This window comes from Pseudomonas sp. ERMR1:02, from assembly GCF_002277815.1.
Lineage (GTDB): Bacteria > Pseudomonadota > Gammaproteobacteria > Pseudomonadales > Pseudomonadaceae > Aquipseudomonas.
This window is the reverse complement of the sequence record NZ_NKJI01000004.1, coordinates 346,029-403,423: the sequence shown is the minus strand read 5'-3', so window position 1 is coordinate 403,423 and position 57,395 is coordinate 346,029. Positions and strand designations below refer to the sequence as shown.

At 59.9% G+C, this 57,395-nt stretch carries 51 protein-coding genes and 2 pseudogenes (1 of these 53 only partly in view); 31 read left to right on the top strand and 22 right to left on the bottom strand.

Features of this window, described 5'->3' with window-relative positions; genetic code table 11:
- The first annotated feature begins 186 nt into the window (after positions 1–186).
- Positions 187–1,296 carry a DUF3182 family protein gene (locus CES87_RS10515; protein WP_128606087.1) on the top strand — a complete coding sequence of 370 codons (1,110 nt, stop codon included), beginning with the start codon at positions 187–189 and terminating at the stop codon, positions 1,294–1,296.
- The gene (locus tag CES87_RS10510; RefSeq protein ID WP_128606086.1) at positions 1,286–2,044 is read left to right on the top strand and encodes a S9 family peptidase; all 759 of its coding nucleotides are present in this window, start codon (positions 1,286–1,288) and stop codon (positions 2,042–2,044) included. The genes CES87_RS10515 and CES87_RS10510 overlap by 11 nt, the downstream gene beginning before the upstream one ends.
- 136 nt (positions 2,045–2,180) lie before the next feature.
- Here the strand turns inward: CES87_RS10510 and CES87_RS10505 are convergent, their stop codons facing one another.
- From CES87_RS10505 to CES87_RS10485, 5 genes are all read right to left on the bottom strand, one after another.
- The gene (locus CES87_RS10505; protein ID WP_128606085.1) at positions 2,181–3,167 is read right to left on the bottom strand and encodes a YbhN family protein; all 987 of its coding nucleotides are present in this window, start codon (positions 3,165–3,167) and stop codon (positions 2,181–2,183) included.
- Positions 3,154–4,446, bottom strand: coding sequence for a cardiolipin synthase ClsB (gene clsB / locus CES87_RS10500; protein WP_128606084.1), 1,293 nt, complete (start codon positions 4,444–4,446; stop codon positions 3,154–3,156). Before clsB ends, CES87_RS10505 begins: the two co-directional genes overlap by 14 nt.
- Complete coding sequence (locus CES87_RS10495) at positions 4,443–5,240, bottom strand: endonuclease/exonuclease/phosphatase family protein (RefSeq protein ID WP_128606083.1); 798 nt, start codon at positions 5,238–5,240, stop codon at positions 4,443–4,445. Before CES87_RS10495 ends, clsB begins: the two co-directional genes overlap by 4 nt.
- Positions 5,237–6,163 carry a DUF72 domain-containing protein gene (locus tag CES87_RS10490; RefSeq protein ID WP_128606082.1) on the bottom strand — a complete coding sequence of 309 codons (927 nt, stop codon included), beginning with the start codon at positions 6,161–6,163 and terminating at the stop codon, positions 5,237–5,239. Before CES87_RS10490 ends, CES87_RS10495 begins: the two co-directional genes overlap by 4 nt.
- Positions 6,164–6,343: 180 nt before the next feature.
- Positions 6,344–10,669 carry a DEAD/DEAH box helicase gene (locus tag CES87_RS10485; RefSeq protein ID WP_128606081.1) on the bottom strand — a complete coding sequence of 1,442 codons (4,326 nt, stop codon included), beginning with the start codon at positions 10,667–10,669 and terminating at the stop codon, positions 6,344–6,346.
- Positions 10,670–10,970: 301 nt separating this feature from the next.
- Between CES87_RS10485 and CES87_RS10480 the strand changes: the two genes are divergently transcribed.
- Together CES87_RS10480 and CES87_RS10475 are read left to right on the top strand one after the other, a co-directional pair.
- Positions 10,971–11,855: a sugar nucleotide-binding protein gene (locus tag CES87_RS10480; protein WP_128606080.1), complete on the top strand. Its 885-nt coding sequence runs from the start codon at positions 10,971–10,973 to the stop codon at positions 11,853–11,855.
- Positions 11,848–12,777 (top strand): NAD-dependent epimerase/dehydratase family protein, encoded by a 930-nt coding sequence (locus CES87_RS10475; protein ID WP_128606079.1) that lies wholly within the window; start codon positions 11,848–11,850, stop codon positions 12,775–12,777. The genes CES87_RS10480 and CES87_RS10475 overlap by 8 nt, the downstream gene beginning before the upstream one ends.
- Positions 12,778–12,913: 136 nt before the next feature.
- On the opposite strand, the gene CES87_RS10470 is transcribed toward CES87_RS10475, so the two are convergent.
- The 5 genes from CES87_RS10470 to CES87_RS10450 form a co-directional block, all read right to left on the bottom strand.
- A complete protein-coding gene (locus CES87_RS10470) occupies positions 12,914–13,612 on the bottom strand; it encodes an OmpW family protein (RefSeq protein ID WP_128606078.1) in 699 nt (232 codons plus the stop codon).
- Positions 13,613–13,848: 236 nt separating this feature from the next.
- Positions 13,849–14,367 carry a DUF3299 domain-containing protein gene (locus tag CES87_RS10465; RefSeq protein ID WP_128606077.1) on the bottom strand — a complete coding sequence of 173 codons (519 nt, stop codon included), beginning with the start codon at positions 14,365–14,367 and terminating at the stop codon, positions 13,849–13,851.
- An 11-nt stretch (positions 14,368–14,378) separates the two neighbouring features.
- Positions 14,379–15,644 (bottom strand): ABC transporter permease, encoded by a 1,266-nt coding sequence (locus CES87_RS10460; RefSeq protein ID WP_128606076.1) that lies wholly within the window; start codon positions 15,642–15,644, stop codon positions 14,379–14,381.
- Position 15,645: 1 nt separating this feature from the next.
- The gene (locus tag CES87_RS10455) at positions 15,646–16,356 is read right to left on the bottom strand and encodes an ABC transporter ATP-binding protein (RefSeq protein ID WP_128606075.1); all 711 of its coding nucleotides are present in this window, start codon (positions 16,354–16,356) and stop codon (positions 15,646–15,648) included.
- 162 nt (positions 16,357–16,518) lie between these two features.
- On the bottom strand, positions 16,519–17,100 hold the full coding sequence (locus CES87_RS10450; protein WP_128606074.1) for a DUF2796 domain-containing protein: 582 nt from the start codon (positions 17,098–17,100) through the stop codon (positions 16,519–16,521).
- Between the two features lie 136 nt (positions 17,101–17,236).
- On the opposite strand from CES87_RS10450, the gene CES87_RS10445 reads away from it, so the two are divergent.
- The gene (locus CES87_RS10445; RefSeq protein WP_128606073.1) at positions 17,237–17,575 is read left to right on the top strand and encodes a hypothetical protein; all 339 of its coding nucleotides are present in this window, start codon (positions 17,237–17,239) and stop codon (positions 17,573–17,575) included.
- A gap of 107 nt (positions 17,576–17,682) precedes the next feature.
- On the opposite strand, the gene trxA is transcribed toward CES87_RS10445, so the two are convergent.
- From trxA to CES87_RS10430, 3 genes are all read right to left on the bottom strand, one after another.
- Entirely contained in the window at positions 17,683–18,555 is an 873-nt protein-coding gene (trxA, locus tag CES87_RS10440; RefSeq protein WP_128606072.1) for a thioredoxin, read from the bottom strand.
- Positions 18,556–18,729: 174 nt separating this feature from the next.
- Positions 18,730–19,383, bottom strand: coding sequence for a methyltransferase (locus CES87_RS10435; protein ID WP_128606071.1), 654 nt, complete (start codon positions 19,381–19,383; stop codon positions 18,730–18,732).
- Positions 19,380–19,844 (bottom strand): hypothetical protein, encoded by a 465-nt coding sequence (locus CES87_RS10430; protein WP_128606070.1) that lies wholly within the window; start codon positions 19,842–19,844, stop codon positions 19,380–19,382. The genes CES87_RS10435 and CES87_RS10430 overlap by 4 nt, the downstream gene beginning before the upstream one ends.
- 128 nt (positions 19,845–19,972) lie before the next feature.
- Here CES87_RS10430 and nrdR point away from each other — a divergent pair, with 128 nt between their 5' ends.
- The 12 genes and pseudogenes from nrdR (at position 19,973) to CES87_RS10370 (ending at position 28,179) form a co-directional block, all read left to right on the top strand.
- The gene (gene nrdR, locus CES87_RS10425; RefSeq protein ID WP_003228656.1) at positions 19,973–20,437 is read left to right on the top strand and encodes a transcriptional regulator NrdR; all 465 of its coding nucleotides are present in this window, start codon (positions 19,973–19,975) and stop codon (positions 20,435–20,437) included.
- Positions 20,434–21,567: a bifunctional diaminohydroxyphosphoribosylaminopyrimidine deaminase/5-amino-6-(5-phosphoribosylamino)uracil reductase RibD gene (ribD, locus tag CES87_RS10420; protein ID WP_128606069.1), complete on the top strand. Its 1,134-nt coding sequence runs from the start codon at positions 20,434–20,436 to the stop codon at positions 21,565–21,567. The genes nrdR and ribD overlap by 4 nt, the downstream gene beginning before the upstream one ends.
- Before the next feature lie 47 nt (positions 21,568–21,614).
- Positions 21,615–22,277: a riboflavin synthase gene (locus CES87_RS10415; RefSeq protein ID WP_128606068.1), complete on the top strand. Its 663-nt coding sequence runs from the start codon at positions 21,615–21,617 to the stop codon at positions 22,275–22,277.
- 31 nt (positions 22,278–22,308) lie between these two features.
- Complete coding sequence (gene ribBA, locus CES87_RS10410; protein ID WP_128606067.1) at positions 22,309–23,400, top strand: bifunctional 3,4-dihydroxy-2-butanone-4-phosphate synthase/GTP cyclohydrolase II; 1,092 nt, start codon at positions 22,309–22,311, stop codon at positions 23,398–23,400.
- Positions 23,401–23,491: 91 nt separating this feature from the next.
- Positions 23,492–23,968 carry a 6,7-dimethyl-8-ribityllumazine synthase gene (gene ribE / locus CES87_RS10405; protein WP_003228649.1) on the top strand — a complete coding sequence of 159 codons (477 nt, stop codon included), beginning with the start codon at positions 23,492–23,494 and terminating at the stop codon, positions 23,966–23,968.
- Positions 23,965–24,465, top strand: a complete 501-nt coding sequence (gene nusB / locus CES87_RS10400; protein WP_008053839.1) for a transcription antitermination factor NusB — start codon at positions 23,965–23,967, stop codon at positions 24,463–24,465. Before ribE ends, nusB begins: the two co-directional genes overlap by 4 nt.
- Before the next feature lie 22 nt (positions 24,466–24,487).
- A complete protein-coding gene (gene thiL, locus CES87_RS10395; RefSeq protein ID WP_128606066.1) occupies positions 24,488–25,453 on the top strand; it encodes a thiamine-phosphate kinase in 966 nt (321 codons plus the stop codon).
- Positions 25,450–25,953, top strand: coding sequence for a phosphatidylglycerophosphatase A (locus CES87_RS10390; RefSeq protein ID WP_128606065.1), 504 nt, complete (start codon positions 25,450–25,452; stop codon positions 25,951–25,953). The genes thiL and CES87_RS10390 overlap by 4 nt, the downstream gene beginning before the upstream one ends.
- A 37-nt stretch (positions 25,954–25,990) precedes the next feature.
- Positions 25,991–26,095: pseudogene (locus CES87_RS33015) on the top strand (ABC transporter substrate-binding protein); the annotation flags it as partial.
- 250 nt (positions 26,096–26,345) lie between these two features.
- Positions 26,346–26,963 carry a GTP cyclohydrolase II gene (gene ribA / locus CES87_RS10380; protein WP_046815879.1) on the top strand — a complete coding sequence of 206 codons (618 nt, stop codon included), beginning with the start codon at positions 26,346–26,348 and terminating at the stop codon, positions 26,961–26,963.
- A complete protein-coding gene (locus CES87_RS10375; RefSeq protein ID WP_128606064.1) occupies positions 26,960–27,379 on the top strand; it encodes an MFS transporter in 420 nt (139 codons plus the stop codon). The genes ribA and CES87_RS10375 overlap by 4 nt, the downstream gene beginning before the upstream one ends.
- Positions 27,379–28,179, top strand: a complete 801-nt coding sequence (locus CES87_RS10370; RefSeq protein ID WP_128606063.1) for a cobalamin-binding protein — start codon at positions 27,379–27,381, stop codon at positions 28,177–28,179. Before CES87_RS10375 ends, CES87_RS10370 begins: the two co-directional genes overlap by 1 nt.
- A 129-nt stretch (positions 28,180–28,308) precedes the next feature.
- On the opposite strand, the gene CES87_RS10365 is transcribed toward CES87_RS10370, so the two are convergent.
- The 4 genes from CES87_RS10365 to CES87_RS10350 form a co-directional block, all read right to left on the bottom strand.
- Complete coding sequence (locus CES87_RS10365; protein ID WP_128606062.1) at positions 28,309–30,192, bottom strand: TonB-dependent receptor domain-containing protein; 1,884 nt, start codon at positions 30,190–30,192, stop codon at positions 28,309–28,311.
- A gap of 156 nt (positions 30,193–30,348) precedes the next feature.
- Positions 30,349–32,247 carry a 1-deoxy-D-xylulose-5-phosphate synthase gene (gene dxs / locus CES87_RS10360; RefSeq protein WP_128606061.1) on the bottom strand — a complete coding sequence of 633 codons (1,899 nt, stop codon included), beginning with the start codon at positions 32,245–32,247 and terminating at the stop codon, positions 30,349–30,351.
- A 91-nt stretch (positions 32,248–32,338) separates the two neighbouring features.
- Positions 32,339–33,226: a (2E,6E)-farnesyl diphosphate synthase gene (ispA, locus tag CES87_RS10355; RefSeq protein WP_128606060.1), complete on the bottom strand. Its 888-nt coding sequence runs from the start codon at positions 33,224–33,226 to the stop codon at positions 32,339–32,341.
- Positions 33,223–33,465, bottom strand: a complete 243-nt coding sequence (locus CES87_RS10350; protein WP_007894317.1) for an exodeoxyribonuclease VII small subunit — start codon at positions 33,463–33,465, stop codon at positions 33,223–33,225. The genes ispA and CES87_RS10350 overlap by 4 nt, the downstream gene beginning before the upstream one ends.
- A gap of 476 nt (positions 33,466–33,941) precedes the next feature.
- Here CES87_RS10350 and CES87_RS10345 point away from each other — a divergent pair, with 476 nt between their 5' ends.
- From CES87_RS10345 to CES87_RS10320, 6 genes and pseudogenes are all read left to right on the top strand, one after another.
- Complete coding sequence (locus CES87_RS10345; RefSeq protein WP_128606059.1) at positions 33,942–34,730, top strand: YfaP family protein; 789 nt, start codon at positions 33,942–33,944, stop codon at positions 34,728–34,730.
- A gap of 35 nt (positions 34,731–34,765) precedes the next feature.
- Positions 34,766–36,490 carry a DUF2138 domain-containing protein gene (locus tag CES87_RS10340; protein ID WP_128606058.1) on the top strand — a complete coding sequence of 575 codons (1,725 nt, stop codon included), beginning with the start codon at positions 34,766–34,768 and terminating at the stop codon, positions 36,488–36,490.
- A pseudogene (locus CES87_RS10335) lies at positions 36,475–37,124 on the top strand (DUF1175 domain-containing protein). The gene CES87_RS10340 and the pseudogene CES87_RS10335 overlap by 16 nt, the downstream one beginning before the upstream one ends.
- Positions 37,121–41,680: an alpha-2-macroglobulin gene (locus CES87_RS10330; RefSeq protein WP_128606057.1), complete on the top strand. Its 4,560-nt coding sequence runs from the start codon at positions 37,121–37,123 to the stop codon at positions 41,678–41,680. The pseudogene CES87_RS10335 and the gene CES87_RS10330 overlap by 4 nt, the downstream one beginning before the upstream one ends.
- A gap of 1 nt (position 41,681) precedes the next feature.
- On the top strand, positions 41,682–43,298 hold the full coding sequence (locus CES87_RS10325; RefSeq protein ID WP_128606056.1) for a DUF2300 domain-containing protein: 1,617 nt from the start codon (positions 41,682–41,684) through the stop codon (positions 43,296–43,298).
- A gap of 3 nt (positions 43,299–43,301) precedes the next feature.
- Positions 43,302–44,114 carry a YfaP family protein gene (locus CES87_RS10320; protein ID WP_128606055.1) on the top strand — a complete coding sequence of 271 codons (813 nt, stop codon included), beginning with the start codon at positions 43,302–43,304 and terminating at the stop codon, positions 44,112–44,114.
- Between the two features lie 62 nt (positions 44,115–44,176).
- Here CES87_RS10320 and CES87_RS10315 read toward each other — a convergent pair whose 3' ends face one another.
- Both CES87_RS10315 and CES87_RS10310 read right to left on the bottom strand, forming a co-directional pair.
- Positions 44,177–44,479 carry a type II toxin-antitoxin system RelE/ParE family toxin gene (locus CES87_RS10315; protein WP_128606054.1) on the bottom strand — a complete coding sequence of 101 codons (303 nt, stop codon included), beginning with the start codon at positions 44,477–44,479 and terminating at the stop codon, positions 44,177–44,179.
- A complete protein-coding gene (locus CES87_RS10310; RefSeq protein ID WP_095197216.1) occupies positions 44,469–44,708 on the bottom strand; it encodes a type II toxin-antitoxin system RelB/DinJ family antitoxin in 240 nt (79 codons plus the stop codon). Before CES87_RS10310 ends, CES87_RS10315 begins: the two co-directional genes overlap by 11 nt.
- 281 nt (positions 44,709–44,989) lie before the next feature.
- On the opposite strand from CES87_RS10310, the gene CES87_RS10305 reads away from it, so the two are divergent.
- The 8 genes from CES87_RS10305 (at position 44,990) to CES87_RS33010 (ending at position 51,790) form a co-directional block, all read left to right on the top strand.
- Positions 44,990–46,234 carry an integrase arm-type DNA-binding domain-containing protein gene (locus CES87_RS10305; RefSeq protein WP_128606053.1) on the top strand — a complete coding sequence of 415 codons (1,245 nt, stop codon included), beginning with the start codon at positions 44,990–44,992 and terminating at the stop codon, positions 46,232–46,234.
- A gap of 100 nt (positions 46,235–46,334) precedes the next feature.
- Positions 46,335–47,231 (top strand): DUF6387 family protein, encoded by an 897-nt coding sequence (locus tag CES87_RS10300; RefSeq protein ID WP_128606052.1) that lies wholly within the window; start codon positions 46,335–46,337, stop codon positions 47,229–47,231.
- A gap of 111 nt (positions 47,232–47,342) precedes the next feature.
- Positions 47,343–47,588 (top strand): AlpA family phage regulatory protein, encoded by a 246-nt coding sequence (locus tag CES87_RS10295; RefSeq protein WP_128606051.1) that lies wholly within the window; start codon positions 47,343–47,345, stop codon positions 47,586–47,588.
- Positions 47,551–47,883 carry a hypothetical protein gene (locus CES87_RS32360; protein ID WP_178081410.1) on the top strand — a complete coding sequence of 111 codons (333 nt, stop codon included), beginning with the start codon at positions 47,551–47,553 and terminating at the stop codon, positions 47,881–47,883. The genes CES87_RS10295 and CES87_RS32360 overlap by 38 nt, the downstream gene beginning before the upstream one ends.
- Positions 47,884–47,886: 3 nt before the next feature.
- Positions 47,887–48,957, top strand: a complete 1,071-nt coding sequence (locus CES87_RS10290; RefSeq protein WP_128606050.1) for a toprim domain-containing protein — start codon at positions 47,887–47,889, stop codon at positions 48,955–48,957.
- The gene (locus tag CES87_RS10285; RefSeq protein WP_128606049.1) at positions 48,954–50,531 is read left to right on the top strand and encodes a DUF3987 domain-containing protein; all 1,578 of its coding nucleotides are present in this window, start codon (positions 48,954–48,956) and stop codon (positions 50,529–50,531) included. Before CES87_RS10290 ends, CES87_RS10285 begins: the two co-directional genes overlap by 4 nt.
- Positions 50,532–50,627: 96 nt before the next feature.
- Positions 50,628–51,200, top strand: a complete 573-nt coding sequence (locus tag CES87_RS10280) for a hypothetical protein (RefSeq protein WP_128606048.1) — start codon at positions 50,628–50,630, stop codon at positions 51,198–51,200.
- Positions 51,197–51,790, top strand: a complete 594-nt coding sequence (locus tag CES87_RS33010; protein WP_256590857.1) for a hypothetical protein — start codon at positions 51,197–51,199, stop codon at positions 51,788–51,790. The genes CES87_RS10280 and CES87_RS33010 overlap by 4 nt, the downstream gene beginning before the upstream one ends.
- A 229-nt stretch (positions 51,791–52,019) precedes the next feature.
- Here CES87_RS33010 and CES87_RS10270 read toward each other — a convergent pair whose 3' ends face one another.
- The 3 genes from CES87_RS10270 to CES87_RS10260 form a co-directional block, all read right to left on the bottom strand.
- Positions 52,020–52,787: an HNH endonuclease gene (locus CES87_RS10270; protein ID WP_128606047.1), complete on the bottom strand. Its 768-nt coding sequence runs from the start codon at positions 52,785–52,787 to the stop codon at positions 52,020–52,022.
- A complete protein-coding gene (locus tag CES87_RS10265; RefSeq protein WP_128606046.1) occupies positions 52,784–55,246 on the bottom strand; it encodes an AAA family ATPase in 2,463 nt (820 codons plus the stop codon). Before CES87_RS10265 ends, CES87_RS10270 begins: the two co-directional genes overlap by 4 nt.
- A 793-nt stretch (positions 55,247–56,039) precedes the next feature.
- Positions 56,040–57,395, bottom strand: the 3' end of a protein-coding gene (locus CES87_RS10260) for a type I restriction endonuclease subunit R (RefSeq protein WP_128606107.1). 1,776 nt of this gene lie beyond the right edge of the window; only the last 1,356 of its 3,132 coding nucleotides appear in the window; its start codon lies off the right edge, out of view — the gene reads right to left on this strand; the stop codon is at positions 56,040–56,042.

Here is a 57,395-nt window from a genome sequence, read left to right as displayed (position 1 = left end):
TCTGTGCAAAGCTTTGAGTCGTGCAAAATGCCGGAGTTTTGAGAGGCCTCGTGCAGAATCAAGGAGGCTTCATGCCATCACCATTCGTACAACAAGCTGATTTGAATACAATTGCTGGTCAGACTCGCTTGGCCTAATCCCTGCACCCCTTCAACCACATTCATCTAGCGTCATTGAAGGGGATGCATGACCCCAACAAACCGCAAGAAACTGGTGGTCGCCCATTCGGTGCGCCCCGAAGCGCCGTTGCATGAAGTCGAAACCAATTGCGCGCTGGCCAAGTGGCTGGCGCAGATCCTCGGATTCAAGTTTGGCGGCCGTTACGACCCGGAGCAGCATCGCGGTCGAGATCTTTATCTGCTTCCTACCCAAACGCTGGTAGGCGCTGCAGCCGCCCGGCAACTGGGGGTCAAGGGGCCTGAGGATTTGTGGGGCGGTTACGTCGAGCATGACTTCATCTGCACCAAAGCCATTAGTCACGGGTTGCTGAACCGACATGCCCATGCGCCGCTAGGCTGGGCACCGCTTTTTTCCGAACGGGTGCGCAGTGTCGTGCTTGACGGCCTGAGCGTGTTTTCCCTCGATGATGCGCGGCCAGCGGCGGAGCATCTGCTCTACAAGGGGCCGATCCGTCTCAAGCCGATTCACGCCTGTGCCGGTCGCGGTCAGGAAGTGATCAAAAGCCTCGACCAGTTCGACGAAATCCTCGCCCGACCCGAGGCCAAGACCGTGTTTACTGAAGGTGTTGTGCTGGAACAGGACCTGGATCAGGTGATCACCCACAGCGTCGGTCAGAGTTTCATCGGCGACAGGGTGCTGAGTTATTGCGGTGATCAATACTTGACCAAAGACGCCCAGGGCGAAGAAGTCTATGGCGGCTCCAACCTGCTGGTGGTGCAGGGTGGCTACGATGATCTGTTGGCGCTGGACTTGCCGGACGACGTGCGGCTGGCGATCACGCAGGCGCAGGTGTTCGACAGCGCTGCGGATGAAGCCTATCCCGGGTTCTATGCATCGCGGCGCAACTACGACATCGCCCAGGGGTTGGCCAGCGATGGCAAACAATGCAGCGGCGTGCTTGAACAATCGTGGCGCATGGGGGGGGCCAGCAGTGCCGAAGTGGCTGCCTTGCAGAGCTTCGTCAACGACCCGCAGATGCGCGCGATTCGCGTGTCTTCGGTTGAAACCTACATCGATCAGCCGCTGCCGGCGGACGCCATTGAGGTGTATCGCGGGCCGGCGGAAAACAGTGACTTCCTACTCAAGTACGTAACGGTCAAATCCTATGACGACTAGAAGCGAAAGCATTCAAATCGACATCGACGATGAACAGATGAGCGGGACGTTTCTCAGTCCTAAATCGAAAGTCCCCGGCGTGTTGTTCGTGCACGGCTGGGGCGGCAGTCAGGAGCGGGACCTGGAGCGGGCCAAAGGCATCGCCGGGCTGGGTTGCGTGTGCCTGACCTTCGACCTGCGCGGTCACACGGGCGGCACCGGTATTTCGCTGACCCGGGTAACTCGCGAAGATAACCTGCGCGATCTGCTGGCGGCCTATGACCGCTTGCTTTCTCACCCGGCGCTCGATACTTCGGCGATCGCCGTCGTCGGCACCAGCTACGGCGGTTACCTGGCCTCGATCCTCACGTCGCTGCGCCCGGTGCGCTGGCTGGCGCTGCGAGTGCCGGCGCTGTATCGCGACGATCAATGGCACACCCCCAAGCGTGATCTGGACAAACTCGACTTGCGCGATTACCGCAGCACACTGGTGCGCGCTGACAGCAACCGGGCGCTGCATGCCTGCTCGCAATTTACCGGGGATGTGCTGCTGGTGCAGTCAGAAACCGATGAATACGTGCCCCACGCGACCATCATGAGTTACCGCGCGGCATGTCAGCAGACCCACTCGCTGACGCACCGCATTATTGACGGTGCTGATCATGCGCTGAGCGATCCCGTTTCACAGCAGGCGTACACCTCGATCCTGGTGGACTGGATCACGGAGATGGTGGTGGGTGAGCGGTTGAGCATTATTCAGTCCAAGTGATTTGTGATGTTCTCGCGGACGTCTTCGCGAGCAAGCCCGCTCCCACAGTGATCAGTGGTGAACGCAATATCTGTTAACACCAGAAATCCTGTGGGAGCGGGCTTGCCCGCGATGGCATTCTCAAAGACACCACAAATCACTTGGGTTTTTTCGAGATCCGCAGCGACTTGGCCTTGGCCTCCACCAGCAGATACATCACCAGCGTAATCAACAGCGGCAACAGGAAATAGATCGCCCGATAAGCCAGCAATCCCGCCACCAGACTCCCCCGTGACACCTCATGTTGCAGCAGCGCCACGAACACCGCTTCAAGCACGCCGATCCCCGCTGGTATGTGAGTGATGACCCCGGCGATGGCGCTGATCAGCAGCACGCCAAGCACCAATGGGTAGTCGAGTTTACTCGGCAGCAGGGTGAAGATCACCGCCGCCATCAACGACCAGTTCAGCGCCCCGAGCGCCAGTTGCAGGATCGCCATGCGCAAGGACGGCAAGTTGATTTCCACGCCGCGAATTGCCCACTCGCGTCGCTTGGAAAATCGGCAGGCCGCGAGATACCCCGCGCTCACCAGCAACAGCAACACGCCCACACCCTGCAGCGCGTCGCTGCTCAGTTTCCAGCCTGGCGGCATCCGTACCAGCCCGCTGCTGAACACCGCGCCGGCGATCACCATGTAGCCGAACCAGTTGGTGGCAAGGCTAAGACCGAGGATTTTCGCGATGTTGCCTTTGCTCACACCGAGCCGCGAATACAGCCGGTAACGCATGGCAATGCCGCCGACCCAGGCGCTCAGGTTGAGGTTGAAGGCGTAGCTGATGATCCCCACCGGCAGGATCTGTTTCCACGTCAGATCCTGGCGGATGTAAGTACGGCCGATCAGGTCGAAACAGGCGTAGACCAGAAAACTTATCAGGGTCAGCCCGCAGGCGATAAACAGTGTGCGCACTTTGAAATCGGCCAGAGTGTCGAACACTTCGCCCCATTCAATGCGCTGCGCGAACATGCTCAACAGCACAATCATCGCCAGAAAAAACAGCATCGTCAGCGGTCTTTTCCAGCGGTTCAGGCGGGATGTGGCCGGGTGCTCGGCGTGGGACGTCGCGCGTGCTTCAGTGCGGCTCATCCTGATCGCTCCCGGCCGATGAGGTGAATGCTTTCAGGCGTGGTTTATGCGCCGGCAACCAACCGCCCCAGGCCGGGCAATGTCGCAGGAAGTGGAACACTAGAAAACCCACGGTCATGTGCCAGATTCGCCCGCGTGGAGCATTGTCGACCGACATGACTTTGCAATGGTTGTCGCTGAGGTCTTCGAGGCGCTCGAACAGGCGCCGATTGAAGCTGCGATCACGAATCAATACGTTGGCCTCAAGGTTCATCGACAGGCTCAACGGGTCGAGATTGCTGGAGCCCACGGTGCTCCAATCTTCGTCCACCAGCGCGACCTTGCCGTGCAGCGGGCGATCGCAATATTCGTAGATCTTTACTCCGGATTTGAGCAGGTAGTCGTAGGTCATGCGCGCGGCGAGTTTGGCCACCAGCATGTCAGGCTGACCTTGCAGAATCAGACGCACATCAACCCCGCGACGGGCGGCGTTGCGGATCTCGCGCAGCAGTCGGTAGCCCGGAAAGAAGTAGGCGTTGGCGATGACTATGCGCCGTTGCGCAGTGCGCAGCACCTGCCGGTAAACCTCTTCGATGTCGGTCGAATGCTCGGCATTGTCGCGGTACACCAGGCGCACCTGACCGTCGTGGTCATTGAAGGCCATTTGCGACCGACGCTGCCGACGCCGTTGCCACCAATATTTGGCCCGCGCCGGGCGACCGCATTGCAACAGGGCAAAGTGATGAATGTCGGCCACCGCCGGCCCTTGCACTTCAACCGAGTAATCCTGCTTGGCCTCGGGCCCGAAATCGGCCAAATGGTCGGCAGAAAAATTGATCCCGCCGATGAAGGCGACGGTCCCGTCCACCACCACAATCTTGCGGTGCAGACGGCGGAACCAGTTGGTGCGGATGCCCAGGCGCTTCGGCGCCGGGTCGAAAATTTGCAAATGCACACCGGCACCGCTGAGGGCGCAGAGATAATCGGTGCTCAGTTCGCCGCAACCGAATCCATCAAAACTGGCGGTGACGCGCACACCGCGTCGCGCCGCGGCGATGAGTACGGTTTTGAGCTCTTCGCCGACCTTGTCCTCGAACACAATGAAGGTTTCCAGCAGGATCTCGGTTTTGGCCTGGCGCATGGCTTCGAACACCCGGGGGAAATATGCCTCGCCGTTTTCCAGCAGTTCGACGCGGTTGCTCCCTTGCCAGCGGTACTCGACGTCGACCGCTGCGGGTTCGCTCGTCGGCGACGCGGCAATCTGTTCCACGGTGGCTTTTTCCATCGGCGGGGTGCTCATAGTTCGATCTCCACCGACAGCGGCACGTGGTCCGAAAGGTGTGACCAGGGCCGGGTCGTCAGCACTTGTGGGCGACTGGCCTTGAGGTTGCGCACGTAGATGCGGTCAAGACGCAGCGCCGGCAACCGGGCGGGAAAACTACGCGCCGGCTTGCCGTGATGCTCGGCGAACACTTCGCGCAGCCCGCAGGGCTTGAGCAGGGCATCGGCGCGCTGGCGCCAGTCGTTGAAGTCCCCGGCGACGATCACTGGCGCGTCGTTTGGCAGCTCCTCCAGGCGACGGGCGAGCAGGCTGAGTTGTTCATTGCGGTGGGTTTCGCGCAGGCCCAGATGGACGCAAATCGCATGCACCTGCGGACCTTCGCCGGGCAGGCGTAATACGCAATGCAAGATGCCGCGGTTCTCGTGTCCGCTGATGGACACGTCGAGGTTGTCGTGCCGCACGATCTGGAATTTCGACAGCAGCGCGTTGCCGTGGTCGCCCGCCGGATAGACCGCGTTGCGTCCGTAGGCGAACTGCGGCCACAGGGTGTCGGCGAGGAATTCGTATTGCGGGATCGCCGGCCAGTTGTTGTAGCGCTTTGGATGCTGTTCGTGGGTGCCGTGGACTTCCTGTAAAAACACCACATCGGCGCAGATGCTGCGCACGGCTTCACGCAGTTCCGGCAGGATGAAACGCCGGTTCAGCGCGGTGAAACCCTTGTGTGTGTTGACCGTCAGCACCGTGAAACGGTGCACCATTGTGTCGATGGCGGCCTGCTCGTCGGTAACGCCGACCGGTTCGCGAATGCTCATGCCAGCGCACCTTCGGCAACGGGCTCACCGGGGGTGGTGACCAGGTTTTGGTCGAGTTCGAAACGCTCCAGCAGACGGCGCGCATCGAAAGGCGCGCGGACCTTGATGTCGTTATCGAAATAGCAAAACACTTCGCGGGATTTGCGCGCTCTGGGTTTCTGCCGGGGGGCGATCAGCAGTGGATCACTCGGTTGCCGTCCGTGATGCCAGGCCTCGATCCGATCACCCCAGCGTTGCAGTGCCTGCGGCGTGTAACCGCTGGCGTAAAGTTCTTCCGCGCCGTGCAGGCGCAGGTAGACGAAGTCGCTGGTGATGTCTTCGCGATAGGGCCATTTACCGGCGGTGTCGGCGATAACCAGCGCCGTGTTGTAGCGTTTGAGCAGGCGGACAAAGGCCGGGTCGATGAAGCTGTCGTGGCGGATTTCCACGGCATGGCGCAAGGTTTTTTTCTTGTATGCCTTCAGGCTGGCGTGGCCGTTAACGTGAGAGTCGTGCTGACGGGCGAGGGCGGCAGCCTGTTCAGTGTCGTGTGGCAATTGTTCAAGAAAGGTCTCGAACAGTTCGGCATCGAATTTGAAGTTGGGCGGGAACTGCCAGAGGATCGGGCCGAGTTTTTCCTTGAGTTCCAGAACCCCGGAGGCAAAGAAATTCGCCATGGGTTTGTGGATGTCGCGCAGACGTTTGATGTGGGTAATGAAGCGCGGGGCTTTGACGCTGAACACAAAGTGTTCCGGGGTCTCGATGTACCAGCGTGCATAGCGGTCGGGCCGTTGCAGGGCGTAAAACGATCCATTGATTTCGATGCTGTTGACCGCCCGTGACGCGAATTGCAACTCGCATTTCTGGGGCAACCCCTTAGGGTAGAAATCCCCGCGCCAGGGTAAGTAGCGCCAACCTGAAATACCAATGTGAATTGCCGCCATGTCGCCTCCCGCTCGCGTGCCCATCTTTTGCTGACTGTGAGATGGCGATGAAAGTTTCGACGGCGGTACGGACGGTTTGTTGAACAACGCTTTTTTGTAGGAGCGAGGCTTGCCCGCGAAGAACGATGACGCCTACTCACTGATACACCACGGAGCTCCCCTCGCGGGCAAGCCTCGCTCCTACAGGCGATTGTGCTGAGTCAGTTTTTTGCGCACTTCTACAGCTGCCTCCTGATCCAGCTCCACCCAAAATTGTTGCTTGCCGGCAATCTCGGCAGCGGCCGGAAGTCCATCGCGATACACCAGCCGATTACTCGCCAGCGCCGGTACCTTTGCGCCGGGCAGCAACGTGCCTGCAAGATTCATCGGATCAACTCCGCATACCGCAATCAAGCTGCCGTCATGGGGCCGGCGCCGCACTTCGCGCAGCAATGGAATCGCCTCGGGCAGCGCGAATTGCTCGCCTGCCAGGCCACTGACAAAGCGTCCACCGCGAATCTCGCCCCGCGCCTCCAATCGATGGAAGGTGCGCAGCAGTTCGCGCCAACTTGGCAGCCAGTCGGCCTCACGCTCCAGCAAGCGCCAGAACACCACGCCATAGCGGCGCAGCAAGGTCATGGCGATGTGTTCCAGGGTGTCGGCAGGCGTGGGCGCCGGGCGCGGGTTTTCCACCACCGGCGCTGGCGGCCCGCGTCGAAGCAAGGCCCAGCGTCCGGCATCATCCATGCCGCCGATAAACGCTCCGCGCCCGCGTCGGCGGCTGCGATTCTGCCGTTTGCTGGCCGGGGTGATCAGCGCGCGCAGTCCGGCGAAACTGTCGGCGTTCACCAGCCCGGCACCCACTAATTCCTGCAGGGCGATCTCCAGTTCTGTGCGCAACAGATGCGCTTCATGCACCAGCTCATCGAAAAACAGCGCTCCGTGCTGGCGCAGTGCTTCGTAAACTTTTTGGGTTTTGGGCGACAGTTCGCTGACCGGCGTCTGCTCGGTCAAGTCGCTCCAGAGCCCGACCCGATTGCGTGGCAACAACACGATTGGCGTGCTGCGCAGGGCCGTGCCGGCGCTTTTGTTGCGCGCGGTGAGCCGGCTCCAAACCAGTTTGCCGCTGCGGCACAGGTCATCCAGCCAAATCGGCGAATAGTCCTGGATGCGTGCCCGCAGAATCTCGCTGTCCCAGGCTGACGCGGCGGCGGGATAGCCCTCGAACTGAGCGATGATCACCGGCAACACCGCGCTGCCCTGACCTTGGGTGGCGCTGGACAGATGCTGCCAGTCGAACAGAAAACGCATGAAATCCTGCAACGCCACCGGCTCGATTTCCCGCCGCAGACGCTTGACGGTGTAGCGGTGAATCCGTGCCAGCAAATGCCGCTCGCACCATTCTTCTTCGGCGCATCCCGGCGTGAAACGGCCGCGCAGCACGTAGCCTTTACGTTCCAGTTGTGCCAGTGCCTGGGTGACCTGTGCCGGCGGCAATTTGAGCGGTTCGGCAATCGCCTTCAGCGGCAATGGACCAAACGCGCTGAGTCGGGCACGCAACACTTCAAGTACAGCGTCGTCCGCATCCCAGACTTCATCAAACCCCGGCAAGGCTTCCAGCATCGGGCTCAAAACGCCCTGTGGATAAATCGCCCGAAGGCAGGTCAGCCGTTCCCGAGCCAGCCACTGCGATTGGTTGATGCGGCAGGCGCGGCCGCTGTCGGCCAGGTTGTTCAACCAGTCGAGCCAGTTCGGATGGGCCTGCGCTTCGGCGTCGGTAATACACGCCAGACTCATCAGTGCCTCGTGCATTTCATCGATACCGTTGGGCGCGGGCCATGCCTCTTCAGCCACGGCGGCGATGGCATCAAAGTCCAGCGCACCGAGGTCATCGGTGGATTGCGGGTCGCTCCAGCGGCGGTTGAGTACCGCCTGGGTGCGGCGCTCTTCCAGCGGTGCATCGTCGAGAAAGGTGTAGGGCCGAGCGCTGAGAATTTCTGCCGCCAACGGCGAGGGGGCGGGCAAATCTCGGCTGATCAGGCGGACGTCGCCACGCTCCATGCGCCGCAACAGCGCCAGCCAGCCTTCGCTGTCCATGGCGTCGTGCAGGCAGTCGTCGAGGGTTTGCTCCACCAGTGGATGGTCGGGAATTTCCCGTTCGCCGACGAGGTTTTCCACACAGGCGATCTGGTCGGGAAACACGCTGGCGATCAGGTCCTCGCTTTTCATCCGCTGGATCTGCGGCGCGACCTTGCGCCCACCGCTGTAGCGCGGCAATGCCAGGGCCACCCCGGCATTCCAGCGCCAGCGCACACCGAACAGCGGCGCATCGAGCACGGCTTGAATCAGGATGTGCTCGGCGCTGTTGCTGTGCAGGTAGCGCCAGACGTCATCCAGCTCAAAACTGTGGCTGGCGGACAGCGACAGCACGATGGCGTCTTCACTGGCGGCGGCCTGCAATTCGAAGTTAAAGGTGCGGCAAAACCGCTTGCGCAGGGCAAGGCCCCAAGCACGGTTGATGCGGCTGCCGAACGGCGTATGGATGATCAGTTGGGTGCCGCCGGACTCATCGAAAAACCGCTCCATCAGCAGCGTGTCCTGGGACGGCAAGGCGCCGAGGGTCTGGCGTGCGCGGGCCAGGTATTCGACCAGTTGCTCGGCGCTGGCGAAATTGAGGCCGAGGGTCTCGGTCAGCCAGTCGAGAGCCGGTTGCAGATTGCCCGGCGTGGCGCCCAGCAGTAGATCCAGTTGTGCTTGCAAGCGAGCGACGGCGAAAGACAGTTCCGCACTGCGCCCCGGCGCTTCACCGAGCCAGAACGGAATGGTCGGCGGCTGCCCTTGGGCGTCCTCGACCCGGACCTTGCCGGTTTCGACCCGCAGGATCCGGTACGAAGTATTGCCCAACTGGAACACGTCGCCGGCGATGCTTTCCACGGCGAAGTCTTCGTTGACGCTGCCAATATTCAGCCCTTGAGGTTCCAGCAACACGCTGTAGTCGGCGTTGTCCGGAATGGTCCCGCCACTGGTCACGGCCGTCAGTTTGGCGCCTCGGCGACCGCGTAGACTGCGGCTCACGGCATCGCGGTGCAGGTAGGCACTGCGGATGCCCTGACGCCCGTTGTAGCCCTCGGCGAGCATTTGCAGCAGCGCCTGATAGTGTTTTTCGTCGAGTGCGGCGTAAGGCGAGGCCTGGCGGAACAGTTCCAGCAATGCGTCTTCCGGCCATTCCTGGCAACTGACCTCGGCGATGATCTGTTGGGCCAGTACGTCCAGCGGCGCCAACGGGATCTGCAACGTGTCCAGTTCGCCCCGGCGCACGCAATCGAGCAATGCGGCGCATTCGATCAGGTCGTCGCGGGTGGTGGCGAACAAGCGGCCCTTGGGCGTGCCACCGACCTGGTGCCCGGAGCGGCCGACCCTTTGCAGAAAACCGGCAATCGAGCGCGGCGAGGCGATCTGGCACACCAGGTCGACATCGCCGATGTCGATGCCCAGTTCCAGCGACGCCGTGGCGATCAGCACTTGTAGTTCGCCGCGCTTGAGCCGTTGCTCGGCATCCAGGCGAAACTCCTTGGCCAGACTCCCGTGGTGAGCGGCCACGGCGTCCTTGCCCAGGCGTTCGCTCAGGTGACGGCTCAGGCGTTCGGCGAGGCGTCGGGTGTTGACGAAAATCAGCGTGGTCCGGTGTTCGCGGGCGAGAGCGGCGAGACGGTCGTAGACCAGTTCCCAGACATCATTGGCCATCACCGCCGACAACGGCACGGGCGGGACTTCGATGTCCAGATCCCGTGGGCGGGCGTGGCCGATATCGATGATTTCGCAATCACGATCGCGACCGACCAGAAAGCGCGATACCGCTTCGATGGGTTTTTGCGTGGCCGACAAGCCGATGCGCACCAGCGGTTCGACGCACAGCGCCTGCAGGCGTTCGAGGCTCAGGGCCAGGTGGCTGCCGCGTTTGCTGGCGGCGATGGCGTGGATTTCGTCGACGATGACCGTGCGCGTGGTTTTGAGCATCTGCCGACCGGAATCGGAGCCGAGCAACACATAGAGGGATTCCGGGGTGGTGACCAGAATATGCGGCGCGTTCTTGCGCATCGCCGAGCGGTCCTTTTGCGGGGTATCGCCGGTGCGCACGGCCGTGGTGATCTGCAGTTCGGGCAGGCCCATCATGCGAAGTTGATCGGTGATGCCGGCCAGTGGCGTTTGCAGGTTGATCCGGATGTCGTTGGACAGCGCCTTGAGCGGCGACACGTAGACCACCAGGGTTTCGTCCGGCAGGCCCTCGGGCAGATCTTCGGGGTGGGCCAGGCCTCGGTGCACCAGGTCGTCAATGACCGCGAGGAACGCAGTGAGTGTCTTGCCCGACCCGGTAGGCGCAGCAATCAGGGTCGAGCGGCGCTGGCGGATAAGCGGCCACGCCCGGGCCTGGGCGGCGGTGACCGTCGCGAAGGTGTTGCTGAACCAGGCGCTGACGGCAGGGTGGAAGCCGCTCAGGGCACTGTCTGCGGGGATGGGCAGGTTCATGTTGTGATTTATGCGGGTGGGGGCGGGAAGATGCAAGTACCACTCAAGATCTTCGTCGAGTCTGAGGGCCCTTTCGCGGGCAAGCCTCGCTCCTACAGAGAGACGCGGTGTTCTTGTAGGAGCGAGGCTTGCCCGCGAAGGGGCCTGTACAGGCACCACAAAAGCGGGGCATCTACACTTTACGGATGACGGTTGCGCACTAAACCCGCAAAATGCAACGATTCCGGCATCTATCGACGACATCGCCCACAAGCGCTGTCGATAAAACCATTGTTCCAATCAGACTGGGCCTGCTGACTCTATGCGAATGCGCCTTATGTTACTGGGCGGCGGAAATGCCCTTGGGCAGGCGCTGATTCGCCTCGGTGCGGAGGAAGACATCGGTTTCCTCGCCCCCCGCCCACCGCAAGACGGCTGGGACGCCGCGAGCCTGACGCAACTGCTCGACGACACCCGTCCGGATGCGTTGATCAACCTTGCCTACTACTTCGACTGGTTCCAGGCCGAGGCGGTCAGCGAGCAGCGTCTGGCCGGGCAGGAGCGGGCGGTCGAGCGCCTGGCCGAGCTGTGCCAGCATCACAACATCGTTCTGTTGCAGCCTTCGAGCTATCGCGTGTTCGACGGCTCTCGCGCCACTGCCTACAGCGAAAAAGACGAACCCGTGCCGTTGGGCCTGCGCGGTCAGGCCTTGTGGCGGATCGAGCAGAGCGTGCGCGCCACCTGCCCGCAGCACGTGTTGTTGCGTTTCGGCTGGCTGCTCGATGACAGCCCCGACGGCACCCTCGGGCGTTTTCTCGGTCGGGCCGAAAGCCCTGAAGAGCTGTTGATGGCCGATGACCGTCGTGGCAATCCGACACCGGTGGACGACGCGGCCCGGGTGATTATTTCGGTACTCAAGCAACTCGACTGCGCGGCGCCGCTGTGGGGCACCTACCACTACGCCGGGCACGAGGCGACCACGCCGCTGGCGCTTGGCCAGGCGATCCTCACCGAAGCGCGTGCCCTGCATCCCCTGGCCATCGAAGCACCGACCGCCCAGGCTCACGCCGCGCGGCCGGACGCCGCCGAAGAACCGCAACACGCGGTGCTGGCCTGCAAGAAAATTCTGCACACGTTCGGGATCAAGCCGCGTGCCTGGCGCGCGGCGCTTCCGGGCCTACTGGATAGGTTCTACCGCCATGGCTGACGGCCCTGTTTTAATCACCGGCGGCGCCGGTTTTATTGGCTCACACCTGACCGATGCCTTGCTCGCCAAGGGGCAATCGGTACGGATTCTCGATGACCTGTCCACCGGCAAGCGCAGCAACTTGCCGCTGGATAACCCGAAGGTCGAACTAATCATTGGCGACGTCGCCGATGCCGCGCTGGTGGCACGGGCGATGGCCGGTTGCAGCGCCGTGGCCCACCTGGCGGCGGTAGCCTCGGTACAGGCCTCTGTGGACGATCCGGTGAAGACGCATCAGAGCAATTTCATCGGCTCGTTGAATGTCTGCGAAGCCATGCGCCAGGCAGGCGTCAAGCGCGTGTTGTTTGCCTCCAGTGCGGCGGTGTATGGCAACAATGGCGAAGGCGAGTCGATCGATGAAGACACGCCCAAGGCACCGTTGACGCCCTACGCATCGGACAAATTGGCCAGTGAGCACTACTTCGATTTCTACCGTCGCCAGCACGCTCTGGAACCGGTGATTTTTCGCTTCTTCAACATCTTCGGCCCGCGCCAGGATCCGTCCTCGCCGTACTCGGGGGTGATCAGCATTTTCAGCGAACGCGCGCAGAAAGGCTTGCCCATCACCGTGTTTGGCGACGGTGAGCAAACGCGCGATTTTGTCTATGTCGAAGATCTGGTCAACCTGCTGGTGGAAGCCATCGGCAAACCACAGGTTGAAGTCGGCGCGGTCAACGTCGGCTGGAACCAGGCGACGACCCTCAAGCAAATGCTGGCAGCCCTTGAAACGGTGGTCGGTAAACTGCCACCGGTGAGCTACGGCCCGGCGCGCTCCGGTGACATCCGTCATTCACGGGCGGATAACCGGCGTTTGCTCGAACGTTTTACCCGGCCGCCGCAGACCCCAATGAGTGAAGGATTGGCTCGGTTGCTGGGGCGTTGAGATAAGGCGACCTGTAGGAGCCGGCTTGCTGGCGAAAGCGGCGTATAAACCAACATATTTGTACGCTGACAGAACGCTTTCGCCAGCAAGCCGGCTCCTACAGATTGTGGCCAGGTTCACCACCACGTGAACATTCTTAAAACTTGTAACCCAGACCCACCATGTAGACGAACGGATCTGCATCCACGTTCACCCGTGCGCGGGTACCGGGTGCGACGGCGTTGTTTTCCACAGTCGCGCGCGTATCGATTTCGATGTAGCGCATCTGGGCGTTGAGCAGAATGTGGTCGGTCAGCATGTAGTCAGCACCCACCTGCCAGGCCACGCCCCAGGAGTTTTTGGTGTTGAAGTTGCTGAAACCATTGGCGCGGGCTTCGTTGCTCAGGTGTTCGTCGTACATCCAGGTGTAATTTACACCGGCACCGACATAGGGCTGGAATGCAGACTTGGTGTCCAGTGGGTAGTACACCAGGCTCAAGGTGGGCGGCAATTGTTTAAAGCTGCCGAGTTTGCCGTTGGCCGCGCTCAGGGCTGTGCCCTTGAGTTTGACGTCATGCTCGAACGGCGTGGCAGCCAGCAGTTCGATACCCAGGTGGTTGGTGATCATGTAGGCGAAGTTCAGGCCCAGTTGTGTGTCGCTGCTCAGGGTTGCCTCGCCGCCCAGATCGGCACCGCTCAATGGGCCCTGATCGACCTTGACGCTGGAGCTGTCGGTATTCGGGTTGACGGTGATCGCGCCGGCACGCAAGAGGATGTCGCCTTGTTCATGGGCGTGGGCGAAAGGTGCTGCGAGCGCGAGGGCAAACAGCGATGCGCCGAGCAGGGACTTGTTCATGGGGGCTCCAAAGGACGTTAAAAATCTTTGATGTCCAATGGTAAGGCGCCTAACGATTTGGTCTTTTGACTCAGCTCAAGGAAACTGTGATGGGCCTGAGTTTGTGGGTGTTCTCGATGGCCCCTTCGCGGGCAAGTCGAATCGTCGCACCGCCGCTCCCACATGGATCACACTGAACCTGTGGGAGCGGGCTTGCCCGCGAAGGCAATCTTGAAATCGACGACTAATTTGCGGATTCACTCCGGCAATTCATACATGTAAATCTTGTCCGCCTCCATCTGATACCCGGCGTCAGCCAACTCGCTGGTGGACGCTTTGACCTGCATCGCACCCTCGATCCAGTACGGCTGATACAACTCGTCGAGCTTCACGCCCACTTCGCTTTTGACGTGTACGATCTGGTTCGATGGCGGTGGCGGCACGTGGATGCAGGCCCCGAAATACGGCACCAACAGAAAGTCCGTGGTGCGACCGTCTTCATTCACTTCCAGCGGTACGATGTAACCCGGCAAGCGAATGTTCTGGCCGTCGAGGGCTTTGACCACCGGCGCGTTGGGCATGTCCTGCTTGGCCGCTGGCGCAGATTCGGCGGACAGTGCATCGCTCATCTTCGACAGGTCGTGCAGTGGCGTCATGTTCGGCACTTCTGCCGGGGCGTCCGGCGGGATCATTTCCGACCAGGTCAGCTCTTTCGGCTCGGCCGCCCACAGCGGCAGGGCGACCAGCATCAACAGTGCAAAAACAGCGCGGGGCATTTTCAAGGTCCTCATAAACGGATCGACAGACCATCGGCCAAGGATTGGCGATAAGCGCGCCAGGCCGGCACGCAACCCATCAGCAGCGCGGCGATCAGGATGCCAGCAAGCAGCGTCCATTCATATTCGCTGGGCCACGCCAGCGGCAGAAACAGGCCGTAATTGGCTTGCACGTAACCTTGAGCGGCGGCGATGCACACATAAAGCAGCGCTATGCCTGCGACCACGCCCGCCAGCGCCAGGGCGAACGCTTCCAGCACCAGCAACGTCGCGATGTGCCACGGTCGCGCGCCGACCGAACGCAGAATTGCCATCTCGCGGCGCCGTTCGTTGAGGCTGGTGAGAATTGCCGTGAGCATGCCGATCAGCCCGGTCAGCACCACAAACAGCGACACCACGAACAAGGCTTTTTCCGCGGTGCCCATCAGGCTCCACAACTCTTGCAGCGCCACGCCGGGCAGGATCGCCAGCATCGGTTCACCGCGGAATTCGTTGATTTCGCGCTGCAAGGCAAAGGTCGAAATCTTGTTGTTGAGGCCGAGCATGAATGCGGTGATCGCTTGCGGGGTCAGGTCCATGTTGCGTGCCTGATCGGCACTGATTCGCCCCTCGCCCCGGGCCGGCACGCCGTTGTGCCAGTCGATGTGAATCGCTTCCATGCCGCCGAGGCTGATGTGCAACGTGCGGTCTACGGGGGTGCCGGTGCGTTTGAGAATGCCGACCACGGTGAACGGCTTGTCGTCATGTTTGACCAGGCTGATCGCCGCGACGCCATGGGCCAGCACCAGTTTGTCGCCGAGCTTGTAGTGCAGCGCATCCGCCACTTCGGCACCGAGCACCACTTCGAACGGATCCGTGGCGAAGGCGCGACCATCGGCCAGTTCCAGGTGTTGCTGACGGCCATATTGGTAGTGTTCGAAGTAGGCCTCGGTGGTGCCCATCACCCGATAACCGCGATGGGAGTCGCCGAGAGACATCGGGATCGCCCACTTCACTTTCGGGTTGCTGGCGAAGTGTTCGAAACTGTCCCAGCGAATGTTGTTGGTGGCGTTGCCGATGCGGAATACCGAGTACAGCAGCAGGTTCACGGAGCCTGAGCGCGCGCCGACAATCAGATCGGTGCCGCTGATGGTGCTGGCGAAACTGGCCTTGGCCTCGGTGCGCACTCGCTCCACAGCCAATAGCAGGCAGACCGACAGGGCGATGGCGAACGCGGTCAGAATCGCGGTGAAGCGGCGGTTAGCCAGACTGGCCATGGCTAGACGAAACAAATACATCTCAGACCTCGAAAGACGTGGCGGCGCGATTGAGTTCGGCCAGCGACAGGTGGCGATCGAACAGTGGCGCGAGGCTCTGGTCATGGCTGACGAACAACAGGCTCGACCCGGCTTCGCGGCATTCGGCGAACAGCAGGCGAATGAAATTCTCGCGGGCGTCGTAATCCAGGGCGGAGGTCGGTTCGTCGGCGATCACCAGTTCCGGTTGGCCGATCAATGCTCGCGCGGCGGCGACCCGTTGCTGCTGGCCGATGGACAGGGAGTCGGCGCGGCGACCGAGGATGTGGTCATCCTTTAGCCCCAAGTGAGCGAGCAACGTGGCCGCCGCTTTATCGACGCTGCCATGGCGCTGTTTAGCCCGTTCGGTGCGCAGTTTGGAAAAGTGGCAGGGCAGTTCGACGTTCTCGCGCACCGACAGAAACGGCAGCAAGTTGAACTGCTGGAAAATGTAGCCGGTGTGATCGACACGAAAGTGGTCGCGGGCGCCGGCCGACAGCTGCGTCAGCTCCTGGCCGAGCAGACGAATGCTGCCGCGATCAGGCTTCTGCACACCGCCGAGCAGGCCGAGCAGGGTGGTCTTGCCGCTGCCGCTGGGGCCTTTGAGGAACAGGGTTTCCCCACGTTCCAGGCAGAAGGCCGGGATATCCAGCAGCGGCGGGTGACCGGGCCAGCTGAAGCCCAGGTCGGACAGTTCGATGAGTGCTTGGGTCATTTAACCGATTTCATGGGATTGGTTACTTGTCTCCATTTCACATACAACACAACCTCTGTAGGAGCGAGGCTTGCCCGCGAAGGCGATCTGTCAGTCGACATCACTGTTGAATGTTATGGCCTCTTCGCGGGCAAGCCTCGCTCCTACAGGGGTATGGCGAAATCAGAATTTGAGTGGGGCAGCCTTGGCCGTCACTTCAACCCCTTGCTGCCCGCTCGGGCTGATCAGTTGTACCTGAATTTTCTGGGTGGCCGGGAATGTGTTGAAAATATTCGCCAGCTCCAGGGTTTTCAGGGCACCCGGCGTGGCACAGGTGAATTGGTAGTGAGCGTGGATTTCGCTGTGGTCGTGGTGATGCTCGTCCTTGGCGTCTTCGTCGTGATCGTCATCATCGGCCTCCGGTTTGTCGCCGAACAGCGGGCTTTCCAGTTCTTGATTTGCCACTACGCAACCGGCGGCTTTTGGCAGGTTGAACAGCGCCAGAGGTTGCTCAAGCTGAGCGCGGGCGGCGGCGACCTTGGCCTTGTCGGCATCGGTGCTGGCGGCATGTTCGAAACCCACAAGATTCATCGCCGGGCTTTCCAGCTCCAGTTCCAGGGTTTGGCCGTCCAGCGCCGCGTTCAGGCGTCCTACGCCATGTTCATGAGCGCCGAGGCTGCCGTGCTCATGATCATGTTCGTCCGCGGCGTTGGCGACAGCCAGCGGCAACAAGGCAAACGGCAAAGCGAGCAGCAGACGACGCATTGGCGAATCTCCGAAAAGTAAAATGAAGAAAATGTTATGTGATCTTATAACGTAAGTGCGGAGAGTTTGACTGCCTGCTTGGCGTTGCACAAGTCCCATGGGAGCATGCGGGTAAGAAATGTGCAGGAGCAGACCTATGTTGCGAATTCGCGGAAGCATCGGCGATTGGCCGGTGGATTTGACGCTGGAGATGGATGATGCCGACTGGGCACGTCTCGGCGCGCAGTTGCAGGTGGAAAAAGCCGAGGTCAGCGCGGCACCGCCCAAACCGCTGAACCAGGATGATGCGCTGTGGCAAATCGCCAGGGACCTGCTGCGCAAGGCCGGGCAGTTGAGCGGACCGGATCTGCTGGATCAGTTGGAAGGATTGACCGGTAGTGCGGCGTCGGGCAAACGCCTGTTGGTGCGGTTGCGCCATAGTCCGGACGTTAAAGTGGAGAGCGTCGGGGATACCCCGCTCTATCGCTGGCTGTAGGAGCGAGCTTGCTCGCGAAAAACGCAAGGACACAGCGTTAATTCTGGATGGCCGCCTTTTCGTTCACGACCATCGCGAGCAAGCTCGCTCCTACAAGAAGGTTGCGATTAATACAACGCGGCAAACAACTTGCGGCGATACGTGGTCACCAGCGGATGATCGTTGCCCAGCAGTTCGAACACTTGCAGCAAGGTCTTGTGCGGTAAGCCTTCGCTGTAGCTGCGGTTGCGGATGAACAGCTTGAGCAAGCCGTCCAGCGCCGCGTCGTACTGCTGGCGGGCCAGTTTCTGAATTGCAAGCTGATAGACCGCTTCATCGTCCTGGGGATTTTTCGCCAGCCTGGCTTTCAGGTCGGCGGCATCCGGCAAGTCCTTGGCCTGGCCGAGAAACTTGATCTGCGCCTTGGCGCCGGCGATGGCCGCCTTGTGCTCATCGGTCTTGACCGCCTCGAGCACAGCCTGCGCTTCGTCCAGCTCACCGCGCTCGGTGAGGCAGCGAGCGTAAAGGATCAGCGCCTTGGCGTTGGTGTTGTCTTCGCCCAGCAGCGCTTTGAGGATTGCTTCGGCGTCGGCGAAACGACTGTCATCGAACAGCACCTGAGCCTGCTCGAACGGGTCTGCCGCTGCCGGCGGCGGCATCTGGACATGGGGTTCGAGCAGAGCGCGAACGGCTGATTCAGGCTGTGCACCGGCAAAACCATCGACGGGCTGACCATCCTTGAACAGCACCACGGTCGGCAGGCTGCGGATACCGAAACGGGCGACGATGTCTTGCTCGATGTCGCAGTTGACCTTGGCCAGCAGCAACTCGCCCTGATAGCTCTCGGCGATGGTCTGCAGCATCGGCATCAGCACTTTGCAGGGCGCACACCATTCGGCCCAGAAATCCACCAGCACCGGTTTGTGGAAAGAGTTCTCGATCACTGACTGGTCGAAGTCGGCGGTCGTGGCGTCGAAGATGTACGGCGTTTCCTGACTCATGGGGGATCTCTTGGAAGCGTGAATGGGGCAACTATACGGCTTGGCGGGGGTGGCCGAAAGTGTGGGCAGTCTGACAGATTGCCTTCGCGGGCAAGCCTCGCTCCTACAGGTTTAGCGTCGTTTTCAATAACGCTGTGGACCTGTAGGAGCGAGGCTTGCCCGCGAAGCTTTTAACTAACGCCGCGCATGGTAGAGGCTCACATGCCGAAACTCTTCGGGCTCGGCCAGATCCGGCAAGGTCATGGCTTCGAGCATTTCGATGCGCCGATACAACGGATGGCGGAAATCCCGCACCCGCGAATCCGCCACCAGCGCTTCCCGGCCGCGACTGAGAAATTCATCGAGCAGCGGCAGGTTCGCCCGGTCGTAGAGCACATCCGCTACCAGAATCAGATCAAAGCGATCAGTCTCGGCGAAAAAATCCGTCGAGTAGTTGAGCTGTACGTCGTTGAGTTCGGCATTCGCCTGACAGGCCGCAATCGCCAGCGGATCGAGGTCGCAGGCGACTACTTCCAGCGCTCCAGCCTTCACCGCGGCAATCCCCGCCACCCCGGAGCCAGCACCGAAATCCAGCACCCGTTTGCCTTTGACCCACTGAGGGAATTGGGCGAGATAACGAGCCATCGCCAGGCCACTGGCCCAGCAGAAACTCCAGTAGGGCGGCTCATGCAGAATGCGTCGGGTTTCTTCCGGGCTGAAGGCACGGTCCATGTTATCGCCATCGATCAGCCATAACTTCAGATCCGTTTCCGGCAGATTGCAGGCGACCAGCTGCGCATCACCGAGCAGCTCACTTAACGCCTGTTGCAGGTCGAGCGGTGCACTCATGGGGCTTTGACGAATTGCAGTTGGCCCAGTGCCTGGGTGGTGGGTTGAGTGATCAGTTGCGACGGCAGATGCAAAATCAACTGGCCGGACTGGCTGGCACGGCCACGCAGTTCAACGCGGACGCCGACCGGAAAGGCATCCGGGTTGAAGCGCAGGTGAAACGGCAACACTTGATTGGTGCCGATCAGGTTCGAACTGGCGATCAATTGTTGCGGGCGGCCCTTTTCGTCGATCACCAGTAGCGCCAATTCGACTTCGGCGCCTTGCGGAACACCTTGCAGAGTGCCGCTCAATTCACGCTGATACGCGGGCAGCGGACCGAGGTTGGTCGATTCCCTGGCTTTCTTCTGTGCCAGTTCCGGCGCGGGGCCAGGCGTCGGCGGCTGGGGCTTGGGTGCATCGCTGCTGCAAGCCACCAGCAGGCTGAACACACTGAGCAAAACGAGCGGTCGTAACGACATTGGCAGCTCCGGAAACGTGAAATCCATGGATCAACAGATCATGCCCGTCTGTATACCGCAAACCCTATGGCTTGTCTTGCCACGGGGATGCGCTACCATGGCCCTCCCTTTTTTTGTTGCCTGCCACCATGCACTGTCCCTTCTGCGGTGCCAACGACACCAAGGTCATCGACTCGCGTCTGGTCGCCGAGGGCGAACAGGTGCGCCGCCGGCGCGAATGCCTGGCCTGCGGCGAGCGTTTCACGACGTTCGAAACCGCTGAACTGGTGTTGCCGCGCCTGATCAAAACCGACGGCAGTCGCCAGCCGTTCGACGAAGAAAAACTCCGCGCCGGCATGCAGCGTGCGCTGGAAAAGCGCCCAGTGAGCGTCGAGCGCCTCGAATCGTCGCTGGTGCACATTAAACACAAACTGCGCGCCACCGGTGAACGCGAGGTCAAGTCCCTCGTGGTCGGTGAGCTGGTGATGGCCGAGCTGCAAAAGCTCGACGAAGTCGCTTACATCCGCTTCGCTTCGGTGTATCGCCGCTTCCAGGACCTCAACGAGTTCCGCGAAGAGATCGATCGCTTGGCCCGTGAACCGGTGAAAGAATGACCACGTCCGCAGAACTTGCCATCCTCGACGCCCACTACATGGCCCGCGCGCTGGAACTGGCGCGCAAAGGTCATTACACGACGCACCCCAACCCACGGGTCGGCTGTGTGATCGTGCGTGACGGGCAGATTGTTGGCGAAGGCTGGCACGTGCGCGCCGGTGAGCCCCACGCCGAAGTCCACGCCCTGCGCGCCGCCGGTGAACTGGCCCGGGGCGCTACGGCTTACGTGACACTCGAACCTTGCAGCCACCACGGCCGCACGCCGCCTTGCGCCGACGCTTTGGTGAGTGCCGGCGTTGCGCGGGTAGTTGCGGCAATGCAGGACCCGAACCCGGAAGTCGCCGGTCGTGGCCTGCAACGTCTGGAACAGGCCGGCATCATCACCGAAAGCGGCGTGCTGGAAGGCGAGGCGCGCAAGCTCAATCAGGGTTTTCTCAAACGCATGGAACACGGCTTGCCGTTCGTGCGGGTCAAGCTGGCCATGAGTCTGGACGGCCGCACGGCGATGGAGAGCGGCGAAAGCCAGTGGATCACCGGTCCGGCGGCGCGTTCGGCGGTTCAACGTTTGCGCGCTCAGGCCAGTGTGGTACTGACCGGCGCCGATACGGTGCTGGCGGACAATGCCCGTTTGACCGTGCGCGCCGATGAGTTGGGCCTGGATACCGAACAGACCGCCCTGGCCATGAGCCGCCCGCCGTTGCGCGTGCTAGTCGACGGTCGCCTGCGCGTGCCGCTGGATGCGCCGTTCTTCAAGGCCGGCCCGGCGCTGGTCGCTACTTGCGTCGCGGTAGAAGAGCAATACGCCACCGGCCCGGAATGCCTGATCGTGCCCGGCTACGATGGTCAGGTCGATCTGCGCCAGTTGCTGGTCGAACTCGCCGCTCGCGGGGTCAACGAAGTGCTGGTGGAGGCCGGCCCGCGACTGGCGGGGGCTTTTGCCCAGCTCGGATTGGTGGACGAATTCCAGATTTTCATCGCAGGCAAGTTTTTGGGTTCCTCGGCGCGGCCGTTGCTCGACTGGCCACTCATGCTAATGAAGGATGCGCCCGAGCTTAAAATTACTGAAATTCGTGCGGTTGGCGATGACTGGCGAATCACTGCCATTCCTTCGCCAGCAGCGAGCGTATAATTCTCGGCCATCGCTACAGCGCTGGCTCTGTTCTCGAGGAGGACTCCATGTTTACCGGCATCATCGAATCCATCGGCAGTATTCGTGCGTTGACCCCAAAAGGCGGAGATGTGCGGGTCCATGTAGAAACCGGCAAGCTCGATCTGAGCGACGTCAAACTGGGCGACAGCATCGCGGTCAACGGCGTATGCCTGACCGCTGTTGAATTGCCGGGCAACGGCTTTGCGGCGGACGTCAGCCGTGAAACCCTCGATTGCACGGCCATGAACGACCTGAAAAGCGGCAGCCCGGTCAACCTGGAAAAAGCCCTGACCCCGACCACTCGCCTCGGCGGGCATCTGGTCAGCGGACATGTCGATGGAGTGGGCGAAGTGGTTGCCCGCACAGAGAACGCGCGTGCCGTGGAATTCCGCATCCGCGCGCCGAAAGAACTGGCCAAGTACATCGCCCATAAAGGCTCGATCACGGTCGACGGCACCAGCCTGACCGTGAACGCGGTCGATGGCGCCGAGTTCCTGCTGACCATTATCCCGCACACCCTGAGCGAAACCATCATGGCGTCGTATCAGCCAGGTCGCCGGGTGAATCTGGAAGTGGACTTGCTGGCCCGTTACCTGGAGCGCCTGCTCTTGGGCGACAAGGCCGCCGAGCCTGCTTCCAGTAACATCACCGAAAGCTTTCTGGCCGAGAACGGCTACCTCAATTCCTGAAACTCAATTTTTGAAAGAAGGGGGGTGCCTTGTGGCGCTCAATAGCATCGAAGAACTGGTTGAAGACATCCGCCAAGGCAAGATGGTCATCCTCATGGATGACGAAGACCGCGAGAACGAAGGCGACCTGATCATGGCCGCCGAGTGCTGCAAGCCCGAGCACATCAACTTCATGGCCAAGCACGCCCGTGGCCTGATCTGCATGCCGATGAGCCGCGAGCGCTGCGAGCTGCTCAAGCTGCCGCTGATGGCACCCCGCAACGGTTCCGGTTTCGGCACCAAATTCACCGTGTCCATCGAAGCGGCCACCGGTGTGACCACCGGCATTTCTGCGGCCGACCGTGCGCGCACCGTGCAAGCGGCTGCTGCCCGTGATGCCAAGGCTGAAGACATCGTCAGCCCGGGCCACATTTTCCCGCTGATGGCCCAGGCCGGCGGCACCCTGGCCCGTGCTGGCCATACCGAAGCTGCCTGTGACCTGGCGCGCATGGCCGGTTTCGAGCCAAGCGGCGTGATCTGCGAAGTGATGAATGACGACGGCACCATGTCCCGTCGCGCCGAACTGGAAGCTTTCGCAGCCGAACACAACATCAAAATCGGCACCATCGCCGACCTGATTCACTACCGGATGATCCACGAACGTACCGTTCAGCGGATTGCCGAGCAGCCTCTGGACAGCGAACTGGGCCAATTCAACCTGGTGACCTATCGTGATTCCGTGGAAGGCGACGTGCACATGGCCCTGACCCTGGGCAACGTGTGCGCCGAAGAGCCAACCCTGGTTCGCGTGCACAACATGGACCCGTTGCGCGACCTGCTGATGGTCAAGCAACCGGGCCGCTGGAGCCTGCGCGCCGCCATGGCTGCGGTGGCGGAAGCCGGCAGCGGCGTGGTGCTGTTGCTGGGTCACCCGCTCGATGGCGATGTGTTGCTTGCGCATATCCGCGAAACCGCCGATCACGCGGCCGTGAAAAAACCGACCACCTACAGCATTGTCGGTGCCGGTTCGCAGATCCTGCGTGACCTGGGCGTGCGCAAAATGCGCCTGATGTCGGCGCCGATGAAATTTAATGCGATATCCGGTTTCGATCTGGAAGTTGTAGAATACGTGCCCTCCGAATAATGACCGGTTTTTTGCGGCCCTGAATTCGCGGTTCAAAAATCACTGAGGGATGCGTAGAAGACGCGTCCCGGCTCTTTAAGAGATCTATCGAATGACCCTGAAGACCATCGAAGGTACCTTCATCGCCCCTAAAGGCCGCTACGCTTTAGTAGTGGGCCGTTTCAACAGCTTCGTCGTTGAAAGTCTGGTCAGCGGTGCAGTTGATGCCCTGGTTCGCCATGGCGTGAGCGAAAGCGACATCACCATCATCCGTGCCCCTGGCGCCTTCGAAATCCCGCTGGTTGCGCAGAAAGTCGCTCAGAAGGGTGAGTTCGCGGCAATCATCGCCCTGGGCGCGGTCATTCGTGGCGGTACTCCGCACTTCGAATACGTGGCAGGCGAGTGCACCAAGGGTCTGGCCCAGGTGTCCATGGAGTTCGGCGTGCCGGTCGCTTTCGGCGTCCTGACCGTTGATTCCATCGAGCAAGCCATCGAACGTTCCGGCACCAAGGCCGGTAACAAAGGTGCCGAAGCTGCCCTGTCCGCTCTGGAAATGGTCAGCCTGCTGGCGCAGTTGGAGGCCAAGTGATTAGCGACGAAAGCGATCGTTTCAACCCGCGCGATCCAAAGCCTGCGGATGCCGGCAAGCCATCGAAAAGCGTCAAGCGTCGCGAAGCCCGTCAGCTTGCGACTCAGGCGCTGTACCAGTGGCATATGGCCAAGCAATCGCTGAACGAGATCGAAGCGCAGTTCCGGGTCGATAATGATTTCACCGATGTCGACGGCGCGTACTTCCGCGAAATCCTGCACGGGGTTCCGCAGTTCAAGACCGAAATCGACACCGCACTCACGCCTTGCCTGGACCTGACCATCGAAGAGCTGGACCCGGTTGAACTGGCGGTTCTGCGTCTGTCCACCTGGGAACTGCTCAAGCGCGTCGACGTTCCCTACCGCGTTGTGATCAACGAAGGTATCGAACTGGCCAAGGTCTTCGGTTCCACCGACGGCCACAAGTTCGTCAACGGCGTGCTCGACAAGCTGGCCCCGCGTCTGCGTGAAGCTGAAGTGAAGGCGTTCAAGCGCTAACCAGCGCTTGAACAGTTGCCTGATGGGCGAGTTTGAGCTGATCCGCAATTTCTTCGCCGCCGCGCCTTGTGCGCAGGGCGGCGAAGGCGTTGCCCTGGGGATCGGCGATGACTGCGCCTTGCTGGCTGTTCCCCCTGGGGAACAGTTAGCGATTTCCACCGACACCCTCGTGGCCGGTGTGCATTTCGCAGATCCCTGCGACCCGTTTCTGCTCGGTCAGCGCTCGCTGGCTGTCGCCGTCAGTGACCTGGCCGCCATGGGCGCCACCCCCGTTGCCTTTACCCTTGCTCTGACTTTGCCGGCGGTGACCACCGATTGGCTGGATGCCTACGCCCGTGGTTTGAACCTCATGGCGCAAAGCTGCGGCGTGGCGCTGGTGGGCGGCGATACCACCCGCGGGCCGTTGAGCCTGACCATGACCGTATTCGGTCGGGTGCCGGGCGGTTTGGCGTTGACCCGCAGCGGCGCGCAACCAGGCGACCTGCTGTGTGTGGGCGGCGAGCTGGGCAATGCGGCCGGCGCGTTGCCGCTGGTCCTTGGTCAGCGCGGTGCCGAGGCGGTCATTGCCGACCCGCTGCTGGCGCATTACTGGTCGCCGCAACCGCAGCTTGGTTTGGGCATGGCGCTGCGTGGCAAGGCGACTTCGGCGCTGGATATCTCCGACGGCCTGCTCGCCGATTGCGGGCACATCGCCCTCGCGTCGAGAGTCGGCCTGCTTGTCGAGCGTGAGCGATTGCCGCTGTCGGCTGCACTGGTCGCTTTCCTTGGTCTGTCGGGCGCGCAAAGTGCCGCGCTCAGTGGCGGTGACGATTACGTGTTGGCCTTCACCTTACCGTCCGTCGAGTTACCGGCATTGCTGGCCGACGGCTGGCCGATACATGTGATCGGGCGCGTCGTGAACGGGCAGGGCGTAAGGCTGCTGGACGCCGATGGACAAGACATCACCCCGCAATCCCGGGGTTATCAACATTTTCGGGAGACACCGTGACAGATCATCCCAAACAGGTCCCGGCGGAAAACATACCGCCGTCGGTCTGGCGCAATCCATGGCATTTCCTGGCGTTCGGCTTCGGCTCGGGCACCTTGCCAAAGGCACCGGGCACCTGGGGGTCGTTAGTTGCGCTGCCCTTTATCCCGTTATGGCAAATGCTCCCCGATTGGGGCTACTGGTTGATGCTGGGCATCACCATGCTGTTCGGCTTCTGGCTGTGCGGCAAAGTGGCCGATGATCTACGCGTGCACGACCACGAAGGTATCGTCTGGGACGAGATGGTCGGGATGTGGATCACCCTGTGGCTGGTGCCGGAAGGTTGGCAGTGGTTACTGGCGGGTTTCTTGATGTTTCGCTTCTTCGATATTCTCAAGCCGTGGCCGATTCGCTGGATCGACCGGCATGTACACGGCGGGGTCGGAATCATGCTTGATGATGTGTTGGCTGGAGTTTTTGCCTGGTTGGCGATGCAAGGGCTGGTATGGATTTTCGCCTGATGGGTTAAGTGGGAAGACTTCAAGGATCCATCACACGCTGATGGCATTGTTCGACCTGCGCATGGATCACTAGGTGAAAAGCGGCGATCTAAAGCCGATCTTCGAGCGCTGGAAACAGCCTTATCCATTTGATTCGAACTGAACGCAATCATCACGACTGATGATTAACCTTGTAGGAGTGAGCCTGCTCGCGATTGCGGTGTATCAGTCAAATATTCACCAGCTGAAAGTCCGTCATCGCGAGCAGGCTCACTCCTACAAAGGGTTGGGGTAACCCTGACATCAAACTTATTGATTGTTATGGCCGATAATTCAGCCTAAGCGCCTGTCGGAACGTGCTGTTACAATGCCGGCCTGCGAATCTTCAGTCTCTTTAGATCAGGAGCACACCGGTGCCTGTCGTTTTTGTCGCCGCTTCCAAGCTGCCAACGCCTTTTGCGCAATTCATCATGCACGGCTTTCTAGACGAAGCTACGGGCCGTGAGCACGTTGTGCTGAGCCTGGGCGAGATCGCCGACGGTGCCCCGGTACTTGGCCGGTTGCACTCCGAATGCCTGACAGGCGATGCCTTGTTCAGCCAGCGTTGCGATTGCGGCTCACAACTTGAGGCGGCGCTGCAGGCCATCGCCCGTGAAGGCCGTGGCGTGTTGCTCTACTTGCGTCAGGAGGGCCGTGGTATTGGCCTGCTGAACAAGATCCGCGCTTATGAATTGCAGGACGGCGGTGCCGACACCGTTGAAGCCAATGAGCGTCTGGGGTTTGCCGCGGACCAGCGTGATTACGCCATGTGCCTGCCGATGCTGGAGCATCTGGGCGTTAAATCCCTGCGCCTGATGACCAATAATCCGCGCAAGGTCAAAGCCTTGACCGACATGGGCATCGTGGTAGCCGAGCGCGTGCCGCTGCACACCGGTCACAATCCGCACAACAAACTCTATCTGGCGACCAAGGCCAGCAAACTCGACCACATGATGGGCAACGAACATCAGGGCGAGGTAGACCGGGCGTGACCCGCGGTCAGGTTCGGCGGCGACTGTCTTTCAACTGGTGGCAATATCTGGCACTGGCCTTGTTGCCGTTGTTCGTGATCAACGGCGTATTCGGCCAGAGCGAGGCGATCCTGCCGGTGCTGGCGATGCCGTTGTTCATTGCCGGTGTCGCTTCGATGTTTGTCAGCCTGAAGTTCTTTGGCGGCTACAAACACGCGTTGATCGCCACTCAGAAAGCCCTCGACACCCCTGAAGAGCCCGCCGCGTGGATCAGCCTGGCTGCCAAACGACGCACGGCGTTCTTCGCCGCCGGCCTGCCGGCGTGGATCGGAGCATTGGCGGTGTTTGTCGGCCTCGAAGCGGTGCCACTGATGCTGCTGGCGCTGTCGACCATGGTGCTGTTCTACCTTTACCGTATCCCGCGTCAACTCGGTTGATGCGCTCTGTCTGGCTGGCGTTTTTGCTGCTGGCCGTCAGCGGCTCGGCAGTTGCGGTTGAGCGAGTGGTCAGCCTCGCGCCGTCCCTCTCGGAAATCGTTGTCGAACTGGGTTCCGCCGACCTTCTGGTGGGTGTGCTGGATGCCGGTGAACGCCCCGCCGAACTCAAGCACCTGCCTTCGGTTGGCCGCTACGGTCAATTGGACATGGAGCGGCTGCTCAGCCTGAAACCCGATTTGTTGCTGCTCTGGCCCGGCAGTGTTGGTCCGGCCCAACGTGAGCAACTCAAGCACTTGAACATCCCGACCTACGTCGCCGAACCGCACAATCTCGAACAACTCATCGCGCAAATTGAAGCGATTGCCAACCAGCTCGGGCGGCCTGAGCGTGGGACGTCGTTGGCCACCGACTTGCGTCAGCGGCTGGACAAACTGCGTCAGCGCTATCGCCGGGATCAGCCGTTGCACGTGTTCTATCAAGTCTGGGATAGGCCTCTGTACACCGTGGGCGGCGGGCAGATCATCAGTGATGCACTCGACGTCTGCGGTGCCCGCAACGTATTTGCCGACCTGACGTTGCCGGCACCGCAAGTCAGCGTGGAGGCGGTGTTGCAGCGCAATCCCGAGGTGATTCTGGCCAGTGACCAGGCCCAGCTGGATGCGTGGAAGGCGTGGCCGCAGGTGGCGGCGGTGATGAACGGGGAATTGTTGCTCGTGACGGATAAAGGGCTGGAGCGACCGAGCGGGCAGATGGTCGAGGCGACGGCCAAATTGTGCCAATTGATCGCGCCCGACCGCTGAGACCGAGGTGCATTCTTCGCGGGCGAGCCTCGCTCTTACAGGATTTGCGTGGGCCGTGAAAACAACGCATCACTTGTAGGAGCGAGGCTTGCCCGCGAAGAGGCCCGCCTTAACGACGCAAATCCAATATCAAATCTCTGGCGTCCAGGTCACCCCAAACATCCACGCCCGACCTTCCTCGCGATATCCGTACTGGCTGCCTTCATGGCTGTACAACACCCGGCTGTAATCCTTGTCCAGCAGGTTATCGACCTTCAGCTGCAGCTTGATCTCACGACTGAGCTCCCAACTGCTGCGCAACTCCAGCAGGGCATAGCCGCCCAATGGCTGTTGATTATTCGGGTCGTCGTAGCTGCTGCTCACCGCTTGCCAACTGGCGCCGAGGCCCAGTCGATCAAACTGCCGATCCAGGTCCAGACTCAAGGTGCGTCGTGCACGGCGGGCCAAGGTATGCCCTGTGTCGCGGTCCCGCGGGTCGATGATCGCCACGCCAAGGTTGCTCCGCCAGCCGAACAGTTCCTGTTTCAATGCCGCTTCGAAACCGTTGATCCGCGCCGAAGCGACGTTTTCCGGGCGTGAGTTGCTGCCGAATATGATCGCGTCTTTCAAGTCCGTTCGGTACAGCGAAGCTTCCAGGCGACTGTACTCGGTCAATTGACTGCGCCATTGCAGCTCATAGCTTTTCGAGGTTTCGGGCTTGAGGTCCGGGTTGCTGAAGTCCGGGTAATACAAGTCGTTGAAAGTTGGTGCTCGGAAGCCTTCGCTGTAGGTCAGCAGTACATCGTTGTCCGGATTCAGCGGCAGGGTAAAGGTACCGCTCCAGCTATTCTGGCCGCCGAATTGCTGGTTCTGGTCGCGGCGCAGGCCGAGTTCGGTGGAGAAACTGTCGGTCCGGTAGCGATGCTGAATGAAAGCTGCACGGTTCCAGCGGCTGTCTTCGTCGAAGATCGTGCTGCTGTTGACCCGGTCTTCGTACCAGTCGCCGCCGAGGATCAGGCTGTTGCGCTCATTGAGTGTCAGGTCGTTCTGCCAGCTCGCCGAATCGCGGTAAGTGTTGAACACGCTGCGTTCATTACTGAGCTTGTCGAGGGTTTTTTCGCGGTTTTCGCTGTGGCCGAATTCGATGCGGGTTTTCCAGATATCGTTAACCTTTGCATCGATGTAGCTGCTGATGCTGCTCACGTCGAATTCGCTATAGGGCTGCTGCTGGACTGATTCGAAAGTGGTCAGGTCGAAGCGACCGAATGGGTTGTCGAATTCGCTCTTGCCACGGTTATCCAACAGATTGGCACCGATTTCGATGTCGTCACTGAGGGCATGACTGAGGCTCAGGCTGAACGACTTGTTGCGATACGCATCGTGATCGCCATCACTGGGATAGGACTCGTGGGTGCGGTTGATCCCGGCGGTTTCATCGAGGCTGGCGCCGAGGTTGAAACGGGTTTTTTCATCGCCACCGGACAAGCCAAGACTACGTTCCCAGGTCTGATTGCTGCCAACACCCACATGCATTTGCGGCCGCAACCCTGGTTCGCCACCACGACAGGTGAAGATCTGGATCACGCCGCCGATCGCGTCGCTGCCATAAATCACCGAGCGGGAGCCGCGCAGCACTTCCACGCGCTCGACCTGTTCGATGTTGATGTGCTGCAAGTTGCTGTCGCCGGAGCTCGAGTTGCCGATCCGTTGGCCGTCCACCAACACGAGGCTTTGCGCCGATTGCGTGCCGCGGATGTAAACCCCCGGCAGACTGCCGCGCCCACCGGTTTGTGCGATTTGCACGCCTGGCACCCGACGCAGCAGATCAGTGACGCTGGTCGGTTGCAGGCGGTCGATGTCTTCGCGGGTGAATACGGTGTTGGCAGCGCTGCTGTCGTTGCGTGCTTCGACCTGGCGGTTGGCGCTGATCAGCACGTCGGGCAGTTTCAGGGCTTGATCGCGTTCGAAGGTGTCGGCCAGCAGCGGGCCGGCCGGCAGCAGGGCCAGCGTCAGGGCGAGGGGGGAGAGATTCATCGGCAATCCGTTGGCGCTTTGAAGCGAATACACATTCGAAATTTGCACAAAACCAATGTGGGAGCGGGCTTGCTCGCGAATACGGTGTGTCAGTCAAAATATCTATCGACTGATACACCGCATTCGCGAGCAAGCCCGCTCCCACAGGTTTGGCGTTTAAATTTTCAGAAGTTGCAGGCGTTCGCGAATCGAAGCCTCGATCCCGGCCTCATCCAACCCACACTCAGCCAGCATCTGCGCAGGCTTGGCGTGTTCGACGTAAGTGTCCGGCAAGCCCAGATGCAAAATCGACTTGAGGATGTTTTCCCGGGCAAGGAACTCGCTGACAGCGCCGCCGGCACCGCCCATGATCGCGTTCTCTTCGACGGTCACCAGCAGCTCGTGGCTGGCGGCGATTTCACGAACCAGCGCTTCGTCGAGGGGTTTGACGAAACGCATGTCGACCACGGTGGCATCCAGCGTCTCGGCGACTTTCAGCGCCGCGGCCAGTTGCACGCCGAACACCAGCAGGGCGACTTTGCTGCCTTGGCGGCGAACCACACCTTTGCCGATTTCGATCGGTTCGAGATTTTTCTCGATGGTCGCATTCGGACCGCTGCCGCGTGGGTAACGCACGGCCGCCGGGCCTTCGTACAAGTGCCCTGTGGTGAGCATTTTGCGCAGCTCGTTTTCGTCGCTCGGGGTCATCACCAGCATGCCGGGGATACAGCGCAGGAACGACAGGTCGAAGCTGCCGGCGTGCGTCGGGCCGTCTTCGCCCACCAGACCTGCGCGGTCGATGGCGAACAGCACATCGAGGTTTTGTACGGCAACGTCATGCACTAGCTGATCGTAGCCGCGCTGCAGGAACGTTGAGTAGATCGCCACCACCGGTTTTGCACCTTCGCAGGCCATACCGGCAGCGAATGTCACGGCGTGTTGTTCGGCAATTGCCACGTCGAAGTAGCGCAGCGGGAAACGCTCGCTGAAGGCTACCAGATCGGAGCCTTCCTTCATGGCAGGAGTGATCCCGACCAGACGCGAGTCGACAGCCGCCATGTCGCACAGCCATTCACCGAACACACCGGAATACTTCGGTCCGCTGGCTTTTTTCGGCGCGGCGGCCGGGGCGTCCAGCGGTTCAAGTTTGGTGATGGCGTGGTAACCGATCGGGTCGACTTCCGCCGGGGCGAAGCCTTTGCCTTTCTTGGTGACGACGTGCAGGAACTGCGGGCCTTTCAGATCGCGCATGTTGCGCAGGGTCGCAATAAGGGTCGGCAGGTCGTGGCCATCGATCGGGCCGATGTAGTTCCAGCCCAGCTCTTCGAACAGCGTGCCGGGAACCAGCATGCCCTTGGCGTATTCTTCGGTGCGACGGGCGATTTCCCAGGCGCCGGGCAGGCGCGACAGCACTTTTTTGCTGCCTTCGCGCATGCTCGCGTAGGTGCGGCTGGAAAGGATTTTCGCCAGATAGTTCGACAAACCGCCGACGTTGCGCGAGATCGACATGTCGTTGTCGTTGAGGATCACCAGCATGTTGGCGTCCACTTCCGGCGCATGGTTCAGCGCTTCGAACGCCATGCCGGCGGTCAGGGCACCGTCGCCGATCACGGCAATCGCCTTGCGATCGCTGTTCTGCAGGCGGGCGGCAATTGCCATGCCCAGCGCTGCGCTGATCGAGGTACTGGAGTGGCCGACGCCAAAGGTGTCGTACTCGCTCTCGGAGCGGCGCGGGAAAGCGGCGATGCCGTCTTTCTGGCGCAGGGTGCCCATGCGCTCGCGACGACCGGTGAGGATCTTGTGCGGATAAGCCTGATGACCCACGTCCCACACCAGCCGGTCGTCCGGGGTGTCGAAAACGTAATGCAACGCGATGGTCAGCTCGATCACGCCCAGGCCGGCACCGAAATGCCCACCGGTCTGACCGACCGTGTAGAGCAATTCCAGGCGCAACTCATCGGCCAGGGTTTCCAGCTCGGCTTCGCCTAACCGGCGCAGGCCGTCCGGCGTGTTAGCACGGTCGAGCAGGGGCGTGGTTGGGCGCTTGCGGGGAATCTCATGAAACGTCGTGGGCATCAGGCGAATCGTTATAGGTATAAAAGATGCGGCAGTTTACCTGATGCATCGGCCCCTGCCCACGCGTTGGTCTTTTTTGGCGGATACGCCGTCAGTTGCGGCGGTCGACGATGTAGCGGGCCAGATCGCGCAATGGCTCGGCTGCTGCGTCAAACGGTCGCAGTGCGTGCAGGGCCTGATCGCGCAGTTCCAGGGCGTAGGTCTTGGCTGCGTCGAGGCCCAGCAGGGCCGGGTAGGTCGGCTTGTCGCGTGCAATGTCCGCACCCTGGCGTTTGCCGAGGGTTGCAGTATCGCTTTCGACGTCGAGAATGTCGTCCTGGACCTGGAATGCCAGGCCGATGGCCTGTGCATAAGCCTGCAGGGATTTCAGTTCGTCCTTCTCTGCACGACCACTGGCCAGGGCGCCGAGTTTGACGCTGACTTCGATCAACGCGCCGGTTTTGTGCCGGTGCATGTACTCGAGGGCTTTCTGGTCGAGCTTCAGGCCAACCGAACCGAGGTCGATGGCTTGACCGCCGACCATGCCCGCCGGGCCTGCAGCCTGCGCCAGGGCGCTGACCATTTGCAGGCGAATCTCTGCGTCGGCGTTGCTCAGGCGTGGGTCGAGCAGGGCGCTGAAGGCCAGGCTCTGCAAACCGTCGCCAGCGAGGATCGCGCAGGCTTCGTCGAATTTCTTGTGGGTAGTCGGCTGGCCGCGACGCAGGTCGTCATCGTCCATCGCCGGCAAATCGTCGTGTACCAGCGAATAAGCGTGAATCAGCTCCACCGCGCAGGCCGCGCCGTTGGCTTGATCGGCCTTGCCGCCCAGCGCTTCGCACGCGGCGTAGGCCAGCAATGGACGCACGCGCTTGCCACCGTTCATTACGCTGTAGCGCATGGCTTCGTACAGGCGGGCCAGTTCAAGGCTCGGCGCGGTGAACAGGGTTTCCAGTGCTGCGTTGACGCGGGCCTGGCTGGTCGCCGAATACGCTGCAATCATTCTGGTTGATCCGCGTCGAAGGGTTCTTCGGCCAACTCACCATCACGCTCGAGCAGCACCTGAACCTTTTGCTCGGCTTGAGCCAGCGCCGCCTGGCAATCGCGGGTCAGACCGATGCCTTGCTCGAAAGCGGTCAGCGAGTCTTCCAGCGACAACTCACCATTCTCCAGACGCTCCACCAGCGTTTGCAGGTCAGCGAGGGACTGTTCGAAATCCAGTGCAGCTTTTTTGCGGGCCATGGCGGCGATTTCCGGTTGACGTTAAACCGGCGCGACACTAGCAGACATGGGGTTTATGGGCAAATGAGAGGGGCGTTTGGTACCGCCGTTTTCTACTGGCTGGCCGCAGCCCCCTGTAGGAGCGAGCTTGCTCGCGAAAAACCCAAAGGCACCGCTGGGCATCTGGTTCACGCGTTATCGTTCACGACCTTCGCGAGCAGGCTCGCTCCTACAGAGGTGGCTTGTCATATTCACGGATTATTCGGCTCATTTTGTGAGCCGAATAAAGACGCTAATCGGCTCACCTTTCCCCCACAAACCGTGATTCACGCCGCATTGTAGGATTCATCTGATTGTTCGGAGCAGAGCGAGCGTCTAACCTTCGCGCCATCGATAACCCGGCATTCCCGGGTCTTTCAGGCGAAACGCAGTATCCGGATCTGTAACGCGCCGAGGATCAGGCGCAAGGTTTCGTCATGCATGGCAGGAGGCGTCACATGCGTTCCTTTCTTTTGCTGCTGATCGGGTGGATCTGTGCGCCAGCCATGGCCGCGCCGGGGGCCGAGTTGTCAGAGCCGGTGGGTGGCTGGCGCTATAACGGTTTGCTGGACCGCACGGAAAACCCGCAAGTCGCCTATCCCACGCCGCCCATCGACCGGGGCGTGCAGCGCAATCGCACGATGATCGAAGGCCAGCTCAAGGCCATCGGTACGCAACGCGGTCCCCACACTTTGGCGGTCAACGGCAATCCACTGAATCTGTACACCGACGATCAGGGACGTTTCGCCCGGCCGTATGCCTTCGGTGCTGGTTCCAACAGCGTCGAAGTGCGCAGCGCCGAAGGCCAGTCGCTCAAGCGCGTTCAATTCTATGAAGCCAATAATTTGCGCACGCCCGCGCGGATTCGCGTGGTGCTGGGTTGGGACGATCCCAAAGCCGAACTCGACCTGCACATCATTACCCCCGATGGCCAACACGCGTTCTGGGCTCACTCCGCGCTGACCAACGGCGGCGGCCTCGATCCGGATGGCGTCGACGGCCCCGGCCCGGAAATGTTCACCATGACCGCACCGCTGCATGGCACCTATCTGGTTTACGTGAACTATTGGGGCAACTTCGGCAGCGGCGGCTATAACTTCGATGAGGCCAGCAACCAGAACGAGGTGATCACCTCGCAGATCAATCTGGTGCTCAACGAAAACACCGTCGACGAGAAACGCGAGACCTTCGTCGTTCCCTTGCGTGCGATCGGTGACCTGCTGCTGGTCAAGACTTTCAACTATTAAGCATCCCGCACCACGGATGAATTGGGTTTGTATACATGAGCGACACCACTGATTTACCGGCAGCAGCCCCGGCCGCCGAAACACCGAGCGTCAAACCGTCCCGCCGTTGGCCGGCCATTGTGGTCGGAGTGTGTCTGGTCGCGGGCGTGGTCGGTGGCATGGGCTGGTTGATGCATAAAAGCAAAGCCCCGGCACCGCAACTGGTGGCTGAAAAGCTCGGCATGAGTCGCCCCGATGCCTTGCTGGAAACCCGGTCGCTGAGTCAGTTGCCCAGGGACCTGCTAGCGGTGCCGTTCCTCAAGGAAACCCTGACCGAAAGTTTCGTCTTCTATTACGAAACACACGCCGATCGCCTCGGGCTGATTGGTAGTTTGCGGCGGATCATTTACGAGCATGACCTGAAGTTGCAGGACAGCCTGATCGAGCAGCTGTTCGATCAACCGGCCGATGTGGCGCTGTGGCGCGGAGCGGATGGGCGACTCAAGGATTTCCTGCTGGTGATGGATCGCGGCGGCCTGGCCAAGGTGCTGGAACCGCTGGCGAAAGTGGCGCTGGATGATTCGCAGCTGAGCAAAATCGCCGAGGTGAAAGTCGGCGCCGAGGACGTGGCGCTCTTTCAACTCACCTATAACGCCAGCAAAGCGCTGCTGTTCGCCTCCCATGGCGACAAACTGGTAGTGATGTCGAATCCGGCCAAGCTCTATGACCCGCAAAGCGGAGTCACCCAGGAGTCGGGTAGCGTCTCGACCCAGGCCATTGCCGCGCTGCTTAACGGCGACAAACTGTTCCCTGAAGCTTTCGGCCTGCAACCCCGTGCGCCGGAGATCAAGCAGCGGTTATCGGTCAATGCCAGTGTGTTGGCCATGGGTTATCAGCGTTTTATCCCCAACTTCGCTGGCCTGCGATTCGACATGGACGACAAGGGCTGGCACAGCTTCCTCGCCATGGACGAACTGGAAAACCAGCCTGATTTCGATTTCAAACCGATCTGGCAAGCCATGCCCATGGGCGCCAGCGCTTGCGTGGCCCTGCCGCTGGCCGCCGAACAACAGAAACCGTTGCTGGTGAAACTCGGTGCCGAAGAAAACGTGGCTCAGGCACTGACTGAACACATGGCCGGTGCGGCGGGCCTGTGCTGGTACGCCGATTCGCGGCTGTACACGCCGTTGCTGGTGGCCAGTTTGAATGACAAGGACAGCGCCAAACTCGACGGCGATCTAGGCAAACTGTTCGGCTCGATGGTCGGCGCCTACGAAGGCAATGTCGAAGAACACGCGTTCCCGGTGGTCGAGAAGCAGGAAGGGGCGAGCCATCAGTGGCAGCGCCAGGTCAGTTCCAACTTCGGCCCGTACCCAGCCAAGGACGCCGAGGACCCAGACGCGATCAGCGGTAAGGCCTTCATGCGCGTCAGCCTGGCGCGCCACGGTTCGACGCTGCTGTTTTCCCTCGACGACAAACTGGTGGACAAGGCACTCGGCACGCTCGACAAACGCTTCCCACCGATGGCGGATGTAGTGCCCAAAGACCTGCTGATGCCGGTTTATTTCGGCCCGGATTCCATGGCGCAACTGATGCAGCAGGAAACCCTCGACAGCCTGCCCCAGGACATGGAGCCAGTGTTCTACAACGCTGCGCAAACCTACCTGATCCCGAAACTGCGCACGCTCGGCGGTTACGGCAAGTACGCGCTGACCTTGCCCGAAGGCAGCGAGCCCGACGGCCACTGGCAATGGCTGCCGCTGGAATGGAAAGCGCTGTGACGAGACTGATCAAAACCTTCGGCCTGCTGGCGCTGCTGCTGACGGGACCGGCATTTGCCATCGAAACACCTGCGCTGGATGTGCAGCAATCTCAGGTGTTTCGCGCCTGGTTCGTGCGCATCGCCCAGGAGCAGCTGACCCAAGGCCCGAGTCCGCGCTGGTATCAGCAAGATTGCGCCGGACTGGTGCGTTTCGCCGCAAACGAAGCGCTGAAAGTGCATGACGACAAGTGGCTGCGTAGCAACGGTCTGTCCAATCGCTACCTGCCGCCGGAGCTGCAACTGAGCGATGCCCAGCGCGGCCTCGCGCAACAGTGGCAACAGGGCGGCGGCAAAGTCGGGCCCTACGTGAACGCGATCAAATTGATCCAGTTCAACAGCCATCTGGTCGGCCGCGATGTGGGTCTGGCTCGGCCCGGTGACCTGATGTTTTCGATCAGGGCGATGACCAGCATCTGATGATCTGGATGGGCCGCTACATCGCCTATCACACCGGCACCACCACACCCACCGATAACGGCATGCGTTCGGCAAGCCTGCAACAACTCATGACATGGAAGGACACCCGATGGATACCCGATGCAGCCAACCCCAACTTCATCGGCGTCTATCGACTGAATTTTCTCTCCCAATGATCGGTGCCCGCATGCTGCGTTTTCTGCCACTGCTGTTGGTTCTGGTGCAGCCTTTTTCGACGGTGTTTGCCGAAGACACCCTTGAGCCTAGCGGCTACACGCCGGTGGCCGGTGAAAGCTTTTTCCTGCTGGCCGACAGCAGTTTCGCCAGTGACGAACAGGCGATGGTGCGCCTCGAAGCGCCTGGTCGCGACTACCGTCGTTTCCGCATGGAGCCTTACGGCGGCGCCGACATTCGCGTGTACCGGATCGACAAGCCGCTGGACTTCCTCAAGCGCCAGAAGAACCTGCACCGAGTGGTCAGCGACGGCCAGTTCAAGGGCGAAGGCCTGTCCAATACCCTGGCCTATCTATGGGACAACTGGTACCGCAAATCCCGTCGAGTGATGCAGCGGGCGTTCTCCTACGAGTCGCGTAAACAAGTCACCGAGGAGGTGCCGGAATTGAAGATGGGCGCCACCATGGCCGCGCCAACGCCCTACGATGCGCAGCCGCAATTCGCATTGATTCCCGGCCTGCCGGTGGTCAGTCAGTTCCGTTATCCACTGTGGCAGGCCAAACCGATCCAGCCGCCTGAGGGCGTGAACCTGGCCGGGTCTTCCAGCGAATTTGTCAGCGTTGCGCCGGGCAACGTCTACATCCCGTTGGGTAACCTGAAGCCGGGTCTGTATCTGGTGGAAGCGCTGATCGGCAAGTATCGCGCGACCACCATGGTCTTCGTCTCCAACACCGTGGCCGTGAGCAAGATTGCCGGCGATGAATTGCTGGTGTGGGCCGCGCGCAAACACGAGGGCAGTTCGGTGCCCAAGGTCGATGTGCTGTGGACCGATGGCCTGGGCGTGATGAGCAGCGGCACCACCGATGCCGAGGGTTTGCTGCGGCTGAAACACGTCAGCCCGGAGCGTTCGTTCGTGATCGGCGAAGACGAAGAGGGCGGCGTTTTCGTCTCCGAGAACTTCTACTACGACAGCGAAATCTACGACACCAAACTCTATGCCTTCACCGACCGGCCGCTGTATCGGCCGGGGGATTGGGTGTCGCTGAAAATCGTCGGGCGTGAGTTCAAGAATGCCCGGGATTCGGTGCAGCCAGCCGCAGCCGATGTCAATGTGACCGTGCTGGATGCGACTGGTACGGCCCTGCAAAGCCTGGACTTGAAACTCGATTCGAAGGCCGGTACCCAAGGCAGATTCCAGTTGCCCGACAATGCGGTGGCTGGCGGTTATGAACTGCGCTTCAGCTACAAGGATCAGGCCTATAGCAGCGCCTTCCGTGTAGCCGAATACATCAAGCCGCACTTCGAGATTTCGCTGAACCTGGTCAAGCAGGATTACCGCACCGGTGAACCGGTGAAAGGCAATCTGGTGCTGCTGTACCCGGACGGCAAACCGGTGGCCAACGCCAAACTCAGCCTGAGCCTGCGCGCCCAGCAATTGTCGATGGTCGACAACGAGCTGCAATACCTGGGGCAATTCCCGGTGGAGCTGACCAGCACCGAACTGACTACCGACGCCAAGGGCAACGCTACGCTCGATCTGCCGGCGGCCGAGAAACCGAGCCGTTACATGCTCACCGTGTTTGCCAGCGATGGAGCGGCATATCGGGTCAAGACCACCAAAGAAATTCTCATCGATCGCGGTGCGGCGAATTTCCGCTTGAGCGCACCGCAGCGCTTCAGTGCGGTGGGCGACAAAGTTGCATTCAGTTATGCCAATGAAAGCGAGCAAGCAGAGACGGTCGCACCGAGCAGCTACGGCTGGGTACGTCTGGAAGATCAGAGCACCGGCGAAGGCAAACTTACGCCGACTGATAAAGGCTTCACCCTGGCCTTCGAGCGTGCGGGCACTTACAACCTGACGCTTAGGGATGACCATGGCCGAACCCTCGGCGCTACCGGGCATTCAGTCACTGGCGATGGTGTCAAGGCCGTGCCGGGCACGGTGGAAATCGTCCTCGACAAGCCCGAGTACAAGGCGGGCGATGAAGCGCTGGCGCTGATCACTTTCCCCGAGCCGATCAGCGATGCGCTGCTGTCGCTGGAACGTGACAAGGTCGAGGCCACGGCGTTGCTGTCCAAGGGTAGTGACTGGTTGAAAACGGAAAAACTCAGCGATACCCAATACCGCGCGCGCATTCCAGTGAAGGAAAGTTTCACCCCGAACCTGACGTTCTCGGTGCTCTACACCAAGGGCGGTCAGTACAGTTTCCAGAACGCCGGTATCAAGGTTATCGCACCGCAGATTGACGTGGCCATTGCCACGGACAAGGAAACCTATCAACCCGGTGACACCGTGTCCGTGGACCTGACCACGCAGTTCGCCGGCAAGCCAATCCCGGCGCATTTGACGGTCAGCGTGGTCGACGAAATGGTCTACGCGCTGCAACCGGAAGTGGCGCCGACCATCGACCAGTTCTTCTACCATCCACGGCGCAACAACGTGCGCACCAGCGCCAGTCTGTCGTTTATCAGCTACGACGTTGCGCTGCCCGGCAGCCCCGGTGCACCGGGCAAAGCCAACCGCAGCGAGCGCGGCGTGAAGGTGCTGGAACGGCCGCGTCGCGAAGACGTCGACACCGCTTCGTGGCAACCGGAACTGGTGACCGATGCCAACGGTAAAACCCGTTTCATCTTCAAGATGCCTGACTCGCTGACCCGCTGGCGCATCACCGCCCGGGCCATCGCCGATGACGGCGCGGTGGGGCAGAAGAAGCAGTTCGTGCGCTCGGAGAAACCGCTGTATTTGAAGTGGAGCGGGCCGAGCAAATTCCGCGCGGGGGATAAACCGGATCTCGGCGTGTTCGCTTTCAGTCAATCTGAAAACCCGGTCAAGGCCGAGCTGGTGATTCTTTACGCGGGCAGCGAACAGCGTGTTCCCGTCACGCTCAATAGTGGCATCAACTACATCGCGCTGCCGACGTTTGCGCTGACCAATGGCGAGTGGACCGCCGAACTGGTGCAGGACGGTAAAATCGCCGATGCCTTGGCGGTGCGCTTGACCGCCACAGGTGAGGGCTGGCAGGTCACGCAAAGCCAAAGTCTGGACGTGGCCAGCGGTGAGACGCCGCTGACTTTGCCTGCGGATGCGAGCGACATTCGCTTGCGGCTGGATGACAGCCCGCAAGCACTGTTCCGCTCGGCCCTCGATGATCTGCTGAGTTACCCGTATGGTGGCGTCGAGCAAACCGCCAGTCGTTTGCTGCCGCTGAGCATTGCCTATCCCGCCCTGTCGTCGAACCCGCAGATTCGCGATCGCTTGCGCCTGATCATGCAAAATAGCCGCCTGCGTCTGGTGCAAATGGCCGGGCCTTCGGCGAGTTTCACCTGGTGGGGCATGGACGGTGAGCCGGATGCGTTCCTTACCGCCTACGCCTATTACGCTGACTGGCACGCCAGCCGAGTGCTGGAGTTGAGCCTGCCGCCGGAGCATTGGCAGCGGGTGCTGGAGGTCTACGCCAAACAGGCTAAAAACACGCCTCTATTACAGAGGGCGCTGATCCTGTCGTTCGCCAAACAGATGCAGTTGCCGGTGAACACCTTGCTCAGCGGCTTGATGGACGACCTGGCGATAGCGGGCGAGGGCAACGCCGCGAATCTGATGGACGATGGCGAAGACAGCATTGTCATGAGCGATCCGGATTCGGCGCTCGGCTTGGCGGCTGCACGGGTATTGACTGCATCGCTGGCGCGTCAGGCGAAAGTGAACTTGCCGGATGCTTTCAATCGGCAACTAACCGACGCGCAGCAACGATTGGCCGTCAGCTCCCAGCCATTTGCCGAGGCTTTGAACCTGTCGTTGCAACCTTTCGATCAGGCTCGCGCAACAGCTTTGTTGCAACGGTTGCTGCCTCAACAATCGACGCTGGAGCGCGCGTTGGCACTGACCTGGTTGCAACGCAGCATCGAGCAGGCCTCGCCCACTATCGCGCTGGCGCCGGGTGAAGGCTGGAAGAAAATGTACGGTGATACCGGTGAGATGTATTGGACGTGGCAGGGTGCTTCGCCCGTGCCTTCGGCGTTGTCACTGACTGGAGCGCAGGAGCGCCCGCTGCGCGCCACATTGAGTTTCCAGACCCGGCAACCGCCGGTTGATCCGATGGCCGTGACTATCACTCGACGCCTGTCGCGACTGGTGCCGGGTGACGAAGCCTTCACCTTCAAACTGGAGCCGATCGGCACCACGCCGCTGTCCAGTGACAGTCTGTATCTGGACGAAGTGATCGTCACCAGCAAGGCAGCCAAACCGTTGCGCTACGGCCTGCTCGAAGTGCCGCTGCCACCGGGCGCCGATGTCGAGCGCACCACGTGGGGCATCAAGCTCATGGGTAAATCCGGCACCGAGCCCACGGCACTGGAAAGGGCCCGTTTCGAGCCGGGGCAACTGGCTTATGCGGTGCCGGTGGATGCGCTGAGCGGCGAATTGCGTCTGCGGCATTTGGTGCGTTTCTCGCAGAAAGGCCAGTTCAACCTGCCGCCGGTGCGTTTCACCCAAGTGTATGCGCCACAGCATCAGGCTCAGGAACAGAAACCGGCGCTCGGTCAGGTCACGGTCCACTGATATGTTCCGTCTTCTGGTCTGTCTGCTGTGTTTGATTCCAGCGCTGGTGGTGGCGCAGGAAGAACAGTTGCGCGTGGCTTTCAAAGGGGAGTTATTGTCTTTGAGCCGGACTCAACTGCTGGCACGCGAGCCGTTGCCCGATACGTTGCAGACGCCATTGGGCAGTGTGTGGAAGCTGTTTGTGTACGGCTGGCTGGTGGATACCGGCGCTCGTGAGCCGGCCTATGAGTGTCGCGGGCAGTTGAAAGAGGAAGTTTATTGCTGCTCCGCGGGCGGCAAGATCGAGCGGGATCAGGCGTTGGTGAAGTCCTGTGGGTTGTATTTTAACCCGGCACGCTTGGGTATTAGCGATGCGAGTTGGCGGGCGTACTGGCAATCGCGGCAGGCGCCGGAGTGGTTGTCGAATTTGCGTTCACTGCAGCCTGCGACGCGGGTTTCGGTGGCTGAGTTGTTGCGGATGTTGGCGGTGATGCCAGCGCAGGAACGGGCGCGGCAGGCGTTACTCGATGTGGTCTTGAATGCCGCTGACGGCAACGTCGTGGGTGAACTCGGTAGCCGCTTGCGAGTGAAAACCTGGAGCTGGCTGGGAGATCAGGATTCTTCTTCGCGTCAGGGTGGGTTTGCCGGTTGGACTGCGGACGGTACGCCGATCTGGGCTGGCGGGCGCGGGACCAGTCAGCGGGTTTTGCGTGACTACGCCCAGGCAGTGTCGGCGGTCGTGCCTGTTGAGTGGCCAACCGACGCGGGGCGTTGTGTCGAAGTCAGCCTGTTCTCCCGCTATCCGCTTAAACGGTTGTTGGCGGGCAACAGCGAAGTATCCTCAGGGCCGTTGCGAGGCGACTACCGCGTCGAATTTGCCAACGGCAATCAACTCGATATCCATAGCGATGGCGAACTGTTTTTACTCAATGACAAGCTCGTCGCCCGTCTGGATCGCGAAGAATACGTCGCCCGCGTGCTTCAGCGCGAAGCCACCCCCGAACCTGTCGAAGCCGCCAAAGCCCTGGCCGTGGCCATCCGCACCTACCTGCTGCAAAACGCTACGCGCAATGGCGACTGCCTCAGCATCGACGACAGCAGTCAGCGCCAGCGTGTTGCCCCACGCCCGGCCAGCCCCGAAGCGCGCAGCATCGCCGCATGGACCAGTGATCTGGTGCTGGCCGGCAGCACCGTCACTTACCATTCCGATCAACCCGGCCCGGACAAACTGTCCTGGCAGCAAGCCGTCGAGCAGGCCAATGCTGGCCAGCGCTACGATGCAATTTTGCTGCACGCCTATCCACGCGCCAGCCTCAGCCGTTGGGACAATCCGGTCGCTTCCTGCGAAGCGCTGCCCGCCGCACAGGACTGGCTGCAAAAACAACGGCGCGGCTGGCGCCCGAGGCTGGAAAGCGAAACCGGCTACAACGAAGTCAGCACGTTCGCGGTTTGCCGCCTGACCTTTGGCCGACCCTATGTCGATCGCGAACGCCAGCGCATCTACGTGCGCGGCGTACTCACGCTGCAAGATCGCCTCGACCTGACTCACGAGTACCTGCACCTGGCCTTCGAAGCACACCCCAATGGCCAGAATGAAACTTACATCGAAGGGCTCGCCCGCCACCTTTTGCTGGAATAGACCATGACACTTCGCTATCCACAGGTCTTGCTGTTGCTCTGCGCGTTCGCGGCGTTATCGCCTGCGATGGCCGCCGACGGCGTAAAACTCGTCACCCCGGTCGGCGGCTGGCGTACCGGCGCGCCCGAAGGCGAGGGCGAAAATTTTCGCCAGACCGTCAACTACCCCGCCTCTTCGGTAAACACTCCGGCAGGGCAGGCCAATACCGCTCGCATCGCCGGACAGATCAAAACCACACCTAAATCCAATGAGCCCGGCAGATTGATCGTGAACGGCGTCAGCATGCCCCTGAAAATCGATCCCGCCGGCCGATTTGATCGCCCATTCTCATTCCCCAATGGCAGCAACAGTGTCGAAGTCCGCAGCCCCGACGGCCAGCAACGCCGGCGCACGCAATTTTTCAACGCCAGTGGCGGAGCGACACCTGCCAAGTTGCGAGTGTTGTTGGCGTGGGACAGCGATGGCACAGATCTGGACTTGCACCTCATCACACCCGACGGCGCCCACATCTGGTACGGCGACCGCGTAGCGCCTAACGGCGCAGCACTCGATGTCGACGTCACCACCGGCTACGGCCCCGAGATATTCGCCATGCCGGCACCGATCAAAGGGCAGTATCTGGTGTATGTGAACTACTTCGGCGGTGGCTATCGCAGTGATGAAGAAGGGCAGGAGGATGCGGTTCAGCCGCTGACGACGGCGCAGGTGACGGTGATTACGCAAGAGGGGACGCCGAGCGAGAAGATGGAAACGTTTCTGGTGCCGATGCGGGCGGTGGGGGAGTTGACGTTGGTTAAGGCGTTTAGTTATCCATAATAGTGGCTGAGTGAGCCTCTCTTTGAAGTGTGTTTGTCGCAGCAGTGCTGCGACAAATCAAATTAGTCAGCAGGCTGCTGACCGATTCGGTCCTGTGCATCTTGGTAGGCGGCCTCACGTTCGCGTTTACCGATCGCAATCACAAACACCACAACTTCCTGATCAAGCACTTGATAGATCAAACGATAGCCGGCAGTGCGCAGCTTTAGCTTGTAGCAATCCGGCAAATTACGAAGTCGGTTGGCTTCGACGCGAGGATTTTCCAACACTTCAGCGAGTTTCTTTTTGAACTGCTGGCGCAAGGTATCGCCCAGCTTGTTCCACTCTTTCAATGCACGACGATCAAATTCAAGGTTATAGGTCATCCAGACTTACCTTTACTCGCTGGGGGGCGGCAAGGCGTTCTGTGACAACTGCGATAAGCGCTTCATCTTCTTCGCTAAGCAATGCAGCTTTGAAAGGCAATTTGCCTCGTTCTGCGACGTATTGAAGGGTTTGACGCAGAAGTTCGGAGGGTGTAACGCCGAGTTTTTCCAGTTCGGCAAAGGACCGCTGCTTCAGCTCATCGTCGATGCGGATGTTGATGGAGGCCATGGTGAAATACCTGTAATGACGTTTGTCGTTACGGTAGCAATCGTTGCCTTGTCCGACAACCCCCAAACAGCGCTTTCAGACGATGGGTCTACTTTCTTTCAGGCATTAAAAAGCCGGCTTGTGGCCGGCATTTCTTTAGTTCGCAGATTTTCGCAGATTTCCTAAAAGCCTAGATTTTACAAGGCTTTAAGCCTACTATCAGTTCATAAGTGTCCGCCGTATATCGCTGGAAACCGCGATTAGGGTGTGGGTCAAAGTGTGGGTCGGACTGAGGAGGCTTTATGGGCAAGCTGACGATCAAGGCAATCGAATCACTTGCCCGGTCTGGAGGCGCAGGCAAAACCAACGACGGTGATGGTCTGTATTTCCAGATAAGCAAAGCTGGGGTGTCCAGTTGGATTTTCCGCTACAAGATTGAGGGCAAAGGTCGTGAAATGGGCCTGGGTCCTTATCCAATCATCACTCTTGCGAAGGCCCGCGAACTGGCCGCAGATCAACGCAAGATCTTGGCTGCTGGCAGTGACCCTCTGGCCGCCCGTGATCTTGAGCGAGAGGTGAAGCGCGAAGCCGAGCGACAAGCGCAATCGCGTCGGGTGACTTTTGAGTCGCTTGCGACTGAATACCGCAATGCTCATGGTTCTGCCTGGTCGGAAAAGTGGCGTAAGGGCTGGCTGCGAAAACTGGAGCTGTATGCCTTCCCCATCATCGGCAAGCTGCCTGCTGCTGAGGTTCAGACCGAGCAGGTCCTGAAAGTACTTCGCCCCATCTGGGCAACCAAGACCCGCACCGCCGACGAGGTGCGTGGACAAATCGAGCAGGTCCTAGATGCCGCCAAGGCGCACAAGCTGCGCGATGGCGACAATCCTGCACGCTGGCGCGGGCATCTGGACAGCCTGCTGAGCAAAGTGGAAAAGAAAAAAGCTCGCCAGCGCCAGCACTTCCCAGCGATGAAGTGGAAGGATGTGCCGACGCTTATGGTCAAGCTGTCGATGGACCAATCTCGCGCCTCTATGGCGGCCCGCCTGCTAATCCTCACTGGCGCGCGCTCACTCATGGTCCGCTTTGCAAAATGGTCGGAGTTCGACTTGAAAGCAGGTATCTGGTCGCTGCCTGCCGAGCGGATGAAAATGCGCCAGGCCTTCAACATTCCTCTGGCTCCGGAAGTTGTTGTGCTGCTGGAAGGCCTGCCGCGCGTTGAGGACAGCTCCTACCTGTTCACTGGTCAGGGCAAGACTGGCGTTATGCATGCCAACGCAATCCGCAACCTGTTGCACGGCCTCGGGCATGATGAAGTGACCCGTCATGGCTTCCGGTCAAGCTTCCGTGACTGGGCAAGCGAATACACTCAGTATCCTCGTGAAGTCTGCGAACTGGCCTTGGCCCACGACGAGCGTGACCAGACCGAGGCCGCCTATTCCCGATCCGATTTCATCGAGAAGCGCCGCGCCTTGATGGCTGATTGGGCGAAATTCATTACCACGCCGCCAGCGGCAAACGTCATTCAAGGCGACTTCAAGCGCGCCTAACCGAGTTATGACCAGTCTAGTCCGACGGGGCGAAAAGCGAGATTACCTACCTCGTTGGCTGGTCGCCTTTTTTGTGTAGGTTGCCTGTGGAGGCGCAGCAGTGGCCAAAATTACAAGACTGCAAGATCTGCCAGGGTGGTTCGACCTGAAGAAATACAAGGGAGCTGAATCGTTCAGGGCTTTTGAGTGGATGAAACAACTGGAGCGACGCAGTGATCTGCTGAGGCACTACCCTGGGGATGACTCCTCTCAAGATGTACCGGAATTCCTTCAAGACACTCTCTGCATGACGTGGCAGTGGGGCATGGAAGAAGGGGCAAGTCAGATTTGGGAGAATCCTATCGAGGATCAACCAGAAAGCATGCCAAACCAATGGGTTTCAGATAGTCCGTGTCTACCGGTCAAACCAGTCAGCGTGAATGATCTCGCCAGGCAAATGGCCCGAGACAAGCAGGCGGTGAGAGACGGCAAGGTGAAAAAGAGCCAATACCATAAGTGGGCGGCAATCAATTCTGAGATTCAACCTCTGCCAGATCGGCCACCGGCGATTCCGCTCCTGCACGGAGTCCTTCCCAGTGACCAGACAACTCCGTTGTCCATCGATTATTACAAAGGTGCCCCTGCGTCGCCTGTTATACAAGTTGATTTAAGCGTACCTGACAGCGTGCTGAAAAAAGCATTCTCGGCATTGCTAAAAGAGGCTAGGGCCGCGCAGTTCTGCGGACCAAAGGGGAAAAATAAGATGTATGAACGATGGGTTCGCTACGGCTTGTTGCCGTATCTTGACCTTCGGATTTGGGAGCTTTTGACCGGCAATCGCATCAATCGTGTTGTGATGGCCGATGCGGTCGGTTATGTCAAAGGCGACAGCTCGTTCAACAATACAGTCGTTCCGCTGGCTATTGGTCTGATGCGCGACCTGTCAGAACTTAGAGCGCTAGCCGCTGTCGAGGCTGTGACTCAAGCCCCGGCTGGTTCGGTGGTTTTCGAGGACTGAAATTTTCCGTAAGTTTTTGATCGATAAAACTTGGATCGAAATTGCCCGCTTTGGTCTATTCAATGCGTAGCCATCCGCAGCGCGAGCTGCAAAGTCGAAAGGAAGACGAAGATGGCCGCAACCAACCAAGCACACGCCGCACAAGTAGTCACGCAACGCGCAGAGCGCGCCCAGCGCCGCATCCTGCGCCTGCCGACTGTGAAAGAAGTCACGGGCCTGGGTCGCACCAAAATCTATGACCTGATGAAAGAGGGCCGTTTTCCTAAGGCCCGGCGCATCGCTGGCGCCCACGCGGTAGGCTGGGACTCGCTGGAGGTAGATGCCTGGATTTCCGAGCAGATGGGGGAGTGCCAGTAATGAAAAATGGCCACCCCTTTGCCGGCAGAGCGGCCGCACTCGCGGCCGGATTGTCAGTCCGATCAAGCGCCTGTTCCTTTGTGGCTCCGTCTCCAGCCTTCTGATTACAACGGCGCAGTTCGCCCTGTATTGGCTGGTCCTGGGGGCGATGATGACCAATACCGACTGCCGTATCGAGGATGATGAGAACTTCATCTTCGATGAGGTTCTCTCGCTGCTTGATGGCTACGCCTGCAGCAGCATTCCGTCCGAATCCGTGGTATCCGGCAACTTCCTGACCCCGCAGGAGGCGTAACCCATGCACATCAAACAACCCGCAAAAAAACGCGGGCCGGCAGCGTTCGGCCTGAAGAAAGTCAGCGCTGGCAAGCCTGCGCTGGCGTCTATCCATGTTGAAATTCAGCGCATCGCCGGTGCGGCTCTGCCCGCTGCCGACAATCTGCTGGCCGACTGGTTGCCAGATGGCACTCGCAAGGGCAAAGAGTACTGGCCGACCAACCCGGTACGCGGTGACCGTAAGCCCGGGTCGTTCAGCATCAACTTGCACACCGGCAAATGGAACGACTTCGCCAGCGGCGACAAAGGCGGCGACCTTGTGTCGCTGCTGGCCTACCTGCGCGGCTGCTCGCAGATCGAGGCTGCCCGCATCCTTGCCGGGCAACTCGGGCTGCAGTTCGGCGTGGACCACAAGCGTGACCATGTTGACGAGGAGGTCGCGCGCCAGCGTATGGCCCGCCAGCGTGAACAGCGTCAGCAGCAAGAAGATGAAGAAACGCGGGCCAAGTGGGAGGAGGCCGCCGCTAGTGCGCGTCGCGACTGGGCGCTCGCTGGCCCGGCTGACCCCAACCATCCGTACCTGGTTCGCAAGCGCATCAAACCCCATCATCTGCGTCAGCTCGGCAGCGAGTTGTTGGTTCCCATCTGCTGGCGCGGCGAATTGGTGAGCCTCCAACGCATCAAGTCCGATGGCATCAAGCTTTTCCTTTCGGGTGGCCGGATCAGCGGTTGCTACTGCCTGTTCGGGCGTATTGAGGCTGGCGTCGAGCTGTTCATCGTCGAGGGCATTGCAACGGCTGCCACACTTCACGAGCAGACCGGCAAGCCGGTAGTCGCTGCAATGAGCGCCGGTAACTTGCTGCCGGCTGGCTTGGAGTTGAAGCACCTCCAGCCCAATGCCGTGCTGGTCGTCGGCGGCGATGACGACCGCGCCAAGGAAGCTGAGGGCAAGCCCAACGCGGGCAAGCTGGCGGCCATCCATGCGGCTTCGATGCTCAACTGCGGGTACGTCCTGCCGGCCTGGCCGGAGGGTGCGCCGCTGCATCTGTCCGACTTCAACGATTTGGCCGTCTGGCACGAGGTGCGGGTATGAATGCGCCCCTGATGACCGAAATTCAGACCCCGGCTGGGCTGGCGCCTAAGCCGCTGCTACCGGATACCGCGCCGCCGACGCTCTATCCCTTGGACGCCTTGCCCTACGTGATGCGCGGCGCAGTCGAGGCCATTGTCGAACATGCAATGGTGCCTGCCGCTATCGCCGGACAGTGCGTTGTCGGCGCGGGCACCCATATGGCGCAGCCCCGGGTCAACGCTTGGCACCCCAACGGCAAACCTGAAGGGGCGCCCTGCTCGCTGTTCATGCTGTCACTGTTCGATTCGGGGGAGGGCAAGTCGAGCGCGCGTGAATTGGCCTTCAAGACAACTGACGAAGCGGAGAAGGAGGCGCGCGCACGCCACCGCCAAGCCTGCGCGGAGATTGAGACAATGGCTGCCGGCCTGAAGGGCAAGGCGCGTGAAGAGTTCTTGGCTGCACACCCGCTGCCGCCCGATCCGAAAACCCAATACAGCGATGCGACTTTCGAGCCGCTGGTTGGTGATTTCATCCGGGGCAAAGCGGCTGCAAGCTGGGACACGGACGAAGGCGGGCAAATGCTCGGCGGTCACTCGCTCAAGGCTGACACTGTGGCCGCGACCCTTGGCGGCCTGACTACAGTCTTTAGTTCGGGGAAATTCGAGCGCACCCGCTCGCGCGGCAACCTGGAAGGTTCCGGCGTAGCCTACAACCGCCGCCTGAGTATTCACTTGATGGCGCAACCGGTAACCGTGGCGGAGGCATTGAGCAATCCGTTGTTGGTCGGGCAGGGCTTCCTTGCACGCTTCCTACTCGCGGCGCCGGATAGTCTGGCCGGCACCTGCTTCATCACTATTGAGTCACTGCAGCGCAAATCCTACGCAGACCCGCGTCTGCAAGCGTACTGGTCGCGCTGCAAAGAGATCGCCGCCAGCCCGGAACATATTGACCCGGAAACCGGTGAGGTCGCCCCACCCGTTTTGGAGCCTGATGCAGAGGCTAAACAGGTTTGGGTGGACTTCCGAAACGAGATCGAAAGCGAGCGCGGGCCGCTCGGGATGTTCGCTGGCATGAAGCCGTTCGCCGCCCGAAGCGCCGAACAGGCGTTGCGCCTGGCTGCGGTGCTCGGCTGCTTTGAGGGTGTCAAGCAGATCGATGCCGACTGCATGCGTCGCGCCTGCATGCTGGCGCGCTATTCTCTCGATGAGTGGCTGCGCTACATCGACGCAGGCGCGAATGGTCCCGAGATGAAGCTCGCCGCCGAGCTGATGAGCTGGTTGCGCGATCCCAAGCGCGCTGCAAAGTGGCAAGAGTTTCACGCCAATGATCTGGGCAAGTCGGGGCCGGCTGCAGTTCGTTCGGCCAAGGTGCGTGACGAGGTGCTGGCCATTTTGCTGAAACATCACCACCTGCTGAGCAGCGACGGCAAGCAATTCAAGATCAATCCCCTTGCGGAAGCTGCGGATTCTGCGGAAACCCAGCAATTGCGTGGCTTTGCGATTGCGGAAGATCTGCGGAAAGTTGCGGAAGTTGCACAGTTTGCCTCCGCTCCCCGTCCAGCATCAGCAGCGCTTCCGCAAACTTCCGCATGCTGAAGCCCAGCATTTGCGCGGCCTTCCGCAGAATCCGCAGAATCCGCAACTCCCTGCATCCGCAAACGTGAAAAGCGAACAGATGTGGGAGTTGAAGCTTTGAGCGCCGCCGAGCTAATGCACCGCGCGAGTACGGCCGGTGTCGAGATGGTGGTCAGCCAGGATGGCTGCCTGCAACTGCGTGCGGTTCATCCACCGTCTGACGACCTGCTGGCCGAGTTGGCCGCGCACAAGATCGAGATCATCATCGCTCTGAATGCGGCCAACGACTCGATGCTATCGAGTGCCTGGCTTTCGCGTGTCGCACACCTGCTCGAGACCCGTCCAGCCGTATTGCTGGAAGAGCGGCATTTGGAGTCGCACGACCTTGTCGAACTGGCCGATGCGGATGTCGTGCTGGTGGCCAACATCATCCGTACTAACCCAGCGTGGATCGACCGGCCGCGGCGGGTCGAGCAATCGGTCGAGGTCCGCGCCGTGGAGGAGGTTAAGCCGCAGCACATCATCCTCACCGCCGTTACAGCGTCACAGGCATGGCGAGAGGCTGATGTGGCACACACCAACCACTTGATGGGCTGCGACGAATGTTATTCGGCAACGGGCCGTTACTGCGCGGCTGGTGTTGATCTGCGCCAGCGTTATAACAACACCCCGATGGAGACGAGCGAATGAGTAATATCCCGGCAAAAAAGTTCGCTATGGCGGAGACGGAGGAGCAGGCCCTCGCCATTAATTATCTGACTCCGGAGTGCTTGAGCGCCGCATTGCTTGTCAGCAGTAACCTGATCGGCGAAACGCCGTTTACCGAGGTCATCCTCGAATTGAGCCGGCAGACGGCTGCAATCAACAACGGTGACATGACTCAAGCAGAAAACATGCTAGTGGCGCAGGCTCATACTCTAAACGTTCTTTTCACGCAGCTCACGACTCGTGCACTCTCGGCTAAACAAATGAGCGGGCTGGAGTCCTACATGCGTCTCGCACTTAAGGCTCAGAACCAGGCCCGGGCCACCTTGCAGACCTTGGGCGAACTCAAAACCCCCAAGCAGGTTGCTTTCGTGAAGCAGGCGAATATCGGCAATCAGGTCCAGGTCAACAACGGTATTCAAGAGAAGCCCGCGCGCACGCGGAAAACCAAAAAAGCGCAGAACGAACTATTGGAGGTTGAGCATGGCGAACGGCTGGACACCCGAGCGACGGGCAAGGCAGGCGGAGCTGATCCGGCAATGGCGACCTTGGGAGCAAAGCACCGGACCACGTAGCGTCGAGGGTAAGACGGCTTCATCGCGCAATGCCTGGACGGGTGGGGTGAGGCCGATGCTGCGAGAGCTGGCCGAGGAGTTGCGAGAGCAGGACAAGATTCGTCGTGAGATCCTGGATTGAGCGAAACATTACTCACGAGTGCCTGAGCGACGCCTCATCGCTCGATCATCTCCTCTGCAAGCACCGACCTGTGATCAGGTCGGTCTCGTCACTTCACTCGCGTCATTCTCAACCGGTGGCGGCATTGACCATGGCCTCGAGCAATGCAGTCTGAACCGCCTGAACCTTGTCAATGGCAGCCTCGTCATGACTGACGATAAAGTTTTGAATGGTGTTCACGTCCCCATAAAACTTTGACTTGGGCGATAAAAGGGTCATTTCGAGCGCGGCCGCGTGAAGGAATTGCGAGCAAAGATTTCGACCATGGACGGTCCGACCGGCATACAACGGAATATTGACCCCATTCTGAACAATGGCGGTGTATTTGATGTGCATATCATAATCATGCAACCTTGGATGATACTGAGACACGAAATCCGCAAGGTCTGGGTAACTGGAGAGCACACGCGCAAAAGTCTCGGACTGTGTCTTGCCCTTGAGCCGGTTGCAGCGCTCGCAACTGACTGCAAGATTCCAGAAATGTAAGGTGAATCTTGGATGCTCGGACCGGGGGAGGACGTGTTCAATGGGGCGGGAGTAACCGCCTTTAAGGAGAGGTTCCCGACAATAGCAACACTGCTCGTCCTGCAACTCAGCCAAATGATCGCGAAGGGCAGCCATCAGCTCCGCTCCCTTTATTAGACCTGCTGGTGTCTGCCACTCAGTCGCGTAGAATGCGCCCCAGACATCGCGGCTTTCCCTGCGTGAAGCATCGAAGAAATTCTCGCTCTTCATGATTTTCGCTGCATGGGGCCGACGCTTCACCCTCTTGTGGCTCTTCGCCAGATACTCCGCTTCTTCTGCTTGCCGGTCACGACCTGCGGGTAACAGACTCACCGCCCACCCTCCCCAGTCTCCTGAGCCCAGGTTTGCAACTGACCCAATGCCTCGAGAGTTTTTTCGATGAGCACAAGTTCGCTATCAAGGGATGAACTGCGCAATTGCCCAGTTGCCGAGTGGACGGTACGGCGCATCGCAACCAGCTCCTCCTTTAAGCGGGTGACGGCCTGTAGATTTTGATGCTCCGTGTTCACGGCTTTAATGGCCTCCGAGACAATCGCAGCACAGCGTTCGTGTACTTGTCGGTTATTTTCAGTATGGGTGCCAAAGCCAGTGAACAGTACCCGCTCAACAGAACCACGATCATGGACTCGCAGAGGGATCAACTGCTGATCTCGGGCAACAAAGCAATGATTGCTGGCGGTCAACGCGCTCGTTACCAGGAGAGGAGAGTGCGTCGCTATCACCATGTCGCACTCGAAGTGCTCACACATCCTGCTCAGCATGACGGGCAACAAGCGCTGCCAACTCACATGCAGGCTTATCTCTGGTTCATCGATCAATATGAGTGCGTTTGGCGTCGCCGAAACTGCCACCTTCACCAGCAAGGCCAGCATTTGCTGTTCTCCCGAACTCAGTTCGGAGAATGGTGTGACCTCACTGCGCGTGCTCATGCGCCCCAGCGCAGGCTGCATACTCGCCAGAGCGCTCGGCTCAACCAAACCGATATTTTCCCTGGCGAGGTCGCTCAGCAGAACGGTCGAGCTGACCAGCAAATCGGTATCCTGGCTGTCCCATTCAGATGTAAAAGGCACCAAATACCGCCGCGCCCTGAAATCCAACAGTTCCAATCCCATACTGAACGCAGCCAGTCGATGAGGATCACAATGAATGTCAAACATCTTCTTACCCATGTCCAAGGCAAGCTTCTTTGCTGACGCTGTCGAATTAGCGTTGCGGGTACCCTCATAACGGAAAAAAACGTCCTCTTTGTTTTTCTGGGCTCGATGGGGAAACCGATCACTAAAGCCAAAAGCCACCCCAATGGTGGTGCGCCCTTGCTCAACAGACTGTTCTGCAATTTCACGCAGCAGCAGGCTCTTACCCTCACCATTGTTTCCAATCACATAGATTGGTTCACGGGGCTCTCGCTTTGCTGCCAGCAGTTGGGCGATAGCGGCATTATCCAGTCCGGAAGTCCAGATGCGGGGCTTCTGAGAGGCCAAGTAGTCACGGGCTTGTAGACGAGAATGATTCGCCAACAGCTGTTGCCTTGACACACTCACGCATACCCCTGTCACGTCACGATAACCACCCCCGAATTCTCGCAGGTAGATATTGTGCAGGCGTTTGTCGCTGCTGTTGGTCCCCTCCGGCAGCGACCAGTTGGCATGAGCTAGATCGCCTTCCCACGCAAGGACCAGACGAGCTGCGAACTCGGCCAGCGCGGTCCAGCCATCACGATGATTGGCAGGCAGTAGCGCTCGCATGTCCGCCATCAGCACCGCTTTTCGCGGAAAGGTCGGATGAGCACGAAGCACCCACGCACTATGGGAAATAGTCGTATTACGGCTGCCCGAGGGAAAATCAATCACTGCGACCAGCATCTTCGACTCCACCAACCACTCTCGCACTTTTTGAAGCTCGTGTTTGATAGCGGTCCGTTCTGATCCGCGAACCATCACCACGCCTTCGAGAAAATGATTGCGGCTCAGCAGCGCGCCCAGCATCTGCACAGAACTGTCGGCAGCGGATGCTGATCGCTGATGCTGAAATGCGCTTGGCGCACGATTTGATAGCTTCCGAGGAGCGTCAATCAGGACAAAATCCCCAGACAGGAGCTCGATGTCACCAAAGACCTCCTCAGCGAGTTGTTTCGTACCGACATGTAGGAAAGCCATGCGAAGTCGCAACTCAAACTCCCATCCCTTGATGAATTGCACAATGGCAGGGTCCCATGCAGGAGGAATGGCAGTCGTTCCGGAGGGATTCAATGACAGGAATTCACCTGTCAAGGCGAATGCCTCGACTCGTCTGTAAGCTCGACCAGCTAACATGCTTGAAAACCTGGCGACCATGCTTAGGTAACGTGAACTGGCCCCAAGATCAGCGGCCGCACTGGCGAAGAACAGATAATCGAACAGTTTCAACACCTCGTCCGGCGAACGGGGTAGATGATCGTCAATGGCTTCGAATGCTTCCGTGAAGAATAATCTGTCGATGATCGATCCAAAAAATTCAGCCTTCGGTGGCAAGTCCAGAATGCGGGTTAAGTCACCACGGATGTCCCGCCACTGCCGGTCAAACTCCTGATCGTGCCGCTCGTTCAACAGATGCCTGATGTGGATAGGCTTCTCAGCAGAAATCGATAACAGATCCCGGTCGAGAGCTACGATAAATAGCATCTGCAGCAGAGCCTTATCCACCTGACTATCGTCGCTTCGCGCGCGTAAGGCGATACGCTTCTTCAACATCTTCCAGAACTGGGCGACGGCAAAATCCTTTTCGTCAAACATCGTGCATTACCTTTGCATAGCCTTATAGATGGAAAGTGGCCTGCGCCGCGGGTGGCCCCACAAGCCCGGGTTGGTTGCTGCAGGAACCGCTAGAATTAGGGATAAGATCGTGGGTAAAATGAGCCTGGGGACAGTCACGTGAGCAGCCGCAGCGCCTTACAAATGCTGGGGCGGAGGCAAAGCGGCATGAAAAATAGCCGGTTATGGCTGTCGAAACAACCACCACCGTCGCGTTTGGACAAGGCAACAGGCCAAGGCTCGCCAGTCGAGGTCTTTATGCACTATCTAGTTCCAGATATGCCAAATGGTCGTGAGCTTATTGATGAGCTTTAGCTGCTGCGCAGATGATGGCCCTTTCGGTAGAGCTAATCGCATTGGTAAGCCTTTCGGTACCAAGCACCGGCGAAGGGCAACCGTTCGGAGTTCAAACATTTGGCTATCGAAGAGAAACTGGAGAGTGATGTGGTTCGGTTTCAGAACCATATTCCAGCAGTTACCTCAGCTGGACTGAAACATACGGATGATTGGTCGCACGCCTTGAGGCGTGGAAATATTTGATGGTTTTCATACCAGTACGCGCGTATGGAGTGGATGGGTTAATCACCGGTTTCCCGAGTCAGTTAGTGAGGGTTCGGCACTACACAATGAGGGTTGCGAACGGCTTGCTTGGAAGCCCGTCAAAAAAATCGAGTAGACGGTGCTTTTTTTTACGTGTTTTCGGGGATGAGGTGTGGCCGTCCGCTTGAAGGGGGCGGCTTTTAGACACCGCTGACCAAATGTGCGCCGGATGGGCTTACGCTGCATCGAGCCATGCCTCACACAGCGTCTCTGCTTGATTTAGTATCAACTGGGCCGCTTCCTCGGCTTGATCCGGTGGGTACTTGTACTTGCGCAGAATGCGCCGTACGAGAATGCGCAATTTGGCCCTTACGCTTTCACGGCTGCTCCAGTCGACGCTGACGTTGGCTCGCAGGCTAGCGGTCAGTTCGTGGGCAATTTTGACCAGAATCTCGTCGCCCAGTTCGCGTACTGAAGCCTCGTTGTTGGCCAAGGTATCGTAAAACGCTAGTTCATCATCATTGAGCCCAAGCACATCGCCACGCTGGCTCGCGGCGGCGAATTTTTTGGCCATTTCGATCAGTTCTTCGATGACCTGGGCTGTTTCGATAGAACGGTTTTGGTAGCGTTTGATCACATTAGCCAGTAGCTCGGAGAACTTCTTCTCCTGTGCCAGGTTGGTGCTGTAACGGCTCTTTATCTCCCCTTCGAGCAAGCGTTCCAACAGCTCAACCGCTAAGTTCTTCTCAGGAAGATTACGCACCTCAGCGAGAAACGCGTCGTCGAGCAAGCCGATGTTGGGCTTTTCTAGGCCGACGGCTTCGAAAATGTCCACCACTTCTCCGGAAACCACGGCATTGCCGATGATTTGGCGAATTGCCAACTCGCGCTCTTCGTCGGTCTTTTTCTGCTGACTCACTTCACGCTTGATCAATATCACCTTGATTGCCTGAAAGAATGCCACTTCCTCGCGTACAGCCTTAGCTTCATCCAAGGTACAGCACAGGGTGAAGGCCTTGCTCATGGCTAGCGCGGTGTCCGCAAAGCGCTTCTTTCCATCTTCCAAACCCAACACATGGTTAGCGGCCCCTGCTAGCAGCTTGTGTCCTCCAGTGAGGAAATCAATGCAATCGAATCCATTCAGCAGGCTGCGCAAAACGTCGAGCTTCTCCTCGAGTACCGAATAGGCTTCATGAGCATCCACGGTCGGTCGGCCTTTGCCCTTACTGCCGGTGTATTCCTTGAGGGCGGCTTTCAGCTCATTTGCGATACCGATGTAGTCCACCACCAAGCCTCCCTGCTTGTCCTTGAACACGCGGTTAACCCGGGCAATGGCCTGCATCAGGTTGTGACCCTTCATGGGTTTGTCCACGTACAAGGTGTGGACGCAGGGTGCATCAAAACCGGTCAGCCACATGTCACGGACGATCACCAGTTTGAGCGGGTCGAGCGGATCTTTGAAGCGTTTCTCCAGGCGTTTTTTGAGCTGACCCGAATAGATGTGCGGTCGGAGCAAGGCCTTGTCCGACGCGCTGCCGGTCATAATGATCTTGATCGCACCTTTCTCTGGATCTACGTCGTGCCACTCCGG

Bases quoted from the DNA above. Each gene is read 5' to 3' on its own strand.
- CES87_RS10515 (WP_128606087.1), top strand. From the start codon at position 187: ATGACCCCAACAAACCGCAAGAAACTGGTGGTCGCCCATTCGGTGCGC.
- CES87_RS10510 (WP_128606086.1), top strand. From the start codon at position 1,286: ATGACGACTAGAAGCGAAAGCATTCAAATCGACATCGACGATGAACAG.
- CES87_RS10505 (WP_128606085.1), bottom strand. From the start codon at position 3,167: ATGAGCCGCACTGAAGCACGCGCGACGTCCCACGCCGAGCACCCGGCC.
- clsB (WP_128606084.1), bottom strand. From the start codon at position 4,446: ATGAGCACCCCGCCGATGGAAAAAGCCACCGTGGAACAGATTGCCGCG.
- CES87_RS10495 (WP_128606083.1), bottom strand. From the start codon at position 5,240: ATGAGCATTCGCGAACCGGTCGGCGTTACCGACGAGCAGGCCGCCATC.
- CES87_RS10490 (WP_128606082.1), bottom strand. From the start codon at position 6,163: ATGGCGGCAATTCACATTGGTATTTCAGGTTGGCGCTACTTACCCTGG.
- CES87_RS10485 (WP_128606081.1), bottom strand. From the start codon at position 10,669: ATGAACCTGCCCATCCCCGCAGACAGTGCCCTGAGCGGCTTCCACCCT.
- CES87_RS10480 (WP_128606080.1), top strand. From the start codon at position 10,971: ATGCGAATGCGCCTTATGTTACTGGGCGGCGGAAATGCCCTTGGGCAG.
- CES87_RS10475 (WP_128606079.1), top strand. From the start codon at position 11,848: ATGGCTGACGGCCCTGTTTTAATCACCGGCGGCGCCGGTTTTATTGGC.
- CES87_RS10470 (WP_128606078.1), bottom strand. From the start codon at position 13,612: ATGAACAAGTCCCTGCTCGGCGCATCGCTGTTTGCCCTCGCGCTCGCA.
- CES87_RS10465 (WP_128606077.1), bottom strand. From the start codon at position 14,367: ATGCCCCGCGCTGTTTTTGCACTGTTGATGCTGGTCGCCCTGCCGCTG.
- CES87_RS10460 (WP_128606076.1), bottom strand. From the start codon at position 15,644: ATGTATTTGTTTCGTCTAGCCATGGCCAGTCTGGCTAACCGCCGCTTC.
- CES87_RS10455 (WP_128606075.1), bottom strand. From the start codon at position 16,356: ATGACCCAAGCACTCATCGAACTGTCCGACCTGGGCTTCAGCTGGCCC.
- CES87_RS10450 (WP_128606074.1), bottom strand. From the start codon at position 17,100: ATGCGTCGTCTGCTGCTCGCTTTGCCGTTTGCCTTGTTGCCGCTGGCT.
- CES87_RS10445 (WP_128606073.1), top strand. From the start codon at position 17,237: ATGTTGCGAATTCGCGGAAGCATCGGCGATTGGCCGGTGGATTTGACG.
- trxA (WP_128606072.1), bottom strand. From the start codon at position 18,555: ATGAGTCAGGAAACGCCGTACATCTTCGACGCCACGACCGCCGACTTC.
- CES87_RS10435 (WP_128606071.1), bottom strand. From the start codon at position 19,383: ATGAGTGCACCGCTCGACCTGCAACAGGCGTTAAGTGAGCTGCTCGGT.
- CES87_RS10430 (WP_128606070.1), bottom strand. From the start codon at position 19,844: ATGTCGTTACGACCGCTCGTTTTGCTCAGTGTGTTCAGCCTGCTGGTG.
- nrdR (WP_003228656.1), top strand. From the start codon at position 19,973: ATGCACTGTCCCTTCTGCGGTGCCAACGACACCAAGGTCATCGACTCG.
- ribD (WP_128606069.1), top strand. From the start codon at position 20,434: ATGACCACGTCCGCAGAACTTGCCATCCTCGACGCCCACTACATGGCC.
- CES87_RS10415 (WP_128606068.1), top strand. From the start codon at position 21,615: ATGTTTACCGGCATCATCGAATCCATCGGCAGTATTCGTGCGTTGACC.
- ribE (WP_003228649.1), top strand. From the start codon at position 23,492: ATGACCCTGAAGACCATCGAAGGTACCTTCATCGCCCCTAAAGGCCGC.
- thiL (WP_128606066.1), top strand. From the start codon at position 24,488: ATGGGCGAGTTTGAGCTGATCCGCAATTTCTTCGCCGCCGCGCCTTGT.
- CES87_RS10370 (WP_128606063.1), top strand. From the start codon at position 27,379: ATGCGCTCTGTCTGGCTGGCGTTTTTGCTGCTGGCCGTCAGCGGCTCG.
- CES87_RS10365 (WP_128606062.1), bottom strand. From the start codon at position 30,192: ATGAATCTCTCCCCCCTCGCCCTGACGCTGGCCCTGCTGCCGGCCGGC.
- dxs (WP_128606061.1), bottom strand. From the start codon at position 32,247: ATGCCCACGACGTTTCATGAGATTCCCCGCAAGCGCCCAACCACGCCC.
- ispA (WP_128606060.1), bottom strand. From the start codon at position 33,226: ATGATTGCAGCGTATTCGGCGACCAGCCAGGCCCGCGTCAACGCAGCA.
- CES87_RS10350 (WP_007894317.1), bottom strand. From the start codon at position 33,465: ATGGCCCGCAAAAAAGCTGCACTGGATTTCGAACAGTCCCTCGCTGAC.
- CES87_RS10345 (WP_128606059.1), top strand. From the start codon at position 33,942: ATGCGTTCCTTTCTTTTGCTGCTGATCGGGTGGATCTGTGCGCCAGCC.
- CES87_RS10340 (WP_128606058.1), top strand. From the start codon at position 34,766: ATGAGCGACACCACTGATTTACCGGCAGCAGCCCCGGCCGCCGAAACA.
- CES87_RS10330 (WP_128606057.1), top strand. From the start codon at position 37,121: ATGATCGGTGCCCGCATGCTGCGTTTTCTGCCACTGCTGTTGGTTCTG.
- CES87_RS10325 (WP_128606056.1), top strand. From the start codon at position 41,682: ATGTTCCGTCTTCTGGTCTGTCTGCTGTGTTTGATTCCAGCGCTGGTG.
- CES87_RS10320 (WP_128606055.1), top strand. From the start codon at position 43,302: ATGACACTTCGCTATCCACAGGTCTTGCTGTTGCTCTGCGCGTTCGCG.
- CES87_RS10315 (WP_128606054.1), bottom strand. From the start codon at position 44,479: ATGACCTATAACCTTGAATTTGATCGTCGTGCATTGAAAGAGTGGAAC.
- CES87_RS10310 (WP_095197216.1), bottom strand. From the start codon at position 44,708: ATGGCCTCCATCAACATCCGCATCGACGATGAGCTGAAGCAGCGGTCC.
- CES87_RS10305 (WP_128606053.1), top strand. From the start codon at position 44,990: ATGGGCAAGCTGACGATCAAGGCAATCGAATCACTTGCCCGGTCTGGA.
- CES87_RS10295 (WP_128606051.1), top strand. From the start codon at position 47,343: ATGGCCGCAACCAACCAAGCACACGCCGCACAAGTAGTCACGCAACGC.
- CES87_RS32360 (WP_178081410.1), top strand. From the start codon at position 47,551: ATGCCTGGATTTCCGAGCAGATGGGGGAGTGCCAGTAATGAAAAATGG.
- CES87_RS10290 (WP_128606050.1), top strand. From the start codon at position 47,887: ATGCACATCAAACAACCCGCAAAAAAACGCGGGCCGGCAGCGTTCGGC.
- CES87_RS10285 (WP_128606049.1), top strand. From the start codon at position 48,954: ATGAATGCGCCCCTGATGACCGAAATTCAGACCCCGGCTGGGCTGGCG.
- CES87_RS33010 (WP_256590857.1), top strand. From the start codon at position 51,197: ATGAGTAATATCCCGGCAAAAAAGTTCGCTATGGCGGAGACGGAGGAG.
- CES87_RS10265 (WP_128606046.1), bottom strand. From the start codon at position 55,246: ATGTTTGACGAAAAGGATTTTGCCGTCGCCCAGTTCTGGAAGATGTTG.